The organism is Rhizobium phaseoli, from assembly GCF_010668805.1.
GTDB lineage: Bacteria > Pseudomonadota > Alphaproteobacteria > Rhizobiales > Rhizobiaceae > Rhizobium > Rhizobium phaseoli_A.
In genome coordinates this window covers 286,501-344,171 of sequence record NZ_WUFT01000002.1, presented here as the reverse complement: position 1 = coordinate 344,171, position 57,671 = coordinate 286,501, and the positions used below count along the sequence as shown (strand labels likewise).

At 61.4% G+C, this 57,671-nt stretch carries 38 protein-coding genes and 2 pseudogenes (2 of these 40 only partly in view); 24 read left to right on the top strand and 16 right to left on the bottom strand.

Translation table 11 applies throughout. The features are described from left to right. The 6 genes from GR197_RS04730 to GR197_RS04705 all read left to right on the top strand — a co-directional run. Positions 1–373: the 3' end of an alpha-L-fucosidase gene (locus GR197_RS04730; RefSeq protein WP_164007067.1), read on the top strand. The gene continues 956 nt to the left of window position 1, outside the view; 373 of the gene's 1,329 nt are visible here — the last part of the coding sequence; its start codon lies beyond the left edge, outside the window; the stop codon is at positions 371–373. Between the two features lie 48 nt (positions 374–421). Next, entirely contained in the window at positions 422–1,642 is a 1,221-nt protein-coding gene (locus GR197_RS04725) for an ABC transporter substrate-binding protein (RefSeq protein ID WP_164007064.1), read from the top strand. Between the two features lie 129 nt (positions 1,643–1,771). Continuing rightward, complete coding sequence (locus GR197_RS04720) at positions 1,772–2,698, top strand: carbohydrate ABC transporter permease (protein WP_164007063.1); 927 nt, start codon at positions 1,772–1,774, stop codon at positions 2,696–2,698. Continuing rightward, positions 2,688–3,572, top strand: coding sequence for a carbohydrate ABC transporter permease (locus GR197_RS04715; RefSeq protein WP_164007061.1), 885 nt, complete (start codon positions 2,688–2,690; stop codon positions 3,570–3,572). Before GR197_RS04720 ends, GR197_RS04715 begins: the two co-directional genes overlap by 11 nt. A 197-nt stretch (positions 3,573–3,769) precedes the next feature. Continuing rightward, entirely contained in the window at positions 3,770–4,699 is a 930-nt protein-coding gene (locus GR197_RS04710) for a substrate-binding domain-containing protein (protein ID WP_164007059.1), read from the top strand. 16 nt (positions 4,700–4,715) lie between these two features. Continuing rightward, entirely contained in the window at positions 4,716–6,860 is a 2,145-nt protein-coding gene (locus GR197_RS04705; protein ID WP_164007057.1) for a methyl-accepting chemotaxis protein, read from the top strand. 62 nt (positions 6,861–6,922) lie between these two features. Here GR197_RS04705 and GR197_RS04700 read toward each other — a convergent pair whose 3' ends face one another. Together GR197_RS04700 and GR197_RS04695 are read right to left on the bottom strand one after the other, a co-directional pair. Continuing rightward, entirely contained in the window at positions 6,923–8,185 is a 1,263-nt protein-coding gene (locus GR197_RS04700) for a DUF3422 domain-containing protein (RefSeq protein ID WP_164007055.1), read from the bottom strand. Between the two features lie 231 nt (positions 8,186–8,416). After that, on the bottom strand, positions 8,417–9,703 hold the full coding sequence (locus GR197_RS04695) for an ABC transporter substrate-binding protein (RefSeq protein WP_164007053.1): 1,287 nt from the start codon (positions 9,701–9,703) through the stop codon (positions 8,417–8,419). A 190-nt stretch (positions 9,704–9,893) separates the two neighbouring features. Here GR197_RS04695 and GR197_RS04690 point away from each other — a divergent pair, with 190 nt between their 5' ends. The 6 genes from GR197_RS04690 to GR197_RS04665 are packed head-to-tail and all read left to right on the top strand — an operon-like array spanning position 9,894 to position 18,040. Further along, complete coding sequence (locus GR197_RS04690) at positions 9,894–12,416, top strand: hypothetical protein (protein WP_164007050.1); 2,523 nt, start codon at positions 9,894–9,896, stop codon at positions 12,414–12,416. Between the two features lie 16 nt (positions 12,417–12,432). Continuing rightward, positions 12,433–13,527 (top strand): glycoside hydrolase family 88/105 protein, encoded by a 1,095-nt coding sequence (locus tag GR197_RS04685; RefSeq protein ID WP_164007048.1) that lies wholly within the window; start codon positions 12,433–12,435, stop codon positions 13,525–13,527. Further along, entirely contained in the window at positions 13,524–14,888 is a 1,365-nt protein-coding gene (locus tag GR197_RS04680; protein WP_164007045.1) for a glycoside hydrolase family 28 protein, read from the top strand. The genes GR197_RS04685 and GR197_RS04680 overlap by 4 nt, the downstream gene beginning before the upstream one ends. After that, a complete protein-coding gene (locus GR197_RS04675; protein ID WP_164007043.1) occupies positions 14,876–15,982 on the top strand; it encodes an ABC transporter ATP-binding protein in 1,107 nt (368 codons plus the stop codon). The genes GR197_RS04680 and GR197_RS04675 overlap by 13 nt, the downstream gene beginning before the upstream one ends. Positions 15,983–15,984: 2 nt before the next feature. Continuing rightward, positions 15,985–16,980 (top strand): carbohydrate ABC transporter permease, encoded by a 996-nt coding sequence (locus GR197_RS04670; protein ID WP_164007041.1) that lies wholly within the window; start codon positions 15,985–15,987, stop codon positions 16,978–16,980. 13 nt (positions 16,981–16,993) lie between these two features. Continuing rightward, the gene (locus GR197_RS04665) at positions 16,994–18,040 is read left to right on the top strand and encodes a carbohydrate ABC transporter permease (RefSeq protein WP_204330066.1); all 1,047 of its coding nucleotides are present in this window, start codon (positions 16,994–16,996) and stop codon (positions 18,038–18,040) included. A 355-nt stretch (positions 18,041–18,395) separates the two neighbouring features. Here the strand turns inward: GR197_RS04665 and GR197_RS04660 are convergent, their stop codons facing one another. Continuing rightward, positions 18,396–19,547: an ROK family transcriptional regulator gene (locus tag GR197_RS04660; protein WP_164007037.1), complete on the bottom strand. Its 1,152-nt coding sequence runs from the start codon at positions 19,545–19,547 to the stop codon at positions 18,396–18,398. Positions 19,548–19,718: 171 nt separating this feature from the next. Here GR197_RS04660 and GR197_RS04655 point away from each other — a divergent pair, with 171 nt between their 5' ends. Next, the gene (locus GR197_RS04655; RefSeq protein WP_164007035.1) at positions 19,719–20,747 is read left to right on the top strand and encodes an AraC family transcriptional regulator; all 1,029 of its coding nucleotides are present in this window, start codon (positions 19,719–19,721) and stop codon (positions 20,745–20,747) included. Between the two features lie 10 nt (positions 20,748–20,757). Here the strand turns inward: GR197_RS04655 and GR197_RS04650 are convergent, their stop codons facing one another. After that, positions 20,758–21,831 carry a substrate-binding domain-containing protein gene (locus GR197_RS04650; protein ID WP_164007033.1) on the bottom strand — a complete coding sequence of 358 codons (1,074 nt, stop codon included), beginning with the start codon at positions 21,829–21,831 and terminating at the stop codon, positions 20,758–20,760. Between the two features lie 176 nt (positions 21,832–22,007). Then, entirely contained in the window at positions 22,008–22,640 is a 633-nt protein-coding gene (locus tag GR197_RS04645; RefSeq protein ID WP_164007031.1) for a TetR/AcrR family transcriptional regulator, read from the bottom strand. A 112-nt stretch (positions 22,641–22,752) separates the two neighbouring features. Here GR197_RS04645 and GR197_RS04640 point away from each other — a divergent pair, with 112 nt between their 5' ends. The 5 genes from GR197_RS04640 to GR197_RS04620 all read left to right on the top strand — a co-directional run bounded on the left by GR197_RS04640 (position 22,753) and on the right by GR197_RS04620 (position 30,954). Next, positions 22,753–23,826 (top strand): efflux RND transporter periplasmic adaptor subunit, encoded by a 1,074-nt coding sequence (locus tag GR197_RS04640; protein ID WP_164007029.1) that lies wholly within the window; start codon positions 22,753–22,755, stop codon positions 23,824–23,826. Further along, the gene (locus GR197_RS04635) at positions 23,823–24,908 is read left to right on the top strand and encodes an efflux RND transporter periplasmic adaptor subunit (RefSeq protein ID WP_164007027.1); all 1,086 of its coding nucleotides are present in this window, start codon (positions 23,823–23,825) and stop codon (positions 24,906–24,908) included. Before GR197_RS04640 ends, GR197_RS04635 begins: the two co-directional genes overlap by 4 nt. Further along, the gene (locus GR197_RS04630; protein WP_164007025.1) at positions 24,905–27,976 is read left to right on the top strand and encodes an efflux RND transporter permease subunit; all 3,072 of its coding nucleotides are present in this window, start codon (positions 24,905–24,907) and stop codon (positions 27,974–27,976) included. Before GR197_RS04635 ends, GR197_RS04630 begins: the two co-directional genes overlap by 4 nt. A 252-nt stretch (positions 27,977–28,228) precedes the next feature. Continuing rightward, entirely contained in the window at positions 28,229–29,344 is a 1,116-nt protein-coding gene (locus GR197_RS04625) for an alpha/beta hydrolase (RefSeq protein ID WP_246724486.1), read from the top strand. Between the two features lie 158 nt (positions 29,345–29,502). Then, on the top strand, positions 29,503–30,954 hold the full coding sequence (locus GR197_RS04620) for an NCS1 family nucleobase:cation symporter-1 (protein WP_164007023.1): 1,452 nt from the start codon (positions 29,503–29,505) through the stop codon (positions 30,952–30,954). A gap of 60 nt (positions 30,955–31,014) precedes the next feature. Here the strand turns inward: GR197_RS04620 and GR197_RS04615 are convergent, their stop codons facing one another. After that, positions 31,015–32,898, bottom strand: coding sequence for a HAMP domain-containing methyl-accepting chemotaxis protein (locus GR197_RS04615; protein ID WP_164007021.1), 1,884 nt, complete (start codon positions 32,896–32,898; stop codon positions 31,015–31,017). Positions 32,899–33,192: 294 nt separating this feature from the next. On the opposite strand from GR197_RS04615, the gene GR197_RS04610 reads away from it, so the two are divergent. Then, positions 33,193–34,236 (top strand): magnesium and cobalt transport protein CorA, encoded by a 1,044-nt coding sequence (locus GR197_RS04610; RefSeq protein ID WP_164007019.1) that lies wholly within the window; start codon positions 33,193–33,195, stop codon positions 34,234–34,236. Positions 34,237–34,250: 14 nt separating this feature from the next. On the opposite strand, the pseudogene GR197_RS04605 reads toward GR197_RS04610, so the two are convergent. From GR197_RS04605 to GR197_RS32255, 3 genes and pseudogenes are all read right to left on the bottom strand, one after another. Beyond that, positions 34,251–35,023: pseudogene (locus GR197_RS04605) on the bottom strand (phosphotransferase enzyme family protein). Between the two features lie 25 nt (positions 35,024–35,048). Beyond that, positions 35,049–35,930, bottom strand: coding sequence for an MBL fold metallo-hydrolase (locus GR197_RS04600; RefSeq protein ID WP_164007017.1), 882 nt, complete (start codon positions 35,928–35,930; stop codon positions 35,049–35,051). A gap of 79 nt (positions 35,931–36,009) precedes the next feature. Further along, positions 36,010–36,357, bottom strand: a pseudogene (locus tag GR197_RS32255) (hypothetical protein); the annotation flags it as partial. Positions 36,358–36,574: 217 nt separating this feature from the next. On the opposite strand from GR197_RS32255, the gene GR197_RS04595 reads away from it, so the two are divergent. From GR197_RS04595 to glgB, 3 genes are read left to right on the top strand one after another with little or no spacing between them, the layout of a single operon-like run. Next, entirely contained in the window at positions 36,575–39,799 is a 3,225-nt protein-coding gene (locus GR197_RS04595; protein ID WP_164007015.1) for an alpha-1,4-glucan--maltose-1-phosphate maltosyltransferase, read from the top strand. Continuing rightward, entirely contained in the window at positions 39,800–43,081 is a 3,282-nt protein-coding gene (gene treS / locus GR197_RS04590; protein ID WP_164007013.1) for a maltose alpha-D-glucosyltransferase, read from the top strand. Further along, the gene (gene glgB / locus GR197_RS04585; RefSeq protein WP_164007011.1) at positions 43,078–45,288 is read left to right on the top strand and encodes a 1,4-alpha-glucan branching protein GlgB; all 2,211 of its coding nucleotides are present in this window, start codon (positions 43,078–43,080) and stop codon (positions 45,286–45,288) included. Before treS ends, glgB begins: the two co-directional genes overlap by 4 nt. 6 nt (positions 45,289–45,294) lie before the next feature. On the opposite strand, the gene GR197_RS04580 is transcribed toward glgB, so the two are convergent. Both GR197_RS04580 and GR197_RS04575 read right to left on the bottom strand, forming a co-directional pair. After that, entirely contained in the window at positions 45,295–46,923 is a 1,629-nt protein-coding gene (locus tag GR197_RS04580; RefSeq protein ID WP_164007009.1) for a thiamine pyrophosphate-dependent enzyme, read from the bottom strand. Next, the gene (locus tag GR197_RS04575; RefSeq protein ID WP_164007008.1) at positions 46,920–48,095 is read right to left on the bottom strand and encodes an aromatic amino acid transaminase; all 1,176 of its coding nucleotides are present in this window, start codon (positions 48,093–48,095) and stop codon (positions 46,920–46,922) included. The genes GR197_RS04580 and GR197_RS04575 overlap by 4 nt, the downstream gene beginning before the upstream one ends. A gap of 150 nt (positions 48,096–48,245) precedes the next feature. Here GR197_RS04575 and GR197_RS04570 point away from each other — a divergent pair, with 150 nt between their 5' ends. Then, complete coding sequence (locus GR197_RS04570) at positions 48,246–48,713, top strand: Lrp/AsnC family transcriptional regulator (protein ID WP_164007006.1); 468 nt, start codon at positions 48,246–48,248, stop codon at positions 48,711–48,713. 12 nt (positions 48,714–48,725) lie between these two features. Here the strand turns inward: GR197_RS04570 and GR197_RS04565 are convergent, their stop codons facing one another. The 5 genes from GR197_RS04565 to GR197_RS04545 form a co-directional block, all read right to left on the bottom strand. Then, on the bottom strand, positions 48,726–49,487 hold the full coding sequence (locus GR197_RS04565) for an ABC transporter ATP-binding protein (protein ID WP_164007004.1): 762 nt from the start codon (positions 49,485–49,487) through the stop codon (positions 48,726–48,728). Next, entirely contained in the window at positions 49,484–50,524 is a 1,041-nt protein-coding gene (locus GR197_RS04560) for an iron chelate uptake ABC transporter family permease subunit (RefSeq protein ID WP_164007002.1), read from the bottom strand. Before GR197_RS04560 ends, GR197_RS04565 begins: the two co-directional genes overlap by 4 nt. Further along, on the bottom strand, positions 50,521–51,546 hold the full coding sequence (locus GR197_RS04555) for an ABC transporter substrate-binding protein (protein ID WP_164007000.1): 1,026 nt from the start codon (positions 51,544–51,546) through the stop codon (positions 50,521–50,523). The genes GR197_RS04560 and GR197_RS04555 overlap by 4 nt, the downstream gene beginning before the upstream one ends. Before the next feature lie 261 nt (positions 51,547–51,807). After that, positions 51,808–52,089: a hypothetical protein gene (locus tag GR197_RS04550; protein ID WP_164006998.1), complete on the bottom strand. Its 282-nt coding sequence runs from the start codon at positions 52,087–52,089 to the stop codon at positions 51,808–51,810. A gap of 24 nt (positions 52,090–52,113) precedes the next feature. Next, the gene (locus tag GR197_RS04545; protein ID WP_164007242.1) at positions 52,114–52,578 is read right to left on the bottom strand and encodes a hypothetical protein; all 465 of its coding nucleotides are present in this window, start codon (positions 52,576–52,578) and stop codon (positions 52,114–52,116) included. 157 nt (positions 52,579–52,735) lie between these two features. On the opposite strand from GR197_RS04545, the gene GR197_RS04540 reads away from it, so the two are divergent. Further along, on the top strand, positions 52,736–57,671 hold the 5' portion of the coding sequence (locus GR197_RS04540; RefSeq protein ID WP_164006997.1) for a HAMP domain-containing protein. 1,364 nt of this gene lie beyond the right edge of the window; only the first 4,936 of its 6,300 coding nucleotides appear in the window; it begins with the start codon at positions 52,736–52,738; its stop codon lies beyond the right edge, outside the window.

The following is a 57,671-nucleotide window of genomic DNA, read 5'->3' as shown; positions in this document are numbered from 1 at the left end:
GTTCGATGCCCGCGCCATCGATGCTCTCGAGGTCTACCGGAAATGGATGGCCGTCAACGCACGCGCCATCTATGGGGCCGGCCCGTCCGAGCTTCCGGCACCCGCTGGCTGCCGCTACACCCAGCGCGGCAACCGCCTCTACCTTCATGTCTATAACTGGCCTTACCGCCACATCCACATCGAGGGCATCGCCGACAGGGTCGCCTATGTGCAGTTCCTGCACGACGCCAGCGAGGTCCACTGGGTGGCCCATACCAGGGATGTGGATCCCAATGTCGGCGTGATGGTGCCGGGAGGCATCGTCATGCTGGAACTGCCGGTTCGGCGACCTGATGTCACCGTGCCGGTGATCGAGATCGTCCTCAAGGCGTAGTCGATCCCACGTGCGTGTCCATTGCGTTCATGGAGGGAGGAGAAACCCATGAAGGTGTTAAAGAAAACGCTTATGCTTGCCGCAATCGGCGGTAGCCTATTTGCCACCGCCGCATCCGCCGAACAGGTCAACCTGACCTGGCAGATGTGGACCGGTTCCGATGCCGACACCAAGGGCTGGCAGCACCTAGCCGACATGGTGACCGCCAAATATCCCGATATCAAGGTGACCCTGACGACGACGGGTTGGGTCGACTACTGGACAAGGCTGCCGGTGCTGGCGGCATCCGGACAGCTCGCCGATATCGTTTCCATGCAGTCGCTGCGCATGCCGAATTTTGTTTCGCTGCTCGAGCCTCTGAATGACCGGATCGCGGCCGACAAATTCGATGTCGGCGCTTTCACCCCTTCGATCATCGGCGGCATGTCCGTCGACAAGCAGCTTTACGGCCTGCCTTACGACGTCGGTCCGTGGGTCATCTATTATAACCAGGACGCGCTCGAAGCTGCCGACGTTCCGTTGCCTAAGCCGGGCTGGACGCTTGGCGAATTCACCGATGCCGCCAAGAAGCTGACCAAGGACGGCAAATACGGCTTCGGCATCACCCCGACCAATTATTCGGTTCTGGCGGCCGCCTGGGGCGATAAATATGTCAACGACGCAGGAGAGCTAGACCTCACCAATCCGAGCGCCGTTGCTGCCGCCGAGAGGGTGATTGGCTTTGCCGCCAAGGACAAGGTCGCGCCGCTGGTGCCGTCGAGCGCCGATGCCGGCACGGTCATCCAAGGCCGGTTCTACTCGGGCAATGTCGCCATGTATATCGACGGTCCGTGGTCAATCATCGGCATGAAGGACAAGGTCAAGTTCAAAATTGGTTCTACCTCGCTCCCGCGCGGAGACGGCGAGCTTACCGCCGTCACGGCGGGCTCAGGTTTCGGCATCGCCACGACGAGCAAGAACAAGGATGCGGCCTGGAAGGCGATCCAGGTGCTGACCAGCCCGGAAGCATTGCAATACCTCGCCGAACAGGGGCGTGCGCTGCCGGCGCGCACGGCGTCGCAATCCTCGTGGTACAAGGTGGCAGCCAAGGACATTACCAATGGCGGCGAGGCCATCGATTATTCCCTGGCGCATTCAGTGCCCTACGTGATCACCAACAACTGGGCGGCGGTCGAAAACCTGTTCAACCAGTATTTCCCGCCGGCCTTCGGCGGCAGCGCCGACGCCAAGCAGACGATGGAGTCCATCCAGAGCCTTGCGCAACAATAGAGCGCCCGCGCGTCTGAGAAGACGCGCCGTCGCTTTGGATCTGCGCATGATCGTTCGGACAATCGATTTCGATTTACGGGTCATGCGCCAGCTCTCGCCGCGGCGGGATTGCCACGCATGGAGGAAGACATGTCGCAAAGCGCCGTCGCCGAAATTCCGCTGCAGCCCGGTCAGCCACGGCGTTTTCTGAAGCCGGAGACGCAGACCGCCATGCTGTTCCTGCTGCCGAGCTTCCTCGGCTTCATGATCTTCATGGCTCTGCCGATCCTGGCGTCGCTGGCGCTCTCCTTCACCAACTGGCAGCTGATCTCGACGCCGTCCTTCGTCGGCTTTCAGAATTACATCAAGCTTTTCACCGTCGATCCGGCATTTTACACCATCTTGCGCAATACGCTGTTCTTCGCCGTCGAATATCTGGCGCTGAACATTGCCGTCTCGCTGACGCTTGCGGTGTGGATATCGAGCCTGAAGCGCGGCAAGGCGATCTTCCGGGTGATCTTCTTCCTGCCGACCTTCACGCCGACGATCGCCGCGTCGGTCGTGTGGCTGCTGATCTTCACGCCAGATGGATTGGCCGACGCCGTCATCCGAGCGCTCGGCCTCGGCCTGCCGAATTTCCTGCTGAACCCGACCTGGGCCATGCAGGCGATCATCCTGGTCACGCTGTGGGCGAATGTCGGCTATAACGTCGTGATGTTCAACGCCGCGCTCGATCTGGTGCCGAAGCATTATCTCGAAGCGGCGACGATCGATGGCGCCAATGCCTGGCAGCAATTCTGGCGCATCCGCTTGCCGCTCATCTCGCCGACCGTCTTCTTCGCCACCGTGATGACGGCGATCACGTCGCTGCAGGTCTTTGACGAGATCTTTGCGATGACGCGCGGCGGCCCAGGCTCGGCGACGGCCACACTCGGCTTCGCCATCTACCAGAAAGGCTTCACCAACTTCCAGATGGGTTATGCCTCTGCTCTTGCCTGGGTGATGTTCGTCATGATCATGGCGCTCACCATTCTGCAGTTCCACATGCAGCGCAAATGGGTGCATTATGACGACTGACCTGACCTCACGGCATCCGCATTCCGTCTCGGCGAATCGGCAGCGCACCCTGCGGCGCGTCGCCAGCTTTTTGAGTTACGCGGGACTTTCGCTGGTCGCGCTGCTTTTCCTCTTCCCATTTTTCTGGATGGTGTCGAACGCGGTGCGCTCCAACGCCGAAGTGATGGCCGTGCCGGTCCGCATCTTCCCTGAGGAGTATCAGTGGGGCACCTTCGTTGATGCCTTGGTGTCCCTGCCGTTCGGCACCTTCCTGCTGAATTCCCTCGTGGTCGCCTGTGGCGTGACGGCGATCGTGGTCGCGGTGTCCTGCCTTTCCGCCTACGCCTTCGCCCGGCTGAGGTTTCCCGGGCGGGAAGGGCTGCTGCTCACCTATCTGAGCACGCTGATGATCCCGCAGGTGATGCTGGTCATCCCGCTCTTCCTCCTGGTCAGCAAGCTCGGCTGGATCAATACCTATCACGGCATGATCCTGCCGGTCGCCTTCTCTTCCTTCGGCACGTTTTTGCTGAGGCAGTTTATCCTCGGCATTCCCAAGGATCTCGACGAGGCGGCGATGATGGACGGTGCTTCGCGCCTGCGCATCCTGGTCACGGTGATCGTTCCGCTTGCCATGCCGGCGATCGGCCTGCTGTCGCTCTTCACATTCATCGCGCAATGGAAGAGTTTCCTTTGGCCGCTGATCGCTACCAGCGGCGTCGAGAAAGCCACGCTGCCGCTCGGGCTCACCCTGTTCCAGACGCAGCAGGGCACTTCGTGGAACTACATCATGGCGGGTGCGACAATTTCCATGGTGCCGGGCGTCATCCTGGCCATCGTAATGCAGAGGATAATCTACAAAGGCATCTCCGTCGGATCCGGCTTCGGCGGACGATAGTTTATATAAAACATAGCTTAAAGCGTGTGGCGCCAGGTTCGAGGCGAAGCTGGTCAAGTTCGGCTGATAGCCGCCCAAGAAGCGCAACCGCCCCGCAAGATCATACCCTCGCGCTTAACTTTTGCTTCGCGTCGAAAAGTAAAATTTAACCAAAATTTGAAATAACGCATTCAGATCCGAATTGCGCAGGGGAATTCATGAAAACGGCCACGCTTGCATCCATCGCCTTGGCGATATCGGTCTCTGTTGCCAATGCACAGACGATCGGGGTTTCGATGACCAATCTCGACAAATTCAGAGAGATGCTTCTGAATGGCGTGCTCTCGCACGGGAAGACGATATCAGGCCTCAAGCTCGTCACCGCGAATGCCAAGGGCGACAACGAGCTTCAGAAGAAGCAGGTTCAGCAGTTCGTTGCCGACAAGGTCGATGCCATTATCATGATGCTGTCTGATGGCGATTTCGGGCCGCAAATGACCAAGATCGCAGCGGATGCCGGCATTCCGCTGATCTACATCAACACTACGCCCTCCAATCTGTCGGACTTGCCGGACAATCAGGTCGTTGTCGCCTCCGATGAGAAGGATTCCGGTACGCTGGAGACGAAGCAAGTGTGCTCTCTCCTCAAGGGCAAGGGCCGTGTCGTCGTGCTGATGGGGGAGGTCTTCCATGTGGCCGCCCGTACCCGCACCCAGGACATCGCCGATGTCATCGCGACGCCGGAATGCAAAGGCCTTGAGATCGTCGAGCAGCAAGCGGGCTATTGGTCGCGCGATTATGCCGATCAGCAGATGCAGGAATGGCTGGCGGCCGGCGTCAAGTTCGATGCTGTTATCGCCAACAATGACGAGATGGCGCTCGGTGCGATCCGCGCCATGAAGAAGGCCAATATCCCGATGAAGGACGTCGTCGTTGCCGGCGTCGACGCCACCGACGATGCGCTTGCCGCCATGGTGGCCGGCGATCTCGACGTGACCATTCTCCAGAGTGCGGTCGGGCAGGGGGCGGCGGCCGTCGACGCTGCCGTGAAGCTCGTCAACAAGGAGAAGGTGCCGCGCGAAAACAACGTCCCCTTCGAACTGGTCACACCCGAGAACATTGCCCAATACCTGCCGAAGAGCCAGTGAGCATAAGAGGCCTATGATGTTGCATTTCTGGAATAAATTCGGCATTCGCGCGCAGATCACTTCGGGCTTCGTGCCATTGATCCTGCTGATGAGCCTGCTCACCGTCAGCGCGATCTCCGGCATGAACGGGCTCGCATCGATTTTCGCGTCCTATCGCGCCACGGCGGGCCAGAGCCTCGCCATATCGGACTACAGCGACCAGCTGAACGAGATTCAGATGTCTGCTGAAGCTTTCCGCTCCACGCCGACCCAGGATGTCGTCGACCGCTTCCGTGCCGGCGTGAAGGCGTTCGACGCCGACGATCCGCGTTTTGCCGGCAACAAGGAGCTGCAATCCGGCCTTGCCGCGATCCGCCAGGACATTGCCGCCTATGGCAAGGCTTTCGAACAGATCGTTTCTCTTCAGGCCCGGCGTGACGCCTTGATCTCCAAGGTCACCGAATTTGGCCCCTGGACCAGCATCGCTCTCAACGACGTCGTGCGAAGCGCCTGGCGCCAGAACGATGTGGCCGTATTGCAGATGACGGCGGCGACACTGGAGGCTTTGAACCGCAGTCTCTATTTCTCCGAGCGCTTCGTGCATTCCAACGATTTTGCGGCCTATGACACGGCGCAGGCAGCGCTGGCCGAAGCGGTCAGCCTCAATGAAACCGCCGCCAAGGCCGCGAAGAACGAGTTGCAGAAGAAGCGCCTGATGGGCGCCGGCCAGCTCATGCAGAACTACACCGCCCGTCTCGGCGACATGAAGGACGTCCTGCAGGCCTCCGGCAACATCCGCCAGACACAGCTCAGCGTGCTTGCGCCGAAAATATCAGGCGGTTTCAAGGACCTGCAGGCAACCGTCACGGGTGCGCAGAAGACCCTGGATGGTTCGGTTGACGCAACGGTTGCCTCCGCGACCAGCACGACGCTCGTCATCAGCGGGCTGTTGATCGTCATCGGCCTCGTGCTTTCCTATTTCGTCGGCCGGCTGATTTCCTCGGCGGTGCGCAAGATGGCGCAGTCGATGGAGCAGCTTGCCCGCGGCGAGGAGAAGATCGCGATAACGGGCGTCGAGCACCGCCATGAGCTGGGCGCCATGGCGCGTTCGCTGAAGGTATTCCAAGAGACCGGCCGTGCCAAGCTGATCGCCGAAGCCAATGCCGAGCGGGCACGCCTGGCCGCCGAGGAAGAGCGGCTGCGGCAGGAGGCCGAGCGGCTTTCCGATGCGCAGGTGATGGAACATGCCTTCCGCCAGATTTCCGTAGGCCTTGACGCGCTCTCCAAGGGCGATCTCACCGTCCGCGTCGGCGAAGTCGACCATCGCTACGTCAGGATCCGCGATCACTTCAACAACTCGGTCGCAAGCCTCGAGGAAGCGGTCGACTCCGTCATTCGCGCGGTCGCCACCATCCGCTCCGGCCTGTCGGAAATCTCCACCGCCTCCAACGATCTCGCCCGCCGCACCGAGCAGCAGGCAGCCTCCCTGGAAGAAACGGTTGCAGCACTCGGCGACGTGACCCGCGGCGTCAACGGCACGGCGGAGGGCGCAGGCCGCGCCCAGGCCGTCGTGGCGACGGCGCGCACCAATGCCGAAAAGGGCGGCGAGATCGTCGCCCGGGCCATCGACGCGATGACGGAAATTCAAAATTCTTCGTCCAAGATCGGCAACATCATCAGCGTCATCGATGAGATCGCCTTCCAGACCAACCTGTTGGCGCTGAATGCCGGCGTCGAAGCGGCGCGTGCCGGTGAAGCCGGCAAGGGTTTTGCGGTAGTCGCCCAGGAAGTCCGTGAGCTCGCCCAGCGTTCCGCCAATGCGGCAAGGGAGATCAAGCAACTGATCTCCACCTCCTCGGCGCAGGTCAAGACCGGCGTCGAGCTGGTCGGCGAATCCGGCCTCTCGCTCGAACAGATCGTCGAGCAGGTCACAGCAATGAATGCGACCGTGGCCGAGATTGCCGTTGCCGCGCGCGAACAGGCGACAAGCCTGCGCGAGGTCTCGGCCGCCGGCGACCAGATGGACAAGGTGACGCAGCAGAACGCCGCGATGGTCGAAGAAACCACGGCCGCCGCCCAGAGCCTGACACAGGAAACCGAAAGCCTTGCCGATCTGTTGCGGCGGTTCAAGACGGGCAGCCGCCAGGCACGTGACCATCACCCCTACGCAATGGCATCGTAACGTTCTGCTGATGCGGTAAAGAGAACACCGCCGCTCCGAAAGGGCGGCGGTGAATGCGCGTGTCAGTGGCTTCCGGACACGGGACCATGTGGCGCACCGGCGATGCTCCTGCGAACGTGACGAACCGCGGTCCAGACGGCGAAGAGCACGAGCGGGATGGCGCCGAGAACGGCGAGTTTTGTCACGTGCGGATCGACGCCCAGCGCGGAAATGCTTTCAAGGCAGATCTTCGCCAGGCCGACGGTGTAATAGGTAATGGCAATGACCGAAAACCCTTCGACCGCCTGCTGGATATGCACCTGGATGCGGGCCCGCTCTTCCATCGACGTCAGCAGCGAGGCGTTCTGATCCTCGAGCTGAACCTGGACCGTGGTTCTGAGCAGGTCTCCGGCCAGGCTAACGCGTTCGGCCAGTTCGTCGAGGCGCCGCTCTGCCGCATAGACCGAGCGCACAGCCGGTTGGAAGCGTCGGTCGATGAACGTCCCCAGTCGTTGCCTTCCCTGGACCCGCTCTTCGCGAAGCTCGGACAGCCGACTGGCGACGATATCGGCATAGGCTTTCGTCGCACCGAAGCGGTGGCGGGCGAGCGCCGAGAAGTTGAGGACATCGGACGAGAGCCTGGTCACCTCCGACAGCAGCGCCTTGTCCACCTTGACGGCACCCTGCATATGGGTGATCAGCAAATCGAGCCGCTGGTCGAAGGCCGAAAGCTTGGAGACCGTCTCGCGTGCCTTCGGCAGCGCCAAAAGGGCCATCATCCGGTATGTCTCGATTTCCAGGAAACGCCTGACCATGCGGCCGGTACGATAGGCGTTGAGGCTGCGGTTGAAGAATAGGAACTCCGCGAAACCGCTGTCTGTCAGGCGGAAGTTCGAATGCACCTCCGCGTCGCCGCCGCCGACCTGAGAAGCGACATAGTCGAGCTTTGGTTTTTCCGAATGCTGTCCGTCCTTGTCGGCCCGCACCAGCACCCGGACGGCCGCGATGACTTTGCCGTCGATTTGACGGCAGCAGGCCTGAAAGGCTTCAGGCGGGTTGCTGCCGGGTTCGGCGGCTGCAGGAACGACGAAGGTGAGGGTCAGGAACTCGGTATGCGCCTCCCATTTCAGCCGGCCGTCGCCGAAGCGGCCGATGCCGTGGTTCCCCTCGCGGGTGGCAGAGACGTCTTCCAATCCCGGCATGGAAGCCGGCAGCGTAGGCGGGGCACTCTCGCCGACTATGGCGACGTGCCAGACATCGGTGTCGGTCTCAAAATAAAGCGACGGCCGTGCATGCAGCTCGTCGTGAAGTTCCCTGCGCAGCGGATGCTCGGAACCCATCGGCATTGAGACGCACCTCTATACGGTAGAAAGCCGCTGGGTCGCCGGACGTATCCGGGTTGCCGGCGTTTATGATTTGACATCGCGCATGGCTGGCCCAAGCTGACAACGGCTATAGCCTCTCCCGAGGCTCGTGTCACGACGCCTTCGTCATCGGACAAAAACGATCAGCCACGGCCTGTTGCGAGACCGTGGCTGATACAGCGCGCATTCTGCGGAGGGCGCAGGCGCGGCCGGTTACTTGTTGGCGGCGAGCGCCACGTTGACCTTGTCGACGTCTGCACTCATCGCCTTGAAAGTCTCGTCGAGGGAAAGCTCGCCGACGATCAACTGGCTCATGCGCTGGACGATCAACTGATAGATGGCCCCAGATCCCTTGAGGCGCTCCAGGTCGCGGGCGGCCTGAGGCGCGCTGTCGCGGGCTGCGAGGAAGACGGCCATGGCGTCCTTGGCGTTCTTGCTCTCGAGCTTGTACTGCGGGTCCTTGATGTCGGCGCCGGTCAGGATGACGTAGTTTTCGGCGACTTCGCGTTGGACCTTTTCAGAGCCGAGGAACTCGATGAAGGAGGCGACGGCCTGCGGGTACTTGGTGCGCTTGAAGCCGACGATCGCGGTACCACCAGGCATCGCATAGCAGCCGGCATCGCCGCAGGGCGCGCTGATCGCCGTCCAGTCGAAGGCGTCGCCGATCTTCTTCTGGAACGGATTGACCATCCAGTTGCCGGCAAGATAGGTCACGACATTGCCGTTGACGAACTCGTCACCCATGTTCTTGTACTGGGTTCCGCCGGCAGCACCCCACATCTCCTTCGGGAAAGAGCCGTCCTTCGTCCAGTTGTAGAGATCGGTGATGTAGTGCTTGGCGGCATCGTCGGGGAAGGCGAACTTGCCGTCCTTGACGTAGTTCGAGCCGTAGGAGAAGGCAGCACCCGAGAAGCGGTGGCCCGAGCGGTCCATGGTGAACGGGATCTGGGCGCCGGTCGCCTTGGCGACGCGCGCGGAAGCCTCGACGATGTCTTTCAGGGTGGCGGTCGGCTTCGGAAGCGGTTCCTTCGCCTGTTCGAACAGCGTCTTGTTGACGAAGGGCAGGTTGAAGGTCTGCGACGCGACATAGCCGTTGATCGAGTTCGGATCGTTGACGCCGGGGAAACGAAGCGTGTTCAGGCTGTCGCCGTGCAGCTTGGCGAAACCATCGGGATCTTTCATCAAGGGGCGCATATCGAGATAATAGGGCGCCAGCTGCCAGTCAGTGATCTTGGCGACATCCGGGCCTTCGCCGACGGCAAGCTGCACCGGCAGCTGCTTGGCGACCGCATCATAACCCGACGAGACGAAATTCACCTTGATGTCCGGATGCGCGGCCTCGAATTCCTTGCTCAGCGCTTCCATCCGCTCGACATAAGCCTGGTCGTCGTCGGTAAAGAGAAAGGTGATCGTCTGGGTTTCGGCCATGGCCACGCTGGACCATGCAAAAGAAACGGTGGCAAGCGCCAGTGCGAAAGCCCCTGAAAGATAGGTTTTCATTTTCATCCTCCCATGAAAACATTTTCATCAATCGTGGCGTAAACCATCGATGGGTGAATTTCATATACTTGACATTCATCCCGTCAAGCTATTTTCTATGCGAATAGCGATGTTTTTGAGCGATCTGCAAAATCACGCACCAAAATAACATAATGAAAATATTTTCATTTTATTGCGGAGGAGGCGATCTGTGAAAACGGAAAGCATCAAGCAGCCGGGTGACGTGGCGCCGGCATACAGCGTGGCTGAGGGCCAGACGATAACGGCATGGGCCGTTTCGGGCCTCATCGCCAGCTATTTCCCCGGCGAGCCGGCGCTCGCCGAAGATCGCGTGAACTATCGCTTCATCAACGGTTTCGTCGATGTCGGCGACCTGCCGTGCCGCAAGGCCTTCTGGTCGACCATGGTGGGGCGGCCGCTCATGCCCGACACGTCCTGGCCGACCGAAAGCCTCAATCTCCCCGGCTCGAACCGCCGCGTCGAGTTTACCAGCTTCTGGCATGTGCCGACGCATATCAGGCGATGGCTGAAGGGCACGTTCAGGACGGAGGCTCCGCGCAGGCTCAATCTGGCTCTCAAGACCTGCGGCGGGGTTCGCATCTGGGTTAACGGCACAGAGGCCGTGCGCTTCGAGCCCTTCAAGCGCAACGTCGAGAGCGCAACTGAGATAACGCTGATGCTCGAGGCCGGCGACAACGAGATTCTCGTCCACACCGAAGACCTTGCCGAGCGTGACACGACCTGGTTCTTCGAACTCGAAATGCTGGACAGGGAGCCGCTCCGCGTGCTGCTGCCGGTATCGCTTGATCAGGACGAGGTGCGTGAGCTGGAAGCCCTTTCGCGCGGCGTGCGCCCGGCCCGCGACGTCTTCGTCAATCAGCCGCTGGAGATCATCTTTGACACCGCGCCCGAGCGCGACCTGCCCGTCGAGCTCAAGGTCGTCGGCCATGGCCACGAGCGGCCCGTTCTCGCCCATTCGAAACTGACTCTGTGCGCCCATCAGAGCCGTCTGATCGCCGAAGATGTCTGCGGCATTGCGGACGGTTATCACGGTATCCACATGACGATCGGCTCCGGCCCGGGTTCGGTCACCCGCGTTATCGATGCCGCCTTCATGAGCAGCCTTTCGCCATTGCCTGCAGAGACCTCGCTTTCCGCCCGCAAGCGCCAGGCGCTGGAATACAGCGCTCGCTTCGGCGCCAATCGCGCCGGACGTCTCATCGCGATGATGGAAACCCGCCATCTCGACCAGGAGAGCTTCGACCGCATCGTCGATGCGACGCTTGCCTCCATCGATGCGCGCGAGGATTGCTCGGATTTCATCATGGTGCCGCTCTTGTGGCTGCTCGGCGCCTATGGCGACCGGATGCCGGAAGCCACGGTCGAACGCATCCGCCGTTCCGTTCTTTGCTATCGTTACTGGGTCGACGAGCCGGGCAATGATGCGATGTGGTTCTGGAGCGAGAACCACGTGCTCTGCTTCCATACCAGCCAGTTGCTGGCCGGACTCCTTCTGCCCGAGGCGGTGTTTTCGGCCTCGGGGCGGACGGGACGGCAGCAGGCGGAACTCGCCGTCGAGCGCCTAGGGCGCTGGTTTGACAGCGTCGAGGCCCATGGCTTGGCGGAGTGGAATTCGGCCGCCTATTACCCGATCGATTTCATCGGTCTCTTGGCGCTGGAGCGCTGGGCCGAGAGCGGGATTGCCGATCGCGCCCGCGGCCAGATCGATCTTATCTTTCGTATGATCGCCCTTCATACGCTGGCCGGCGTTCCGGCCGGTTCGCAGGGCCGGGCCTACGACAAGGAATTGCGCGCCGGCCCGCTGACCGAGCTCGCGCCTTTCGCCCAGGTCGCCTTTGGAACTGGTTGGCTGAACAACGGTGTCGCCGCGTTGACAATGTTCTGCGCCGGCGGCTACGAGCCGCCCGCCGATCTCGTTGAGCTTGCCGCCCTTTCCAGGGGCAGAAGCGTCGAGGCGCGCTACAGCCAGGGGCTCGAAAGCGGAAAGCTCGTGTTGTTCAAGAACGAGGCGGCGCAGCTTTCGACGGTGGTCGATCATAAGACCGGCGGGAAAGGCCACCAGCAGCACGTCCTTGATGTCAGGCTGGCCGGCCATCCGATGGCGAGGTTGTGGGTCAATCATCCCGGCGAGGATGATCCCTGGGGCAATCAAAGGCCATCCTATTGGGCCGGCAACGGCATCCTGCCGCGCGTCGCCCAGCATCGCGATATCGCCCTTCTGATCGAGGATACCAGCGCCGCACGACATGCATGGACTCATGCCTATATCGGCCGCGATGGCCTCGATGATCTCATTGTCGAAGGCAAGTGGCTGATCGCGCGATCGGGCCGGGGATTTTCCGCCCTCTGGGCATCGAACGGCCTGGAACTGATCACCGAGGGCCCGACCGCCGGCCGCGAGGCGCGCTCCTATGGGCTACTCTGCGGTTGGGCGGCCATTGTCGGATGCGGCAATGGCGACGCCTTCAAAGCCTTCCTCGAGCGCCTGTGCCAGACGACGGTATCCTTCGATCCCGCGCTTCGGCGCCTTGCGCTGACGCCGCCGGGTGGCCCGGTGATCTCTCTCTCCTATGCCGACGGTCTGTCGATCGCCGGCCAGCCCCGGCCGTTCACGCATGATCAGCCGCACCCGATCCTCACCCACGACAGTGCGGCCTCCAGCGCCGGCGCTGACGGACCGTTCTATTCCTGAAACATAGGTCTCCCGCATGAACACAACATCTGTCGACAACGCCGCCCTCCTGACGACGATCGATCGGGTGGCGACTGCTTTCAGCCGGCTCAGAGGCATCAAGGAAGGTCTGGTGACCGGAAGCTCCACCTCCGGCATTCAGTTCGACGAATGGGACTGGGAAGTCGGCGTCGGCCTCTACGGCTTCCTGCGGCGGGCCATATCCACCAATGACCAAAAGGCGCTGGAGGAACTCGTCGCCTGGTATGCCGGCCAGATCGAACGCGGCCTGCCGCCGCGCCAGATCAACAGCACGGCGCCGATGCTGCCGCTGGCAATCCTCGTCCAGCATGTCGACCGGCCCGATTTCCGCGCGCTCGTCGAGGATTGGGCCGAATGGCTCGTCAAGGAATTGCCGAAGACCGAGGAGGGCGGCTTTCAGCACGTCGTCAAGGAACGGCTTAACGACGGCGAATTGTGGGACGACACGCTGTTCATGGCCTGCCTGTTCCTCGCCCGGGCCGGCGTGCTCTGCGAGCGCAGCGACTGGATCGACGAGGCCGTCTATCAGTTCGTGATCCACACACGCTATCTCTCCGATCCGGTCAGCGGTCTCTGGTATCACGGCTGGACCTTCAACGGCCGGCATAACTTCGCCAATGCCTTCTGGGCCCGCGGTAATGCCTGGATTACCGTCGCCATTCCGGAACTCTTCGATCTCGTCCCGACGCTCGGCGAAAAGGACCGGCGTTTCCTTTCGAATGTTCTCGTCAGCCAGGTGCGCTCGCTGAAGGCATATCAGCGGCCGGACGGGATGTTCACGACCCTTCTGGACGACCCATCGTCGCCGGTGGAAACTTCGGCCACGGCTGGCATTGCCTATGGCATCCTGCGCGCTGTCGATGCCGGCATTCTCGACGAGAGCGACAAGGCCTATGCCCAGCGCGCGCTTGCGGCGGTGCTGGCGCAGATCGACGAGGAAGGCGTCGTCCACGGCGTCTCGGATGGCACGCCGATGGGGCACGACCTCGATTTCTACCGGCGCATCCCGAACGTGCCGACGCCGTACGGCCAGGCGCTGACCATGCTGCTGCTGACCGAGGTCATCCTCGAAAACGGCCGTCGCCAATGAGCGCGGTATCCCTCGTCGCGATTGAGGCGGTCGATGGCGACAACACGGCCCGGCTTCAGACGGCGATCGACGCTCTATCGGCTTCCGGCGGCGGACGGCTGGAGCTGCTTGCAGGCATTCACATCTGCCGGGGGCTGCGGCTCAGATCCGGTGTCGATCTGCATCTGGCCGCCGGCGCGATCCTGCGTCCCGTTCCGGATTACAGCGCCTACGCGCATACGACTGTTTCGGTGATCGCCGAGAAGTCGGACCGTGGCATGATCGTCGCCAAGGGCGCGCGGAGGATCCGACTGACGGGGCCGGGGCGTATCGAAGCCGGCTGCGAGAGCTTCATCATCGGAGATGACGAGACGGTGGGGACCTTCATCCCCGCGGAATTCCGCCCCCGCGTCGTCGTCTTCGAAAGCTGCGACGAGGTCGAGATCAGCGCGCTGCATATCAGCCGCTCGCCGATGTGGACGCTGCACTTCGTCGACTGCACCGATGTCGCGGTCCGCAACGTCACCATCGAAAACGACCGCCGCCTTCCCAATACGGATGGCATCGTGCTCGATGCCTGCCGCGGCGCCGTGATCGAGGATTGCACGATATCGACGGCCGATGACGGCATATGCCTGAAGACCAGCATCGGCCCGCAGGGTGTCGCCATCGGGCGATGCGAGAATATTCTTATCCGCCGCTGCTCGGTTCAGAGCCTTAGCTGCGCGCTGAAGATCGGCACGGAAACGCATGGAGACATCACCAATGTCGTTTTCGAGGATTGCAGTGTCTCATCATCCAACCGGGCGCTCGGCATATTTTCCCGCGACGGCGGCCGGATATCGAACGTCCGGTTTTCGCGGATCGCGGTAGAGTGCCGCGAGACGCCCGATGGGTTCTGGGGGTCCGGTGAGGCGCTGACCGTCAATATCGTCGACCGTGTCACCGAGCGCCCTGCAGGCGCCATCGGGAACCTCATCGTCGAGGACGTCAGCGGGCAGATGCAAGGGGCAATCACCGTCATTGCGGCCGCACCGGCCGGCATCCGCAACGTATCGCTGAGACGCATCGGCCTGGAACAGCAGCCGGGGCAACTCGGCACCGCTCAATCCTACGACCTGCGCCCGACCAGTGCCGATCTTGCCCCGAAGGCCGACGGCGGTGGCCGCGCAAATGCCTGGACGCGCGGCTCGGACGGGCGGGTGATCGGTCTTGAGAATTATCCGGGGGGAATGCCGGCCGTCTACGTGGCGGGGGTTGCCAGGGTATTGATGAACGAGGTGCGGATCACCAGGCCGACACCGTTGCCGCAAGGCTGGAACGCAATTGACGTCGTCTTCGAAACGGCGGCACCCGATGGGAGTGGGGCATGGCAGAACTGAAACTTTCCAACGTCAACAAGTCGTATGGCTCGGTCAAAGTCCTGCACGACGTCGAACTCGATATCAAGGACGGCGAGTTCGTTGTCTTCGTCGGTCCGTCGGGATGCGGCAAGTCGACCCTTTTGCGCGTCATCGCCGGCCTCGAAGAGGTCACGTCGGGGGCAATCGCGATCGGAGGCCGGGATGTCAGCGCACTCTCGCCGGCCGAGCGCAAGATCGCCATGGTCTTCCAGTCCTACGCGCTCTATCCGCACATGAGCGTTCGCAAGAACCTTGCTTTCGGCCTTGAAAATCTGAAGTTCAAGCGCGCCGAGATCGAGGCGCGTATTGCCGAGGCCGCCAGGATGTTGGCGCTCGAACCCTATCTCGACCGGCGCCCGAAGCAGCTTTCGGGCGGCCAGCGCCAACGTGTTGCTATCGGCCGGGCCATTGTACGCGAACCGGATATTTTTCTCTTCGACGAGCCGCTGTCGAACCTGGACGCGGCGCTGCGCGTCCAGACCCGAGCTGAGATCACCAAGCTCCACCGCGAGATCAAGACGACGATGATCTATGTGACGCATGACCAGGTCGAGGCGATGACGATGGCCGACAAGATCGTCGTGCTGCGCGCCGGGCGGGTCGAGCAGGTCGGCGCGCCGCTGGAACTCTTCGACAATCCCCGCAACCTCTTCGTCGCCGGCTTCCTCGGCTCGCCGCGCATGAACATCATCAAGGGCAAGGTCTCGGCTATCGGTGAAAGCGGTGTGGCCATCGATGTCGACAACGGCGGTAAGATCGTCAGCGATGTCGACCCTGCCGGCATCGCGGTCGGGCAGGCCGTTCTTGCCGGGATAAGGCCCGCGCATTTTTCACGCGTCGGCGAGCAGGGCCTGCCGTTCGTCGTCCAGTATCACGAGGGCCTCGGCACCGAGACCTATGTCTACGGCAACCTTGCCGGCCACGACGAGCAGGTCATCGTTCATGAGGCCGGCCATTTCGCGCCGGCGCCGGGTGACCGCATCATGATCGACGCCGCCCCGGGGCGGGTCCATCTGTTCGATCCCGAAAGCGGCCTGGCTTTTGCCCGGCGGCCCGGGCAGGGGAGGCGCTGAATATGGCGGCGCTCAAAGCAGGTGCATTGCTGTCGCAGACAGGCGAAACGGCAATGAGGGTGGTCGAAGCCCCGATTAATGTGATTGAACGGATCTTCGGCCGCAAGCGCATGCCATGGCTGTTCCTGGCGCCGAACCTCGTTCTGTTTGCCATCTTCACGTTCCTTCCGATCGCAATCGCGGTGGGCTACGCCTTCACCGGCGGCACCAATCTTTTCGTGTCGGAGCGGCCCTTCGTCGGCTTGGACAATTTCCGCACGCTGCTTTCCTGCGGCAATTATCTGCAGCCGGGAACCTGCCAGGAATCGCTGTTCTGGACGGCAGTGTGGAACACGCTGTGGTTCGTAGGGTTCAACGTCGTCGCCACGTTGCTCGTAGCGCTGATCACCGCGCTGATCCTCAATCGGGCGATTTTTGCGCGCTGCTTCTTCCGGGCGATGTTCTTCTATCCCGTCTTACTGTCGCCCGTCGTCATCGGCCTGATCTGGAAATGGTTCCTCGATCGCAACGGGCTGCTGAACGCCTTCTTTCAGATGATCGGTGTTCCCCCGGAGATCTTCCTGCTGGATGTCGGCTGGTCGCGCTTCTTTGTCGTCGTCGTGTCGGTCTGGTTCCATATGGGCTTCTACACGCTCATTCTGCTCGCCGGTCTCCAGGCGATCCCGAAGGAGCTCTACGAAGCAGCCTCCATCGATGCTGCATCGCCACGTCGCACGCTTTTCAGGATCACGCTGCCCCTGTTGGCTCCGAACCTGCTTGTCGTCTTCATCCTTCTGATGATCAAGTCCGTGCAGATCTTCGACGAGGCCTGGGTTCTGACCAATGGCGGCGGCCCCGGCACGGCCAACAGCTTCATCGTCCAATATATCTACCAGATGGCATTCAGCAGCGACCTTCGCCTGTTCGGACTGGCGTCGGCCGCATCGGTTCTCATGGGGCTGGTCCTTCTGGTTCTCACCCTCATACAGCTGCGCCTCGGCAAGCGAATGGAGTCCTGAGATGAACAGCTCTATGAATCCGATCCGCTTTCTCGCGCGCACGCGCCGGGCCGGACGCATCGACATCACCGATATTCTGTCATGGGTCTGGCTGATCGGTGGCACGCTGGCGGTGCTCGTTCCCGTCGTCTGGGCCGGCCTCTCCTCGCTGAAGCCGGCGGCAGAAATCACCCGATTTCCGCCAACGCTGCTCCCGCGCGCCGCCGTGGAGCGGACCGTGCCCGGCTTCGATAAGCCGCTCAGCCTCTGGCAGGTCAATATCGATGGCCAGCCGCGCGAAATGGCCATGGTGCGGCGCATCGGCCTCAAGGCCCAGATGGTCGATCCCGCAAATCCGGGACAGCCGGTCAGCGTCGACGTTAAGGGGATGACGCCGGTGCAGCACCTGACGGTTGCCACCGAGAACTACACCGATCCGCTGACGCGCTTCAACTTCCTGACCTTTCTGAAGAATTCGGTGTTCGTCACCGTGGTCGCGACGCTGCTGACGCTGATCGTCAACGCCATGGCGGCCTTTGCGCTGTCGAAATACAAGTTTCGGGGCGACACGACGGTTTTCGTCATCATCATCTCGACCCTGATGATCCCGCTCGCCGTCGTCATGGTGCCGGCCTACCTCGTCATCGTCGGGGTCGGGCTTGCCGACAATCTCTGGGGCGTCATCCTGCCGACAGTCGCCTCTCCGACGGCCGTCTTCCTGCTGCGGCAATATATGCTGACCATACCCGATGAACTGATCGAGGCGGCGCGCGTCGACGCGGCGAGCGAATTCTGCATCTTCTGGCGCATCATCCTGCCGCTGACGGCGCCGGCGCTTGCGGTGCTGACGATCTTTTCGGTGCTCTGGCGCTGGAACGATTTCCTCTGGCCACTCATCGTCCTCAACAGCCGCGAGAATTTTACGCTGCAGGTCGGCCTGAACGCGTTCCAAGGCGAGTTCTCGGTGCAGTGGCACTATATTTTGGCGATGACCTTCCTCAGCCTGCTGCCCGTCACCATCGTCTTCCTGTTCCTGCAGAAATACATCACCACCGGTATTGCCGGAACGGGCATGAAGTGAACGAGGCGGGCGCATAACCCCGAGACGTCCTCAAGCCGCTCGTGGCAGCGTTGGCTGATCGTATAGCCGGCGCTGCCGTCTTGCGTCCTGTTTACCGTTTCCATGAATCATTCAGCGTTAGCAGGCGGCTTCGGTATTCCGAACTCAAGAGCCAGGCGCCATAAATCTACCTGTACCTGGAAGCTCAGGGACGCCACGATCGACACGAGCTATATCGGCTTGCGATCGGCGCGCTGATATCGCTGGGTCTTGGTACGGCTGTGAGCCTCGGACAGATCGTGCGGCCGATCCGCCGCCTGACCAAAACGATGTCCGCCATCGCGGCCGTCGTCGAGACGCTGCTACCAATGAGCGATCACAAAACGGTTTCGATTAGCGGGATCAGGGCCGCGCCGATTGCGCCTGGGGCATCGATGATCTGTGCCACGGCAAGGCTGGGAACGTCGCGCAATACGCCGTGCCGAGGTAGATTATTGAATTCGGTCCGTTCGATAAGCATTCTCGCAAGCGAATGCGGAAGCTCGCCGCCAAGGACGATGAGTGCCGGGTCGAATATCGCGCAAATCGCATTGATGGCGCGATTGTGCGCTGGGGTGACGCGGTCGACCCATTCGCGAACGCCATCCCAATCCACCAGGTTTTCGTTCTTCAGATCTTTGAGGCTTAAGTCGGAGCGCCCCTTGCTCCGAAGATATTCAAGCAATTGGCCGAGTGCAGGGCGGTCGTCGTAGTCCTGACGCGCGAAGAGAACGGAGAATTCACCGGCGTTACCGAAACTGCCGCGAAACGGCATGCCCCCGGAAACCAGGCCGCCGCCATAGCCATGAAGATGGGCGACATAAGCGAAATCCGCAGCATCACGGCCAACGCCGAAGATCGCTTCCGCCAAAGCCGCGGTCCTGGCGACATTGTCTGCCCAGACCGGCAAGCCAAGCTGTTTACCAAGCAACGGCGCGAGGTCGATCAATGACCAGTGGGCGAGTGGCAGAGGACAATTGAAGGCCGTCTCCAGCATACGGTGGCCGCTGACCGCCAGGCCGACACCGAGGACGTCGCGCCGTTTGGCGCCCCGGCGAGCCAAAATGTCTTCGACCGCCGCTTCGATCCGTTTCAGCTCAGCCGAAAGCGAAGTGCCTGCCTGCGGGATTTCCAAGTTTTCCAAAGGTTCGCCGAAACCCATGAGGCAAAGGCCGATCGAGCCGACGTTGACGGAGATTCCAAGTGTCAGGCACCAGTCTTTTCGAAGGGTCAGCTCCGGGCTGGGCGGACCCGCCCGCCGGCCTTCCGAATGCGAATAGACGATCATTCCTCGCTCATGAAGCCGGGCGACGATCCTGTGCAGGGATTGCTGGGTGAGATCGAGCGGCTCGGTCAGCTCGGCACGCTCGATTCCGGGAGACTTCCAGATCAACCTCAACAGGTCCCGTTCATTGCGCGAGGCAACCCGCGGTGGTTGTGCGTCTCGCAAAAAATGCGCGGCGATATGATTTAGGGGAGCGTACTTCATTTTCGGATCGTTTTGATTTACACTGTAGGTGTGAACCTATGCATAGCACGTTTTGTTTCCAGAAAAAGCAAGGAATTCATCCATGGTTTTGGCGGTCCTGCTTACCCCATCGAGATTGGTCAGGCCAGTCGAGGTCACGTCTCGTGTGGCTAGTGAAAAGAATGAAGTCTCATGCTTTCATTGAGATCCGAGAATACAGCCCGCGTTCTTGAGCCTGAGGCTTACGGGTTTGTGCCGACACATCAAGGCACCAACTTCGAATCGATGGTTCAAGCTTTTTCGGCAGGATACGGGGTTTTCGGCGCGCAGCCGCTGAATAACGACCGGACCTTCGCTTGGGCGGCGGACTTAAGGAGGGCCGAGGCACTCACGGTGATTCATTCGGTGTACGAGGGTTCCTGGACAATCCGAACGCTCGACGAATCTCCGCAACACCTTGCGTTTTACATTCCGCACACGGGATCCTTTCGACTGTCCATTGGAAAAAGGATAATTGAAAGCGGAGCGGGTCATCTTCTCATGGCCAACAACCATGAGGCCAATGATCGCTTCATCCAAGGCCCGCACATATCGGATGTACTGTTCCTCGACTGGAAAATCGTGAAACGAATGCTGGTTTCACTTGTGGAAACCCCGCTCTCTGACTCGCTCGATCTGGAACCCGACCTGGATATTGCGACACAGTCGGGACAGCTTGTCGGTAATCTGGTGCAGACAATCGTGCAGGGCATGCGCAACGGCGGTCCGCTTCTGTCTTCACCTCTTGCCGTGGCGACGATGAGCGAGACCCTCGCTCACCTCGTGATCCGATTTGGCCACCACCGCCTTTCAGGCCAAATGGAAAAAAAGAAAATATCGCTGGTTGCGCCTTGGCATGTCCGACGGGCCATCGACTATATGCATGCCAAGATCGCCGAGCCTCTCACCATGACGATGGTTGCGGATAATGTCGGCGTTTCCCTTCGCGCGCTGCAGACGGGGTTCAAAGCTTTCAGAGGGACTTCTCCGGCTTGCTATCTGCGCTCCATCCGGCTGCAGGCAGCCCGCGAACAACTGCGGGATCCAACGAACGAACGATCCGTCCGCGAGATCTGCGCGATATGGGGTTTTGCGCATGCGGGCAGGTTTTCCATCATCTACCGCGGCACCTTTGGCGAGAGCCCGCGCGATACGCGGCTGCGGGCAGAGCGCTTGCGTTAATTCAGGCTTTTCAGCCTTTGGGATTCTGACGCCTTCCGACGGGTTCCTGACGTGGCGGCGCGACGCTGCCGCGCAGGACGAGATGGCATCCGAGTTCCAGGCGATGGGCCGGCCGCTGCGGGTCGTTGGCGATCAACCTCTGTTCGATGAGTGCCAGGGCGGCAGCGCCGAGCTTGTCGGTAGGAACGCTGACCGTTGAAAGCGGCGGACGGCTGAATTCGCCGGGGACGATATCGTCGAAGCCCAGCACGGATATCGCTTCCGGCACGCCTATGTCGCGATCGGCCAATGCCTTCAGGCAACCCAGCGCCAGATTATCGGCTGCGCAGAAGACGGCGGTCGCGCCTTTCAGCGTAGGATCGCGGTCGAGCAGGGCATTGATGGCAGCCTCGCCGTGCCTTGGCTCATATCCCTCGGCCTCCAGAATCATATCGTCCGGCATGCGAAGCTGGGCGGCGAAATAGGCATCGGAAAAGCCGTCATATCTCCGCTGGATCGTCGTGCGGCCCTTCCAGGTCAGGTGGAGGATGCGGCGATGCCCGAGCGCCAGCAGGTGCGCGATGCCGAGCCGTGCTCCGAACCGGTTTTCGGGTGTTACCGTATCAACCAGCATGGCGGGATCCTCGCCATTGACGATGACAACAGGCATATCGGGGGAGGCGAGGCTGCGGATGAGTTCCGGCTGATCGTCGTTGAGGACCACGATCCCGTCGGCACGCTCCGAAAGCGCGATCTGCCTGACATGAGCGCCGTCAATGCGCCGTCCGGTGCTGACGAAGGGTACGATCCGGATGCCGCGACGCTCGCACTCCCTTCGAAGACCGTTGAGGATCGTCCAGCTCACTAGGTTAAGGTCACTCTCCGGCGCCGCATCGTCGGGAATGGCGAGAAGCAAAACGCGCAGCGCCGCAATCGTCGCCTTCTTTCGCCGACGGTCGAGGTAACCCAAGCGTTTGGCCGAATCCAGAACCCGTTCGCGCACTTCTATCGTCAGCGGCGCGGTTCCGTTCAGGGCGTGCGAGGCTGTGCTCAGCGATACATCCGCGTCGCGCGCGACATCCTTGAGATTGACTTTGCGTTCCACTTTATTCCGTCGCGAATTGAGGTCATGCCTTCGAAGGCACAAGCTAACTTGATGTTTTCACATAAAAACTTCAGAAAAGCTACGTGCGCCGCAGCCTATTTTTTCTCATTCGGCGAAAACCGGCTGCAGCGCTGCCGCAAATGCGCGATGATCGCGTGCGCTGGCGCCATTGGCGATCAGTGAGGCTTGGCGAGCAAGCCGTTGAACAGCAGGTCGAAATAGGTCCGCAAGAAGGCCTCTTTGTTGGGAGTGGGCACGCGGCGATCGTCAAATATCAGCCGCAGAACCGTCGTCGTCAGGATGGGCGCGACCACGATGTCGGAAAATTCCACCGGAACCTGACGAAACTCCCCCGAGGCCACGCCCTCGAGGATAAGAGCGTCGATCTTGGCGATGATCGGCGCAATGAACTGATCGTGGTGGCGATCGATCAGGTCGGGAAAGCGCTGTCCCTCCGAAATGACCAGTCGCATCAACTCGCGCGTCGCGCGGTCCTCGGGAATTTGCTCGTAGAAGAGGCCCAGAATGGAAACCAGCCTGTCGGTAGCGCTGCCGCTGAGCCGATCGGCGATCACGACCAATTCCTGAAACGGCACGGAGAAGTGGTTGATCATCGCTTCGAATAGGTTTTCCTTGGTTTCGAAATAGACGTAGACCGTGCCCTTGGTGACGCCGACCCTGTCGGCGATGTCTTCGACCCGTGTTCCGGCAAAACCGCTTCTGACAAATTCCTCGAAAGCGGCATCCAAGATCTGGATGGGTCGCAGCGCTTTCTGTTCCGCGCGTGTGAGTTTCTTCTGAGCTGCCATTTTCCTCGCCTCCCTTTATCATGCACGCTCTCATTCCCTGCGGCACAAAGTTTCATTGACTAAATAGTCAGTCAATTATATAGAAGCTGCCGTTGAGAGCAAGAGGTCTACTATGAGAACCATTCAGGTCGCCGCGGCGATCGTATGCGCCATCGGTCTCGGATCATGCAGTAATGACAGCCGACCGGCCGAGCCAGCCCCGAGGCAGGTCGGTGTTGTCGTCGCCAAGCCTGAGCCGCTGGTCCAGGGCGGTGCGATCACGGGAGAAGTCCGCGCCCGTGTTCAGACCGATCTGTCCTTTCGCGTCAGCGGCAAGATCGTCGAACGGCTGGTGGAAATCGGCCAATCCGTGAAGGCGGGGCAGCTTTTGGCCCGCATCGATCCGGAAGAACAGAAGGCCGATCTGGACGTGGCGGCGGCCAATCTTCAGTCGGCGCAAGCCCAGCAGACCCAGGCGCAGCTGGCATTCGACCGCCAGCAGAGCCTGTTCCGAACGCAGGTGACGACCCGCGCTGCGCTCGATCAGGCGCAGGAGGCGCTTCTGACCGCTCAGGCATCGACCAAGTCGGCACAGGCGCTTTTCGAAACTGCCCAGGATACCCTGTCCTACACGGAGCTGAAGGCGGACGCCGACGGGGTGATCACCGCCCGCAATGCCGAGGTCGGGCAGGTGGCGCAAGCCGCTCAGGTCGTCTTCACCCTTGCCCATGACGGCGATCGGGACGCCGTCTTCGACGTGGTCGAAAGCGCCTTCCTGCGCCCGATCGAAGGTGACGGGACCGTGACCCTTCTGTCGGACCCGACGCAAAAGATCGAGGCGAAGGTTCGCGAGATTTCGCCGACGATCGATTCTTCCACCGGCACCATCAAGGTCAAGGTCGCGATCTCAAGCGACGCTCCCATTCCGCTGGGCGCTCCCGTCGTCGGAAGATTCAACTACGTCTCCCAGGACGTTATTCAGCTTCCCTGGTCGGCAATGACCGCCAAAGACGGCAAGCCAGCCGTTTGGATCGCCGATCCCACATCGTCAGCGGTCTCTGTGCGGGCGGTCGATGTCACCGGCTACGAGACCGGCAGCTTCATCGTGAAATCGGGCGTGTCGGCAGGAGAGGTCGTGGTGACTGAAGGGACAAAATTCCTCAGGCCCGGTGAAATCGTTTCTTATGTCAAGGAAGCTTCCAAGTGAGTATTGGTCCCAAGATAGTCGCACTAATGATGGGTACGGCCTTGATTTCCTCCTGCACGCGGCAAGAGGACAACAAGGAAGAAGCGCCCCGTCCCGTGCTGTCGATAATAGCCAAGCAGACGCCTGCCACCAGTCTCAGCCTGACCGGTACAGTCGAGCCGACGATCGAGACCGAGCTCGGCTTTAGGATTCTCGGGCGGATGATTGCCCGCAACGTCAATGTCGGAGATGTCGTCAAGAAGGGCGACGTCGTCGCCGCCATCGATCCGGTGGCGCTGGAGCTTGCCGTGCGCAGTTCCCAGTCCGATGTGGAAAACAGCGACGCCCAGTTGAGGAACGCGGTCACCACCGAGCAGCGCCAGCGCGCGCTCGTGGAGTCGCGCTCCGGCACCGAAGCTTCGCTCGAAGAGGCCGAGCAGGCGAGACGGTCGGCCACGGCTGCGGTCGCCAAGGCGCAGGCCAATTTCGACAAGGCCAATGAGCAGCTCGGCTATGCGCAGCTTCGCGCGGAATTCGACGGTGTGGTGACCGCGGCCTCTGCCGAGGTCGGGCAGGTCGTATCGGCCGGCCAGACGGTCGTGACCATCGCGCGGCCGGACAAGCGCGACGCCGTGGTCGACGTGCCGCAGGGGGCCGCCCAGAAACTGAAGATCGGCGCGCCCTTCGAAGTGACGCTGCAGCTTGATCCTGCGATCCGCGCGTCGGGGATCGTGCGCGAGATCGCGCCGGAGGCGGACACCTCGACCCGCACGAGCCGAACGAAGATCGCGCTTGCCGATCCGCCGGAGGCCTTCAGGCTCGGTGCCGTTATATCAGCCTCGGCCACCATCGCCGCCGATCCTGAGATCGTGCTGCCGTCTTCGGCAATCCTTGCCGGCACCGACGGCCCGAGCGTCTGGATCGTCGATGTGCCGGGCAAGAAAGTCTCGCTGCGCCGCGTGAAGATCGATGGCGACGCCGTCGAAGGCGGCACTGTGCGCATCACAGAAGGGCTTGCGCCCGGAGACAGGGTGGCCGTGGCAGGCGTGCATAAACTTGAAGATGGCCAGACCATCAGGATCGACCAGGAGATCAGCCAGTGAAGTCCTTCAACCTTTCCGACTGGGCGCTCGAACACCGTTCGCTGGTCTGGTACTTCATGATCGTCTTCATTCTCGCCGGCGCCTTCTCCTATTTGAACCTCGGCCGCGAGGAAGACCCGAACTTCACGATCAAGACGATGGTGATCACGGCACAGTGGCCCGGCGCTTCCGCCGAAGAGGTCACCCGCCAGGTGACCGACAGGATCGAGAAGAAGCTCCAGGAACTGGAGTCGCTCGACTACACCAAGAGCGAGACCGTCGCTGGCCAGACGACCGTCTTCGTCGAGCTGCTGCCGACCACCAAAACTAAGGATGTCGCGCCGACCTGGCTGCGCATCCGCAACATGATCGCCGATATCAAGGGGGATTTCCCAAGCGGCGTCGTCGGTCCTTTCTTCAACGATCGCTTCGGCGACGTGTTCGGAAACATCTACGCCTTCACAAGCGATGGGCTGAGCCAGCGGCAGCTTCGCGACCTCGTGGAAAACGCCCGCTCCGAGGTTCTGACGGTGCCCAATGTCGGGAAGGTCGATGTGGTCGGCGCTCAGGATGAGGCGATTTACCTCGAATTCTCCACACGCCAGATCGCAGCACTCGGCATAGACCAGCAGTCGGTCATCAGCACCCTGCAGGCGCAGAACGCTGTTACCCAGTCCGGCTTCGTCGATGCCGGGCCGGAACGCATAGCCTTGCGGGTGAGCGGACAGTTCACCTCCGAGGAAAGCCTGCGGTCGATCAACCTTCGCATCAACGACCGCTTCTTTCCGCTGACCGACGTCGCCACGATCAAGCGCGGTTATGTCGATCCGCCGTCGTCGCTGTTCCGCTTCAATGGCGAACCGGCGATCGGGCTTGCGATCGGCATGAAGCAGGGCGCCAATCTGCTGGCGTTCGGCGAGGCGCTGGAGGCGCAGATGAAACGCGTCGTTGCCGATCTTCCGATCGGCGTTGATGTGCACCGCGTTTCCGATCAGCCTGATGTCGTCGACGAAGCGGTTTCGGGCTTCACCCGAGCGCTCTTTGAAGCGATCGCTATCGTGCTCGTCATCAGTTTCATCAGCCTCGGCCTGCGCGCCGGCATGGTGGTAGCGATTTCCATCCCTCTCGTGCTCACCATCACCTTCGTGGTGATGGAATATTCCGGCATCTCGCTGCAGCGTATTTCGCTCGGCGCGCTCATCATCGCGCTCGGACTGCTCGTCGACGACGCCATGATTGCCGTGGAGATGATGGTGGCCCGTCTGGAAGCGGGCGACGATCTGAAGAAAGCCGCCACCTACGTCTACACATCGACGGCTTTTCCGATGCTGACGGGAACGCTGGTCACCGTCGCGGGTTTCATTCCCGTGGGTCTCAACAACAGCGCCGCAGGCGAATTCACGTTCACGCTTTTCGTGGTCATCGCGGTTTCGCTGGTCGTCTCCTGGATCGTGGCCGTGCTGTTCACGCCGCTTCTCGGTGTCACCATCCTGCCGAAGACCATGAAGTCGCATCACGAGAAGAAGGGCCGCTTCGCCTCCTTTTTCTCCTGGCTTCTGGGGCTGGCGATGCGCTGGCGCTGGATCACCATCGCGCTCACCGTCGGCGTGTTCGGCCTCTCGGTCGGCGGCATGGGGCTGGTGCAGCAGCAGTTCTTCCCGAACTCGGACAGGACCGAACTCGTCATCGACTGGAACCTGCCGCACAACAGCTCGATCGCCGAGACCAACAGGCAGATGGCCAAGTTCGAAAAGGAGATGCTGGCCGGCAACAAGGACATCGATCACTGGACGACTTATGTCGGCCAGGGCGCGCCGCGCTTTATCCTCTCTTTCGACGTGCAGACGCCTGATGTCTCGTTCGGACAGACGGTGATCGTCACCAAGGGGCTTGACGTGCGCGACAAGGTGCGGGCGGACCTGCAGGGCTATCTGACGAAAACCTTCCCCGGCACCGACGCCTTCGTCAAGCTCCTCGATATCGGCCCTCCGGTGGGTAAGCCGGTCCAGTACCGGGTCAGCGGCCCCGATATTCAGAAGGTGCGTGACATCTCCCAGCAATTTGCCGGCATCGTCGGTGCGCATCCGCTTCTCGCCAACATGGTCCTGGACTGGAACGAGCCCTCCCGCGTCGTCAAGGTCGATGTGCTGCAGGACAAAGCGCGCCAGCTCGGCGTCTCCTCCGAGGATATCGCCACCGCCCTTAACGGCATCGTCGAAGGCTCGACGGCGACGCAGATCCGCGACGACATCTACCTGGTCAATGTCATCGGGCGGGCGAGGGCATCGGAGCGCGGTTCCATCCAGACGCTACAGAACCTCCAGCTCTCCACCTCCAACGGCAAGGTCGTGCCACTCTCGGCCGTCGCCAATTTCCGCTACGAGCTCGAGCAGCCGACGATCTGGCGTCGCGACCGGCAGCCCACCATCACGCTCAAGGCGGCCGTCATCGGTTCGACGCAGCCGGCCACGATCGTCGACCAGCTGAAGCCGAAGGTGGAAGAATTCCAGAAGAACCTGCCCGTAGGATACAAGGTGGAAATCGGTGGCGCGGTCGAATCCAGCGCCGAGGCGCAAGGGCCGATCGCGGCGGTCGCTCCGATGATGCTGTTCGTAATGGCGACGATCCTGATGATCCAGCTGCAGAGCTTCAGCCGCCTGTTCCTGGTCTTTGCGGTGGCTCCGACGGCTTTGATCGGCGTGGTTGCGGCTCTGTTGCTGAGCCATGCGCCGATGGGCTTCGTCGCGATCCTCGGCGTGCTGGCGCTGATCGGCATCCTGATCCGCAACTCCGTCATCCTCGTCGTGCAGATCGAGCATCTGCGCGCCGAAGGTGTCCCGGCCTGGCAGGCCGTCATCGAGGCGACCGAACATCGCATGCGGCCGATCATGCTGACCGCAGCGGCAGCCACCCTCGCGCTGATCCCGATCTCGCGCGAGATATTCTGGGGACCGATGGCCTACGCCATGATGGGCGGAATCGTCGTCGGAACCGCGCTCACCCTGCTATTCCTGCCGGCGCTCTATGTCGCGTGGTTCAGGATCCCGAGGGATAAAGGCGCCCAGTCCGATGCCGCGGCAGAGGCGTGAGGAAAGCGAATGGCTACTTCACGCCGCCGTGGCTGCAACACGGACTGGAACGCAATGCGTGGGATGGCACAAGCTACTGCCATCCCAAGCGGGACCGGGAACCGCACTCCCAGTGACGACATGGGCAAAGCCACACTCTTGACCGCCAGCGACCTTTCGAAGAATGGATCGATGGCGGAGCGGTATTCCCGAGGGGTGTCGAAGGGAACTCCTGCTGGTCCGCCGAGGATCGCTGCGGTCATTCTCGTCGGCATGGCCCTGGCGATGCTTGGCGGCTGCGCCACGCGGCCATCGCCGGATGTCCTGCAACCCGTGCATCTCGATAAGCGCGTTTTGCTGAACGAGCAGGTTCATGGCGAGAAGGCCACGGATCGGGTGAGGGTCCTCGCCGCCACGAATCGAACCCCCGACAGCGTGCGCGGCGGTTTCGGCAGCGCATGGGCCGAGACGCTCACCTATGAGGAGTATGAGTTTTCGGTTCCTCCCGACCGAAAGGATACCGCGATCACCTATCCGACAGCGAAGCCGGATCCCGAGCGGCAATTTGCCGTCATCGAGCGCGAGCAACTGCCGAAGGATGCCTTCGTGCAACGGGCGCTCGGTTCCGTGCAGGCCGACGGCACCGTCGGCATCTTCGTGCATGGCTACAACTACAGTTACCAGGAGGCGCTTTATCGCACCGCGCAGATCGCCGCAGATGCGAATATGCCGGGGGCTCTGATTCTGTTTTCCTGGCCTTCGGCCGCGGCAGTCGCCGGCTATGTCGCCGACCGCGATGCTGCCCTGTCTTCGCGCACCGAACTCGCCTCGCTCGTCACGTCGCTCTCGGCTTCGGGCAAGGTGAAGCGCATTGTCCTTTTCGGACACAGCATGGGCGGGTTCCTGGTTATGGAAACGGTGCGCCAGCTCAAGCTGCAGCATCGCGACGATGTCATCGGCAAACTGGCGGTGTTGCTCGCCGCTCCCGACATCGATGTCGACGTTTTCCGCGCTCAGCTGAATGACGTCGGGCGGATGCCGATCCCGATATCGCTTCTCGTTTCGAAGGACGACCGGGCGCTCGTGGCCTCGAGTTTCATCGCCGGAGAGCGTCCGCGCGTCGGACGCCTCGATATCGACGATCCCGTCGTCGAGGAGGTTGCCGTGAAGGAAAGGCTTCGGGTCATCGACATCACGTCGATCCAGGCGTCCGACGGGCTGGGGCACGACCGCTACGCATCACTCGCCAGGTTCGGCGCGCAGCTCGCCTCCTTCGAGAGCGGCAGGCGTTCGACCGCTGGTGACGTCGGCGCTTACGTCTTCGACGCTGCAGGTGCCGCGGTTGCAAGCCCGTTTCGCCTGGCTGGGCGTGTCGTCGGCTCGCAGTGAACGGCTTCGCCAAGGACCGGTCCAGCTCAGGCGATGGCTAATTCTCAGGCATCGCCAAGAGATGTGCATAATGTGACTATTAAATTGTCAGATGCATAAATGAAGAGCAGACTTCCAGCTGTGGTCGATTTGACCTCAGGGGATATGGGAGGGCATTCATGAGCATTCGAAATCCGTCTCCCTCGTTGTACAACGAGGATCTTGCACCCGCCAAGGAGCGCAAATGGGGTGCATTCAGTATCTTTAACGTCTGGACATCCGACGTTCACAGCCTGTGGGGCTACTATCTGGCGGCGAGCCTGTTCCTGCTGTGCGGCAGCTTCGTCAATTTCGTCATCGCCATCGGCATCGGATCGCTGGTCATCTTCGTGTTGATGAGCTTGGTCGGCAATGCTGGCGTGCGCACCGGCGTACCTTTTCCGGTGCTGGCGCGCGCCTCCTTCGGCACCTTCGGGGCGAATGTTCCGGCCCTGGTCCGGGCCGTGGTCGCCTGCTTCTGGTACGGCGCGCAGACCGCCGCCGCATCCGGCGCCATCGTCGCCTTGCTGATCCGCAACGACAGCCTGCTCGCCTTTCATCAGAACAGTCATTTCCTCGGCCACTCGACCCTCGAGGTTATCTGCTATGTGATCGTCTGGGCGCTGCAGCTGCTGATCATCCAGCGGGGGATGGAAACGGTTCGCAAGTTCCAGGATTGGGCAGGTCCGGCCGTCTGGATCATGATGCTGATCCTTGCAGTCTATCTGGTCGTCAAATCAGGCACCTTCTCCTTCGGTGCCGAAATTCCGCGCGACGTGCTGATCGAAAAGACCAAGGATGCCGGCGTGCCGGGCGAGCCAGGCTCGGTCGCAGCGCTTGCCGCCGTCGCCGCCACCTGGATCACCTATTTCGCGGCGCTCTACCTTAACTTCTGCGATTTTTCGCGTTACGCAACGAATGAAAAGGCGCTCAGGAAAGGCAATCTTTGGGGACTGCCGATCAATCTCCTGGCGTTCTGCCTCGTCGCCGGTGTGACGACCACCGCCGCCTTCACCGTCTACGGGGAGGTCCTGCTGCATCCGGAAATGATATCGGGGAAATTCGAAAGCTGGTTCCTGGCGCTGCTTGCGGCACTGACATTTGCGATCGCGACGCTCGGCATCAACGTCGTGGCGAATTTCGTGTCGCCGGCCTTCGACTTCGCCAATGTCTTCCCACGCCAGATCAACTTCAAACGCGGCGGATATATCGCCGCAATGATCGCTCTCGTGCTTTACCCGTTCGCCCCCTGGGAGACGGGTGCGGCGCATTTCGTCAATTTCATCGGATCGACGATGGGACCGATCTTCGGCGTCATGATGGTGGACTACTACCTCATCCGTAAAAGCCAGCTGAACGTCGAGGCGCTCTACCATGAGAATGGCGAGTTCCGCTTCCAGAACGGATGGCACGGCAATGCCTTCATCGCATTCGCGGTCGGCGCGCTATTCTCCTCGATCCTGCCGACCTTCACCAGCATCCTGCCGGATTGGTGGGGTACCTATGGCTGGTTCTTCGGCGTCGGAATCGGCGGGGCGATCTATTTCGTGCTGAGAATGGGCGCACGGCGCAATCCAGCCTTCGCGTCATGACAAACGAAAGGCGCCCGGCATTGCCGGGCGCCGTTTTTGTCGGCTCCTGTTGCCGATAGTTCAGCGGCGTGCGGCGACTGCATGCACCGTTGCGCGGGCCATTGGTTGCTCCATCGTTCTAGCGGCGGAGCGAAGGGCTGAGGATTGGCTAGACGCGGCGTCGTCGAGCCTGAACTGACTGACGAGTTCTCGCAGCGTCTGGGCCTGCTGGGCTAGCGAATCGGATGCAGCGGTCGATTGTTCCACCATGGCCGCGTTCTGTTGCGTGGTCTGATCCATGCGATTGACGGCGACGTTGACTTCGCTGAGGCCGACCGATTGCTCTTTCGCCGAGGTGGCGATCGAATCCATATGGTGATTGATCTGGCTAATGAAGCCACCGATAGTCTTCAGGGCCTGGCCGGTGTCGCGCACGAGCTTGACACCGCTTTCCACCTCTTTCGAGGAGTTCTGGATAAGACCCTTGATTTCCTTGGCAGCCGTTGCAGAACGCTGTGCAAGTTCGCGCACTTCCTGGGCGACGACGGCAAAGCCCTTGCCGGCCTCGCCGGCTCTTGCCGCTTCCACGCCGGCATTCAGCGCGAGAAGATTGGTCTGGAATGCAATTTCATCGATGACGCTGATGATGTTGGAAATCTGCTGAGACGAGGTCTCGATCCGCTCCATTGCCTTCTCGGCGTGGGACACGACCTCGGCAGAGATGCCGGCGCTGCGATTTGCCTCCGTGGCGACCGTGCGCGTCTCTTCGGTTCGCTTGCTGGAGTTCGATACATTCGCCGTGATCTCTTCCAGCGCAGCCGCAGTCTCTTCAAGCGACGCTGCCTGCTCCTCCGTGCGCTTTGACAGATCGCCCGCACCCGAGGAGATCTCCCGCGAGCCTTCATCGATTGTGCCGATGCTTTCGGAAATGGCTCGAAGCGTTGTGCCAAGCTGCGTGACCGACTGGTTGAAGTCATGGCGCAGCGCCTCGAAGTCGGGTGCGAAGGCCTCGTTGAGCTGGAAGGCCAGGTCGCCCGCGGCCAACCGCTTTAGACCGGCGGCGAGGCCCGAGGTGGCGATGCGTAGCCGCTCCGAGGCGTCAGCTTCGGCCTGCCTCTGTGCGGAAACGCGGTCGGTCTCCGCTCTATTGCGGCTCTCTTCGGCTTCCATCGCCATCTGCTTGTTGGTGATCGCGGCCTGGCGGAAGATTTCAACCGCCCCCGCCATCGACCCGATTTCGTCGGCGCGGTCGGCAAACGGGATCTCCGAACCAGTGTCCCCGTCGGCCAGCCGTCGCATCGAAGCGGTGATGCCTGTGATCGGATTGGCGATGCTCGTCAGTACGAAGGCGACAGCGCCGAGAACGAGCAATCCGGCAACACCGATCGTTGCAAGCAGATAGAATTCTATGGAAGCGAAGGTTTCTGTGCTGAGGTCGGCGGCCTTCTTGCTGCCGATGACGTTCAATTCGACCAAGGCGGCCGTGGCTTCCTTGAGCTTGTCCGAATATGAGCGCATCCCTGCGCCGAGGTATTTCCCGGCTTCTTCGGTCTTGTTGGCGCGGGAAAGATCGAGCAACTGCGCGCTGCTGGCGATGTAGCCTTCGACGCTTTCCTTGATCGTCTTGATCAGGTCGCGCTCCCGATCGGAGGAGGCCAGCGGAAGATAGGCGTCAGCGGATTTACGAATCGTATCCTCGGCGACCTTGATGGCCTCCTCGCGTGTTTTCTTATCCGCCTCGGACTGTGCAATGACGTGATCGCGGTAAGTGAGGCGCAAATTCGTCATGGCGAGGTTGATCGCCTGAGAGGCCTGCACGCTCGGCAGCCAGTCGGTAGCAATTTCTTCCGTCGAGCCGTTCGTCTTGCGAAGACCGTCGACCGCGAGATAGGCGACAAGACCGAAAAGAATAGCTATGCCACTGAAGATCAACAGTAAACTGGATTTGATGTTTGGGCGACGCATTGAAAGTCCTCGATCGAACTTCCGGCTTCTGACCGGACTGGATGAGGAGTTTCTAACAAAAACAATTTAACGATTTGCTCAATATGTAAAACGCCGTTTACCACCTTTTTGGAAAGTACCCGCAGAAATCCAAAGGCCGTCGTTCAGCGCACGATTGTGAAGGCGCTTGGTCAACCCGGGGCATCGAGGCGGATGCATGTTTTATGAAATAGCATTATGATGGGCTGACCGCCTGACCGGCAGACGGATGGGCCGCGGATATGTGATCCGTGCGGGAGTGGAGGACGGCAGGATTTGGAACAGCTGAAGGATCTACGCAGTGTTTCCCCGCGGGCCGGCAGCGGTTCGACATCGCCGCCTTATGAACGTCCCGGCGTCGTGGCTGCTGCCGTTTACCAGCATGGGCAACGCATTCGCGACATCAGGATAGAAGAGGCCGGTGAATGGCGAGGGCGGGAGAATGCCGTCGTCTGGATCGGCCTGCACGAGCCGGATGAAGTGCTGCTGCACCAAGTCCAGGCCGAGTTCAATCTGCATGCTTTGGCGATCGAGGACGCGGCACAACCCCACCAGCGACCGAAGCTGGAGATCTATGGGGACGCAATGTTCATCGTCGCCCGGACCGCCCATATGAAGGATGACGAAATCGTCTTCGGCGAAACGCATTTGTTCGTCGGCCGCGGTTATGTCGTCTCGGTCCGCCACGGGGACTCGTCCTCGTACCTGGCAGTGCGGCAGCGGTGCGAGGCGACGCCGACGGCGCTGGCCCACGGCGAGAATTATATTCTTTATTCCATCCTGGATTTCATCGTCGACAACTACATGCCGGTGATCGAGGTCGTGCAGGAGGAGGTCGAAAAACTTGAAGATCTGGTGCTGCGCGAACAGCTGGCAAAGTCCGACATCGAGCGGCTTTACCTCCTACGCCGCAAACTTCTGCGGCTGCGCAATGCCGTGGTGCCGCTCGTCGACGTCTGCCGGCGATATGAGCATGTCGATCTTCCCGGCATGGATCCGACGCTGCAATCGCTGTTTCGCGATGTGACCGATCATGTGCGCCGGGTTCAGGAAGATATCGACGCGCTGCGCGAGGTGCTGGCCTTCGCCTTCGAGGCCAGCGTGATGATCGGCCAGACGGAGCAGACGGCGATTGCCCGCAAGCTTGCCGCCTGGGCAGCGATCCTCGCCGTCCCCACCGCGATCGCCGGTATCTACGGCATGAATTTCAGCGATATGCCCGAACTGAAAACCCAGTATGGCTATTTCATCGTGCTCGGTGTCATTGCCGTCTTGTGTCTGGGCCTGTTCGGCTTCTTCCGCCGAAGGAAGTGGCTGTAATTGCTGGAGGCGCGTCACCGCAGCGCGCGTAGCAGCTGATCTCGATGTTTGCTGATATAATCGATGTCGCTTAGATACAGCCTGGCGTGCCCTGCAGCCACGTCCTCCATGAAGGTCCCGTCTTCGGCCGAGGCCCTTGTTTGCATGAAATTCACGAGCGCCTGAAGCCGCCTACAGATCGTCTCCGGCAGCTGGTGGCGCTCTTCTGCCGTCATGCCGTAAGCCATGCAGAAGATTTCCGCCCGCCGCAGCTGTTCATCAAGGCCTGATATCACGCCGGGATTGGAAGGATCGGACAAGGGCGCCCAGCGGTAAACAGCATAGGCCAGATCCCATAGGCGCGGCGCGGGATGAGCGGCGTCGAAATCGATGATCCCGACAGCCTCATGCTCTGCCGCGGCGACGTTGTAAGGCGCATAATCTCCGTGACAGACGATCTCGCGCGGTTCCTGCGACGGCAGCATCCATGTCTGACCTCGCCATCTCTCTCCAGAAACCCCTGAGATGCCGAGTGAAAATCGCGCAGAAGCCTGGCTGCAGAAATCAGCATGGTCTCTGATCCGACAAATGGGTCACGCAAGTCTTCGCAGACGCGCCCGGAGACATAGCTGACGATCTCCTGGCCTTCCCCTGTGATGTCGATCGGCTCCGGCGCAGCCAGAAAGTCTCTGGCCCTGAGATGCCGCAAAAACCGGTGCACCGTGGGCGTCCATGCGCCTGATGGTCTGATGACAGTGTTGCCGTCACGCCAGATTTGCCCGGCTCGCCCGCCCTCCAATGGTTTCACGTTATGGCCTCCTGCCTGCGAACCCCTATGCGTGATTCCGTTTTTCGATATGGGCCTGAACCGTGGCGCCAAGATTTGTCTCGTGGCAGTCCCGGTAGAACGTCACCGTATCCACAGGCATTCCAGCGGGAATGGTGACGAAATCTTCAAGCCGGAAGCCGCTTGAGCGGCTGAGGTGTCCATCCTCCAACTGGCTTTCGCTCAACCCATCGACACGAGCGGCCAGAGCTTTGAAATAGACGAGGTTCGCATTCACCGTCGAAGGTGAAGACGTCTGGCCATGCGCCGGGATGACCAGTCTTGCATCAAGGTCACGGATCCGCTCCAGCGAGGAACGGATCAGGCGCAGGTCTTCAGCGCTTTTGCTCCAGACTTCGGGGATGGGGTATTCCACCGCATCGACCGCCAGGCAGATGCGAAGTTCTGGGATCCACACGGCGATATGGTCGGGCGTGTGTCCGGGCGTATGGATCAGTTGGAGGGTGAGATCGCCGCCATTGAGGGCCATCGAGCCGGAGAAGGTGATATCGGGGCCGACGAGCTCGACATTGCGAAACCGCGATCCCTGGCTCGCCTTGTCTCTGAGGATCTGCTGCGCCGAGGGGTCACGCAAGCGGTCGAGCGCCGCGGCATGCGCTATGATGGGAGCGCGGCCTGCAATGGCGGCATTTCCCCAGAAGTGATCCCAATCCATATGCGAATTGATGACGATCAGCGGGCGGTTTGCAGCCTTCTCTTCAAGCAGATCCAACGCCATCCGGCATAATTCGGGCGTCCCGAGCGTATCGATCAGGACGTCGAACCTCTCGGTCCGGACAAACACGCCATCGACTTCGTCGCCTGCCCGAACGATCACGATCCGGTCGTCAAGCCCGGGATAGGAGCACAGTTCTACCGATACATCCACGTCTGGTTGTCTCTATTGCAATCGGAGTGTTTTCATTCAGTACATCAAATCTTGCCCGCGTGCCTGCCCTTAGCTGCGACTTCCGCTCTACGGGGACATGCACATCCCAAGTTTTCATCACGGTGTTCGGCACTGCGGCTGCGCACATCACCATGACGCTGGGTTTCGAACGGCCGAGGCTCTTCGGCGTCCATTGTGATTGAAGCGGGACCGCGCATCGAGGAACCAGTACCTTCGCGTTGGGCTCCAACGCTTGCCACTGCTCACTCCCCTTGGCGTTCTCACGTGAGATGAAACGCCCGGCCTCCTCGCGGATCTCGAACAGGCCCTGCTTGTCAGGGGTAGAGCGATCGGTGTCGATGCTCCAGGAGGCGAGGGACAAGACGCACGCTGTAGGGGGTGCAGGCAAGAGTATCGTTCGAAACATTGATGCGATGTCAGCAGCCAAATGGGTCACCCTCCTGGAAGAGGCAAGACTAACCAAAAGCGGCGTCAATCCTCAAGCATTCTCTGCAGCATTGAGCGCCGTTGATGAGCAACCGTCTATGCGATCGGTGATCTCAGCGCATCGCGAATTGCCGGTTTTGGTGGAACAACCACCGCCAAGGGAAGTTTGCATGGAAAGCAACTCGAGGCGGCGGCCGATGCGATTTTCTACAAACCAGGGTGTGTTGAGCACCCCACCCCGGATCTATTATGTCAATCCGCTTCTTCTCCAGGGCATCGATGCATGGCGCGAAGTTTTCGACCATGCGGCCGATACGGGCTTCGATCGTGTGCTGACGGCGCCTCTCTTCGACCGGGGCGCGGAGTGCAGTGTGTTTGCCCCGCGTGACTTCGATCGCCTCGATCCTCAGCTGTCGCTTGGGAGCGCGGTCGAGGATGGAGTGGCGCGGTTGGCGGAGGCCGCCAGCAACCGCGGCGTCGCCTTGATGATGGACCTGATGCTCGACGGCAAGGCTCGGAAACCCGAAGCGGGCTTTCGTCCTGTCGACCCCCGTCGCTCACCGTTGGACCCGGCGGAGCCGATGTCCGCGATGGCAGCGGACTCTCAGTCCCGGCTATTGGAAGAATGGACCGACCGGCTGCGAAGGCTGGCCGGTCTAGGCCTCTCCGGCTACCGGATGCTCGGGATCGATCGCGCCGCGCCGACGCTTTTCAAGTCGTTGATTTCGGCGGTCCGCGAGACGGCGGATGCGCAATTCTTCGCCTGGACACCCGGCACCGATTTCGGGGCAAGGGAGGCGGTCCGGGATGCAGGCTTCGATGGATGTTTTTCATCGATGGCCTGGTGGGATTTCGACGAGAGATGGTTTGTCGAAGAACACCGGGTGCAGACGCCGCTCGGCCGCCAGATCGCCTTTCCGGAGCCGCCATTCGCCCGGCGGATCGCGCACGGGACCGAGAGCCGCGAAATCCTCGAACGGCGCGCCGTCCGGGCACTGCGTCTTGCCGCCGCGCTCGGCGGCGGCGTAATGGTTCCGATGGGCTTCGAATATGGCGCAGCCATGCCGCTCGACCCGACCCATGGGAATGGAACGGGCTTGCGGGGCCTGCGCCATGACCTCGTTTTCGATATCTCCTCTCAAATTCGCCTTGCGAACACCGAAATCCGCCAGAACCCAGATGCGTTTGCAGCAACGCTTCGGCTCATCCGCAACGCCAATGGCCCGGTCTCAGCCCTTCTGCAATCGGCGGCGGAAGACCTTCGCAGCGCGGAGAATGTGCGCTTCATCTTAATCAACAGGGACCTTCGGAAAAGCGCGGCGGCGCCGGTTACGGCACTTCGCGAAGCTGCTTCGGGTTTTCTTCCCGTCGCTGCCGACAGCGCGGCTCTACGGCTGCGGGCAGGGGAGACGCTGGTCATCGAAGGCAAGGCGCCGGCGCCGATCACATCCCGGCCCATTCTCGATATCGAGCAGGCGACGGCGTCGCCGCGACTTGCCATCGAAAACATCCTGCCGCGCGTCGATGAGGGGCGCTTCCCAGTCAAGCGAGTGGTCGGCGACATCGTCAGCGTCGAGGCAGATATATTCGCAGACGGCCACGACCCGATCGCCGCGGTCCTGCTCTGGCGGCCGCTCGATGGGGCAGACTGGAACGAGACGGAGATGCAACTGGTCGAAAACGACCTCTGGCGCGGCGAATTCCTGCTGGAGCGCACCGGCCGCTATGAGTTTGCCGTCGAGACTTGGAAGAACCTGTTTGCGATCTTTCGCTATGAACTGACGAAGAAGAACGATGCCAGGCTGGACCTGAAGCTCGAGCTGCAGGAGGGGTTAAATATCGTCCGCTCGGCCGAGACGCAAGCCAGCTCAGCGCTCGGCGTTGAATTGAAGGCCCTTGCCGACCGTCTCGAACAGGCGCCGGATGCCGAGCGCACGGCGATCCTGCTCGATCCCAAGATATCGGAACTGATGAACAAGGCCGACAGGCGGCCGTTTCGGCTTCGCTCTGTGGCAAGCGCCGTCGATGCCGAACGCAAGGCCGCCGCCTTCGCCAGCTGGTACCAGATTTTTCCGCGCTCGCAGAGCGGCGATCCGGATCGGCATGGCACATTCGACGACGTCATCGCGAGATTGCCCGCCATCCGCGCTATGGGCTTCGACGTGCTCTATTTCCCGCCGATTCATCCGATCGGTTCGACCAACCGGAAAGGCCGCAACAACAGCCTGAAGGCCGGGCCTGATGATCCGGGAAGCCCCTATGCCATCGGCTCGGAGGAGGGCGGCCACGATGCCATCCATCCCGAACTCGGCGAGTTCGAGGATTTTGGCCGGCTGGTCGAGGCGGCGGGCCGGCATGGCCTGGAGATCGCCCTCGACCTCGCCATTCAGGCGTCGCCGGATCACCCCTGGCTGAAGGAACATCCCGGTTGGTTCGACTGGCGTCCCGACGGCACGATCAAATATGCCGAAAACCCGCCGAAAAAATACGAGGACATCGTCAACGTCGATTTCTACACCAGGGATGCACTGCCTTCGCTGTGGGTTGAGCTTAGGGATGTCGTTCAGCTTTGGGTCGACCAGGGCGTCAAGCTGTTTCGCGTCGACAATCCGCACACCAAGCCGTTTCCGTTCTGGGAATGGCTGATCGGCGATATCAGGGCACGTCATCCCGATGTCGTCTTCCTGTCGGAAGCCTTCACCAAGCCGAAGGTCATGTACAGGCTGGCAAAGATCGGCTTTTCCCAGTCCTACACCTATTTCACCTGGCGCAATGCCAAATGGGAGCTCGAGCAATATATGCGGGAGCTGACGGAGACGGAGGCGAAGGAGTTCTTCCGCCCGCATTTCTTCGTCAACACCCATGATATCAATCCCGACTTCCTGCAGAACGCGCCGCGCCCGGCCTTCCTGATCCGCGCAGCCCTTGCCGCCACCCTGTCAGGCCTGTGGGGCGTGTATAACGGTTTCGAACTTTGCGAGGGGCGACCCGATGCCAAGCGCAAGGAATATGCCGACAGCGAGAAATACGAGATCCGCGCCTGGGACTACGACCGGCCGGGCAACATCGTCGGCGAAATCAGCATGCTCAACCGTATCAGGAACGAAAATATCGCGCTGCATTCGCATCTCGGGCTGACGCTGCTGAATGCCTGGAATGACAATATCCTGTTCTTCGAAAAGGCGAGCAAGGCCCGCGACAATGTCCTGCTGATCGCGATCAGCCTCGACCCTCACAATTTTCAGCAAAGCGATGTCGAACTGCCGCTCTGGCACTGGTCACTCGGCGACGGCGGCGCGCTGGATGCGGAGGATCTCATCGGCGGGCATCGTTTTAAATGGACCGGCAAACGGCAGAGCGTCAGCCTCAATCCTGAGATCCTGCCCTTTGCGATCTGGCGCGTTCGAGCAGTGGAGGCATGAATGGACACGATGAACCCCGATGGCATTGAGCAGCCCCTCTGGTACAAGGATGCGATCATCTACCAGCTGCACATCAAGTCGTTCTACGACGCCAATGGTGACGGCGTCGGCGACTTTGCCGGCCTGCACGCCAAGCTCGATCACATCGCAGCGCTCGGCGTCAACGCCATCTGGCTGCTGCCGTTCTTTCCCTCGCCGCGCCGCGACGACGGCTACGACATCGCCGACTACGGCAATGTCAGCCCCGATTACGGCACGTTGGAGGACTTCCGCGCCTTCGTCGACGCCGCCCACCAGCGCAATATCCGCGTCATTATCGAGCTCGTCATCAACCACACCTCCGACCAGCATCCCTGGTTCCAGCGCGCGCGCCAGGCGCCGGCGGGATCGCCGGAGCGCGATTTTTACGTCTGGTCGGATACAGATCAGAAATTCCCGGAAACGCGCATCATTTTCATCGATACGGAAAAATCCAACTGGACATGGGATGCTGTGGCCGGCGCCTATTACTGGCACCGCTTCTATTCCCACCAGCCTGACCTCAACTTTGACAGTCCCGTGGTCATGGAAGAACTGCTGAAGGTGATGCGCTTCTGGCTGGAAACCGGTATCGACGGCTTCCGCCTCGACGCGATCCCCTACCTTGTCGAGCGCGAAGGGACGATCAACGAAAATCTGCCCGAAACCCATGCGATCCTCAAACGCATCCGTGCCGCGCTCGATGCCACCCATCCCGGCGTCATGCTGCTGGCTGAGGCCAATCAATGGCCGGAGGATACGCGCGAATATTTCGGCGACGGCGACGAATGCCACATGGCCTTCCACTTCCCGCTGATGCCGCGCATGTATATGGCGATTGCCAAGGAGGACCGGTTTCCGATCACCGATATTCTGCGGCAGACGCCGGAGATTCCGGAGAATTGCCAATGGGCGATCTTCCTGCGCAACCACGACGAGTTGACGCTCGAAATGGTGACCGATGCCGAGCGCGACTATCTCTGGGAAACCTACGCATCCGACAAGCGAGCCCGCATCAATCTCGGTATCAGGCGGCGCCTGGCGCCGCTGATGGAGCGCGACCGCCGGCGGATCGAGCTGATGAACGCGTTGCTTCTGTCGATGCCGGGAACGCCGGTCATCTATTACGGCGACGAGATCGGCATGGGCGACAATATCTATCTCGGCGACCGGGACGGGGTGAGGACGCCGATGCAATGGTCTCCGGACCGCAATGGCGGCTTCTCCAGGGTTGACCCGGCGCGTCTCGTCTTGCCGCCGGTCGCCGACCCGCTCTACGGTTTCGAGGCCGTCAACGTCGAGGCGCAGAGCACGGACGCGCATTCGCTGCTCAACTGGACGCGCAAGATGCTGGCGCTGCGCGGCAGGCATCCGGCCTTCGGCCGTGGCTCGTTGCGGTTCCTCGCGCCGGAGAACCGCAAGATCCTTGCCTATCTCAGGGAATATGAGGGTGAGACCCTGATGTGCGTCGCAAATCTCTCTCGGCTGCCCCAGGCCGTCGAACTCGACCTCTCAAGCTTCGAAGGCCGCGTGCCCATCGAATTGACCGGCATGTCGCCCTTTCCGCCGATCGGCCAGCTGACCTATCTGCTGACACTGCCGCCCTACGGATTTTTCTGGTTCCAGCTGGAGGCCGATGCGGACCCGCCGGCATGGCGCACCGCGCCGCCCGAGCAGCTTCCCGATCTGGTGACGATGGTCACCCGCCGCGGCCTGCTCGACCTTGTCGATGAGCCCAAGCTCGCCCGTGTTCTCAGCAATGAAATTCTGCCTGCCTATCTGGCGAAGCGGCGGTGGTTCGGGGCGAAGGATCAGCCGCTGCAGGCGGCGCGTCTGATCTTCGCAACGCCGATCCCGTTTGCCGACGGAATCGTGCTCGGTGAATTGGAGGCCGTGCTGCCGAACCATAGCGAATCCTACCAACTGCCGCTGGCAGTTGCCTGGGACGATGCGCAACCATCAGCGCTAACCCAGCAGCTCGCGCTCGGACGGATCCGCCAGGGCCGGCGCGTCGGCTTCCTGACGGACGGATTTGCCGTGGAGGCAATGGCGCGCGGCATCTTGCGCGGACTTGGAGACCGCTCGCGCATCACCGGCCGCACCGGTACGCTAGAATTTCTCGGCACGGAGCGGCTCGACCGTCTCGCCATCACCGACGACCTTCCGGTCCATTGGCTATCAGCCGAGCAGTCCAACAGTTCGCTGATCGTCGGCGACCTCGCCATGATCAAGCTGATCAGGCACATCTTCCCCGGCATTCATCCGGAGGTCGAGATGACACGCTATCTCACCGGCGCCGGCTATGACCACACGGCGCCCTTGCTCGGTGAGGTCGCGCACACGGACTCCAGCGGACGCCGCTCGACATTGATCATCGTCCAAGGCGCGATCCGCAATCAGGGCGATGCCTGGAACTGGATGTTGAACAATTTGCGCCGTGGGGCAGACGAACTCGTGCTGAACGATCCGGCCGTCCAACCGGGCGACGACGTCTTCCAACCGCTGATCAGCTTCGTCGCGATGGTCGGCATGAGATTGGGCGAACTGCATGTTGTGCTCGCAGGAGAGACCGGCGACGAAGCCTTCAGCCCGGTCTTCGCCGGCGACAGCGAGGTCGAGGCGATGAAGAAGGCGGTTGCCGGCGAGGTCGCCTATGCCATGTCGAAACTTGCCGAGCGCGAGGAGAATGCCGATCCGGCGATCGACCTGCTCGCAGCACCGCTTCTGAAGCGCCGCACAGAACTCGAAGAGCTTGCCGCGAAGCTCGCCGAGGCCGCACGCAATACGCTGATGACGCGCACACATGGCGATTTCCATCTTGGCCAGATCCTCGTCAGCGAGGGCGATGCCGTCATTATCGACTTCGAGGGCGAGCCCGCGAAGAACCTGGCCGAGCGCCGCGCCAAGACCAACCCGCTGCGCGATGTCGCCGGGCTTTTGAGGTCGCTGAGCTATCTCGTGGCCACCGCCCAGCTCGACAACGACGCCGTCATCGAACACGAAAACGAAGTTCGGCGCGGCGCCATCGCCCGCTTCGGGCGCCAGGCGGAGGAGGCGTTCCTTGATGCCTATTCGCAGGCGGTATCGGCATCGAAGGCGCTTGACATGCCATCCGACCAAAGACGGGGGGTTCTCGATGCCTTTCTTCTCGAAAAGGCTGCTTATGAGATTGCCTATGAAGCCCGCAACCGGCCGAAATGGCTTCCGATTCCGCTCTCCGGCTTCACCGAAATCGTCTCGCGTCTGGCGGGGGTCCCGGCATGAATGTTGAGCGCTCGGAACTTCTGGCAGGCATCGGACAGGATGCGCTCCACGCCCTGATCGAGGGACGCCACGGCGATCCGTTTTCGATCCTGGGCCCCCATGAGAGCAGCGGCATGACGATCGTGCGGGTTTACCTTCCCGGAGCCGAAGCCGTCGATTTGATCGAGGCGGCGAGCGATCGCGTGGTGACGCCTTTCAGCATTGCCCACCCCTCCGGCCTGTTTGCCGCGGCGACAGTCGCCAGGGCGGGATACCGTCTGCGGATCACGTGGCCGGATGCGGTGCAGATTACCGAGGACCCCTATAGTTTCGGCCCGCTGCTCGGGGAACTCGACCTCCATCTGATCTCGGAAGGCACCCACTATAGCCTGAGCCGGACGCTCGGCGCCGTGGCGATGTCGATCGACGGCATATCAGGCGTTCGTTTCGCCGTCTGGGCTCCGAACGCGCGGCGCGTCTCGGTCGTCGGCGACTTCAACGCTTGGGACGGCCGGCGAAACCCGATGCGGCTGAGACAATCGGCGGGCGTCTGGGAGCTGTTCATCCCCCGGCTGGCGCCTGGCGAAAGATACAAGTTCGAGATCGTCGATGCTGCGGGAACCTGCCTGCCGCATAAGGCCGATCCGGTGGCGAGAGCGAGTGAGGCCGCCCCATCCACAGCCTCCATCGTCGCATCGTCGACGCCCTTTCGATGGAGCGATGACGGCTGGATGAAGGGCCGATCCCGGCAGGCGAGGCTGGAGGGGGCGGTCTCCGTTTATGAGGTGCATGTCGGTTCGTGGCTCCGCGACCAGAAGGATGGCAACAGGTCGCTCGACTGGGTCGAGCTCAGCCAGCGGCTTGTGCCCTATGTCCGGGACATGGGCTTTACCCATATCGAGCTGCTGCCGATCATGGAGCATCCGTTCGGTGGCTCCTGGGGCTATCAGCCGCTCGGCCTGTTTGCCCCGACCGGCCGATATGGGACGCCGGAAGATTTTGCCTATTTCGTCGACCGGTGCCATGGGGCAGGGCTTGGCGTCATCCTGGACTGGGTGCCGGCTCATTTTCCGACTGACGTCTGGGGACTTGCCCGCTTCGACGGCAGCGCGCTTTACGAGCACGAGGATCCGCGCGAGGGCTTTCACCGCGACTGGAACACGCTGATTTACAATCTCGGCCGCAATGAGGTGAAGGGATTTCTGATCGCCAGTGCGCTCGAATGGCTCGAGCGCTACCATATCGACGGGCTGCGCGTCGATGCCGTGGCCTCCATGCTTTACCGCGACTACAGCCGCAACGAAGGCGAGTGGATTCCCAACCAATATGGCGGCCGCGAAAATCTGGAAGCGGTCGAATTCTTCAAGCACCTGAACAGCATCATTCACGAGCGTTGCCCGCATGCGATGATGATCGCCGAGGAATCGACGGCCTGGCCTGGTGTCACCAAGCCGCCCGAGCAGGGCGGCCTCGGTTTCGACATCAAATGGAATATGGGCTGGATGCATGACAGCCTGAGCTACATCGAAAAAGATCCGGTCTATCGGAGCCATCACCATGGCACGATGACCTTCGGTATGATCTACGCCTATTCCGAGCGTTTCATGCTGCCGATTTCCCATGACGAGGTCGTCTATGGCAAAGGCTCACTGCTGACGAAGATGCCGGGCGACGAATGGCAGAAATTCGCCAATCTGCGCAGCTATCTCGCCTTCATGTGGGGCCATCCCGGCAAGAAACTGTTGTTCATGGGCAGCGAAATCGCCCAGCCGGGCGAGTGGAACCACGACGCGTCGGTGACCTGGGATGTCCTGGACAGGCCTCAGCATGTCGGCATTCAACGGCTGGTGAAGGATCTGAACGGTCTTTACAAGGACGAAGTCGCCTTGCAATTCGGCGACTTCCATCCTGAAGGCTTCGAATGGGCGGTTGCCGATGATGCCGTCAATTCCGTCCTCGGCATGCTCCGTTATGCCCCGGACCCCGCTTCCTCGCTTCTGGTCGTCTCGAACTTTACGCCGGTACCGCGTTACGGCTACCGGATCGGTGTGCCTGATGACGGGGTGTGGGTCGAACGAATTACGACGGACGCGCGGGAATATGGCGGCTCCGGCCTCGTCAACGGTGCGCTGTCGAGCGAACCCGTACCCGCCCACGGCAGGGCAGCCTCGCTGTCGTTGACATTGCCGCCGCTGGCGACGATCTTTCTCAAAGGACCGTCGTCTTGATGGGCATCAATCGGCGTGCGGAGCCGGATGAATGAAAGGCCAGGGGCTCGCCTCCGATCCCTTTTCGATGGGAACCTCGATGAGAACCGGTTCGTCGAGAGACAGGGCTTTCTCGATGGTGGTTTTCAGTTCGCCGGGGCTCGTCACTTTGAATGCGCGGATACCGAAGCTTTCGGCAAGCGCGACAAAATCCGGATTGGTCAGATCCGAGCCAAGATAGCGGCCATGATACGCCTGCTTCTGATCGCGCAGAACATTGCCATAGGCCGAATTGTTGAAGACGATGGCGACGACAGCGATCTTGTGCTGGACGGCGGTGGCAAGCTCCTGAACGCCGAACATGAAGCCGCCATCGCCGGAAACGGACACAACGGCTTTGTCGGGATTGGCGACCTTCACGCCCAAGGCGGTGTTGAAGCCAAAACCCAGATTGTCCTGATAACCGCATGTCACGTATTGGCGCGGGCCGTAGACCGGGAAGGAAAAACGGGCGGTAAAGCCCATCTGGCTGACTTCCTCGACGAAGAAGCCATCTCTCGGCAGAGCCTGACGAATGGCATCGAGATAGGCAAGCTGCGGCTGCACTTCCGAGAACCGGGATCTGGCGTCTTCGTTGAGCTCGGCAAATTCGCGGGTGCGATCCTCACGCCGGATGCCTGCCAGTGCATCGATCAGAGCCTGCGTTCCCGCCGTGGCATCGGCGACGATGCCAACACCGGGCTTGAGGCGGACCATTTCGGTCGGATCGATATCGATGCGGATGATCTTGAGGTCCTTGGGCAGCCATTTCCATCGCATGAACTGCAATTCGAGCCGGCTGCCGATGCCGATCAGAACGTCGGTCTTCTTCCAATATTCATAGGCGGCGACGAAACTCAGATAGTTCGGGTGGTCGTCGGCGACGATACCCTTGCCGGAGCGATGGGAGGTGACGGGCGACTGCAGCAATTCTGCAAGCGCGGCGATCTCGGCGCCGGCCTCCACGGCACCGCCGCCAACCATGATCATCGGGTTCTTGGCGGCTGATATCAACGCCGCTGCGGCAGCGATCTGATCGTGGTTCACGGCTGGGTGCGGGGCTCTCACGCCGACGGGCAGGTCGATTTCAGGGCCGGATTGGCCAAATACATCCCAAGGGGCTTCGACAGCTCCCGGGCCTTGGCGGCCGGAAAGCATCTTGCTGACGACCTCGGCCATGACGGGACCGGCCTCCGACGGGTGATTGATGCGCTCCGCCGTCTTGGTAATCCCACGCATCGTCGCGAGTTGATCGGGCAGTTCGTGCAACTGCCCTCTGCCTTGGCCGATCAGATGGGACATGATGTTGCCGGTGATGCAAAGCACCGGCGCATTGGCGCCGTAAGCCGTGCAGAGCGCCGCGCCGGAATTGAGGACGCCGGGGCCGGGGACGACGGTGTAGGCGCCGATCCGGCCGGTGGATTTGGCATAGCCGTAGGCCATGTATCCGGCGCCCTGTTCGTGCCTTGTGTGAATGAACCGAACCTGGTCACGGGCGCCGTAGAGGGCATCGTTGAAATCATACATGTGGGCGCCCGGGATGCCGAACACCGTGTCGATCCCATGGGCGACGAGCGAACGGGTCATCGCCTGGCCGGTCGTTTCCTTCTTGCTCATTTCAAGCAGCCTTCAGCGCGAAGTGCGGTCACGATTGCGCCGGCATCGGCCAGCTGCATGCCCGCAAGGTTCATACGGCCGGAATCGGCCATGTAGATGCCGTGTTTGGCGCGCAGCGCCGCGGCCGTTTCTTTCGACATCGAGAGATTGGAGAACAGGCCGCGCTGCCGGCTGATAAAGGCCAGATCGGGGGCTGCGGCGGCGAGCGCCGCGCGGTTGCCGTTGACACGCTCGCACATCTCCTCGAGTTCGGCGTGCCACATTGCCGATATTTCGGGGCTCTCGAGAATGGTTCTGACGATCGCCGCGCCATGATCGGGTGGCATCGACCAGTTCACACGGGCAAGGGCGGCCATATTGCTTTCGGCCTTGCCGATGTCGTCGACATTGCGGGTCATGACGTAGAGCGCGCCGACGCGCTCGCGATAGAGACCGAAATTCTTGTCGCAGGAATAAGCGATCAGCGCCTCGTCGACCGCGTCGAGGATCATGCGGGTTGGTGCGGCGTCCTGTTCAAGACCGTCCCCAAGCCCCTGATAGGCAAGATCGATGAACGGCACCAGCTTGCGCGCAACAAGGAGCTCGGTAATCTCTAGCCACTGCTCCATGGTGAAATCGATACCGGTCGGATTGTGGCAGCAACCGTGAAGGAGGATGACATCGCCTTCCGAAGCGGAAGACAAAGCATTGACGACGCTTTCGAATTTGACCTGTTGCGACGTCAGATCGACGAAGGCGTAGTCCTTTACGGCCAGGCGCGCCGAGGCAAAGATCGGCGCGTGGTTCGGCCAGCTCGGTGTCCCCAACAGAACCTTCGCCGATGGGTTTGCCGTCTGGATGAGCTCGGCGCCGAGACGCAGCGCGCCGCTGCCGCCGGGTGTCTGAATGCCGACAAGGCGATGATCGAACTTTGGCGATTTGCCGAAAATGATGGGCTGTAGCAGGCGGACGAATTGCAGGTCGCCTTCCGGGCCGAGATATTTCTTGCTGTCCTGGGTCTCGAGAAGAAACTGCTCCGCCGCCTTTACGGCTCGCATCACCGGCGTGCGGCCCATGGCGTCGCGATAGACGCCGACGCCGAGGTCGATCTTTCCGCTGCGCTCGTCGACCTGAAAGGCCTTGATGAGGGCAAGCAGGCTGTCGGCTGGCCGGTTGTTCAGTTTCTCAAACACAAGTCCACCTCCGTTTTATCCAATGGCTGGAGATTAACGGAACTTCCGCGGCGATTTTATGCGATTATCTGCCTACCATGATATAAGGATGCAGACATTCTGCGTTATGTGGCTATATTATGCCGAAAATATCCTTCTTTCGGGTGAGGCATGCTTGACCAGTTCGATATCAAATTGCTCGCCGCCCTCCAGCAAAACAGTGAAGTAACGCAGGGTGAGTTGTCGCAGAAGGTCAATCTCTCCGCGACCCAATGCGCACGCCGTTTGGAAAGGCTGCGCAATGAGCAGTACATCCAGAGCGTCGTCGCCATCCTCAATCCTGCAAAACTGGGTTTTGCCGTCGTTGCTCATACTCTTGTCAGCCTAAGAGCGCATACGGAAGGCGGAAACGAGCGGCTCCATCGCTTTATCGAAACCGCGCCGGAGATTCTGGAGTGTTATTCGCAGACGGGGGATGCCGATTTTCTGATGAAGGTCATGACGCGCGACCTCGACCATCTCAGCCAATTTCTCGAAAGAATGATCCGCGTCACCGACAATCTGGCCTCGGTCAAATCAAGCATCGTCCTCAAGACGCTGAAAAAGACGACTGCTTTGCCGCTGCAGATCGTGACGTGAGAGCGGCCACTCTCATCTGAGATAGTGGATATGCGGGCGCGAATGATAGGGCGAGGCTTCGATGCGGGCCTCGACGGAAAAGACGTCGCGCAAGAGGTTCTCGCTCAGCACGTCCTGCGGCGCCCCGGTAGCGACGATCCTGCCCTGCTGCATGATGATCAGCTCATCGCAGAACATGGCGGCATGGTTGAGATCGTGCAGGGCGACGATGCTGGTGATCGGCAGGCCGGAGACGAGCCGCATCAGGCCGATCTGGTGCTGGATGTCGAGATGGTTGGTGGGCTCGTCGAGGATCAATTCCCTAGGCGACTGGGCGAGCGCCCTGGCGATATGGGTGCGCTGCTTTTCGCCGCCCGACAGGTTTTGCCAGCGATCGTCGCGCTTCTCCGCCATGCCGGCGCGCGCGAGTGCTGCTTCGACCGCCTCTTCGTCGGCTCTCGTCCAGCCGGAGAATATGGAACGATGCGGGAAGCGGCCGAGCTTGACGACGTCGACGACCTTCAGATTGGCATTTGTCGTCGCATGCTGCTCGACGAAGGCGATGCGGCGGGCGATCGAGCGGCGGCTGATCGCGCCGATATCGTTGTGGTCGAGCGTGACGCGGCCGGCATGCGGCCGCTTCAACCCGGCGAGAAGCCGCAGCAGCGAAGTCTTGCCCGAACCATTGGGGCCGAGCAGACCGAGCATCCGGCCCGGCTGCGCCTCAAGGGAGACGCCGTCCAGAATGGTCTTCCTGCCAATTTTCCAGGTGAGGTTGTCGGCCTTAATGCTCATGACGCGCGCTGGAACCGGTAAAGGATGATCGAGAAGAAGGGAACGCCGACGAGCGCCGTGACGACGCCAATCGGCAGGATCTGGTTGGGAATGAGGGCGCGCGCGGCAATATCGGCGAGCACCATGAAGATCGCTCCCGCGATGGCGCAGGCCGGCAGCAGCCGGATATGCAACGGCCCGACGACAAAGCGCGCGACATGCGGCACGACCAGGCCGACAAAGCCGATCGAGCCGACCATGCTGACGATCGTCGCCGTCATCATCGCCGTCAGCGCGAAGAGCACCATGCGGGCGCGGCCGACATCGACGCCGAGCGAGGAGGCCGCCTCGTCGCCGAAAGCGAAGGCGTCGAGCACGCGGGCATAAAACAGACAGGTGGCAAGGCCGAGGCCGACGACAACCGAGACCAGCGCGAATTCCGGCCAGCGCACGCCGCTGAAGCTGCCGAGCAGCCAGAACATCACGTCGCGAGCCTGCTGCGCATTGGCCGAGGTGGTGACGATATAGGAGGTCGAGGCATTGAAGAGTTGCGAGGCAGCCACGCCGGCAAGGATGGTGCGGTCCGCGCCGCCGCGTGTGCCGTTCGAGAGCAGCGCCACGAAGAAGAAGGCGGCGAAGGCGCCGGCAAAGGCTCCGGCCGACAATGATATCGCGCCCGAGCCGATGCCTAAGATGACGATTGCGACAGCGCCTGTGGAGGCACCGGCGGAGATGCCGAGCACATAGGGCTCTGCCAGCGGATTGCGTAGCAGCGATTGCATGATGGCACCCGACAGCGCCAGACCCGCGCCGCAGAAGGCGGCGACCAGCGCCCGGCTGAGGCGATAATCCCAGATCACCGTCTCATGGATGCGGTTCAGCTCGACCGCGGTCCATCCCAGCCGGTTGGTGACGGCCGAAAACGTCGTTGCAAGCGGGATCGGCAGGTCGCCGATCCCGACGCTGACGCCAATGGCGACAGCGACGAGGCATAAGGAGGCGAGGAGCAGCGCGACGGCGGTTCCCAGCTGCCGGAAGATACGGTCCGCTTCCGTCACTTCAACAGACCGAGAGCCTTCAACTGGCCTGCAACCTGTTCGGCGCCGTAGATCGTACGGACGGTCGGGTTCATCGCCTGGCCGTCCATGACGATGATCGCCTTGTTCTTGACGGCAGTGATCTGGCTGACGGCCGGATCGGTGTTGAGGAAGTTGATCTTGGCCTCCGGCTTGTCGAGCTCCCAACGGTTGCGGTCGAGACTGGCAACGACGATGACGTCGGGATTGGCGGCGATGATGGCTTCCCAGCCGAGCGTCGGCCATTCCGCTTCCGCTGATATCGCATTGTGTCCGCCGAGCAGGTCGGCGATGAAGCCGGAGGCGCTGTTCTTGCCGCCGAGATAGGCGTCGGCGGACGGGCTGGGGCTTGAGAACCAGAAGACGTAGGAGAGGTTCTTGCCGTCCTTCGAGACGCTGGAACGAAGCTTGGCCTCACGCGCCTTGAAGTCGGCGATCAGCGCCTGGCCACGATCGGCGACGTTAAAGATCTGCGAGAGTTCGTCGATCTCCTTGTAAAGAAGATCCATCTTCCACAACTCGGCGCGGCTGCCATACTGGTCCTTCACGTCCTTGGTGCTGAGGCACGTGCCGGGCGAGAGATAGCTGGCGACACCGACCTTGTCGAAATCTTCGCGCTTGGCGACCTTGCTGTTCGGCCCGACGAGGCTCGGCAGGGCGGCCGCTACGAAGTCGGGATTTTCGGCCAGGATCGATTCGAAGGTGGGCATCTCGACTGTGAGAAGCTTGACCTTGGCATTGGCTTCGGCGAGCTGCGGCAAGACCTTGCTCGGCCAGAAGGCGGTACCGACCATCTTGTCCTCGAGGCCGAGCAGCAGCAGGATTTCAGCGCTGTTCTGGCCAAGACCGATCGCCCGCTCGGGCGCCTTCTTGAATGTCACCTGCTCACCGCAGTTTTCGAGCGTCAGCGGGTAAGTCGTCGAACCGGCCAGCGAGGGATTTGCGGCAAGGCCGATCAGGATTGAAAGGCCGCAAGCGGCCAGAAGCGATTTGAGGCTGGTCACGAAGAAATCCCCGGTGGGTGAGTGTATAGTGTATGCGGCCGGGGTATAGCCTCAGGAACAGCGGGAAAACAAGACAAAATAAATCAACTTATCGCAAAAATCGCTGTAGTGACCTTGTTGATGGTGTGATGCCCCCGTCACTGTTCAGCCCATTTCGAAAAAACTTTCGAATGGCTTACGGGCGGCCCGAACCTCCGTGACGGACCCGCAGTGCACCCGAGCAGACGTCAATATTGGCGAGAGTAAAGCTGTCGAATATGTTCAGGTGAGCTTACCCACGAGCTTTGCATAGTCTGAAAAAGTGAAGTGCTCGCCCCTTTTGTTTGCCTCGTCGGCGAGCATCAGCACACGGATGGGAAACAGGATGGCTGCGCGGTTGGAATCGGACAGCTCGTTGTCGTCATCATCTTCGACGGCCTTCCTGGCTTTCGCGAGCGCGGCATTGAGTTCCTGATGGGTAAGCAATTCTTTCTCGACGACTGCGTCGCATATCGAGACCATTGCCATGATCAGGCCCTTGAGCTGCAGGTTGGCCGTATTCATGAGAGCTCCAATGAAAAGAGGGTCTTAATCCGGTTCGACCGGTCGGATCGTGTTGACCGAAACCACACCGTCGACGATGCCGCGTTTGATGTCGCGTCTATCCCGATCGATCTCGATGACGGTGTAAAGCTTGTCGTCGCGAAAGGCGCTGGCATTGACCGTGGTGACATCTTCGGCCGGAGCTGCATCCACTTCCATGAAGTCGAGCTCGCGAGCTGCGGCGACGATCCTCGCATCGCCCGGCGTCCTGGCGGCCACCACAATAACGCCGTGACCGGGAGCGTTGGCCCATCTGGGATCGTCGGGCTTGGCGATCGGTTCCAGCCGGTAGATGTTCAGCATTTCGTCGCCGGTGTCGGGGGAGGCTTGCGCGGCCGCATCCTGCATCTGCGCCTGGCTCTCGACCGACCGCCCGAAGGTGGTCGGGCTGGTCGCGTTGTTAATCTCTTCCTTGCCTGTCCTTGAGACGTTCGACATGTCGCTCTCCATTTTCAGGTTGGAAACGACGGCCGGCCGGAAACTGTTCCCGCGCAGGCGAAACTTGACGGCTGACGCCCGATGCAGCGATCTGTGCAACCGCGCGCCTCAGCCATACCCTTTTTCCACTTGAGCACTAATTTACCTCCAGTCGAACAAGGGGGATTTCGTGAGCAAGCAGACCAGTGAATTTTCGCGCGATGTCGTTGCGGCAGACGGCGTCAATGGGCACGACCACAAAACCATGGCATTCGATGACGCCAGTGCCCTTCTGGAGGTCCTTGTTGCGGTCCGGCGCGGCGATTTTTCCGTGCGGATGCGGTCGGATCTGACCGGCGTCACCGGCAAGATCGCCGATGCCCTCAACGACATCATCGCCGGCAATCAGCGTATGGCCCAGCAGCTCGAACATGTCGGCCAGGTGGTCGGCCGGGACGGGCGGACGAGCACGCGGGTGCGCTTCGGTCTCTCCGACGGGTCCTGGTCGGAGATGGAAGGCTCGATCAACGGCCTGATCGACGATCTCCTGTGGCCGACGACGGCCGTCACGCGGACAATCACCGCAGTCGCCAAGGGCGATCTGTTGCAGACCGTGCCGCTCGATGTCGACGGCCGGCCGCTGAAGGGCGAATTCCTGCGCTCGGCCGATATCGTCAACACGATGATCAAGCAGCTGAGCGTCTTCACGTCGGAAGTAACGCGCGTGGCGCGCGAGGTCGGCACCGACGGAAAACTCGGCGGACAGGCGCAGGTGCCTGAAGTGACGGGCGTCTGGAAGGACCTTACCGAGAGCGTGAACTCGATGGCCTCGAACCTGACGGCGCAGGTGCGCAACATCGCTGAGGTGACGATCGCCGTTGCCAACGGCGACCTTTCCAAGAAGATCACTGTCGACGTGCGCGGCGAGATCCTGCAGCTGAAGGAAGCGATCAACACCATGGTCGACCAGTTGAGGTCTTTCGCCTCGGAAGTGACGCGCGTTGCCCGTGAGGTGGGCACCGAGGGCAAGCTCGGCGGGCAGGCCCTGGTGCCGGGTGTGGCCGGCACCTGGAAGGATCTGACCGACAGCGTCAACGCCATGTGCGGCAACCTGACCGCCCAGGTCCGCAACATTGCCCAGGTGACGACGGCTGTCGCCCGCGGCGACCTGTCGCGCAAGATCACCGTCGACGTCTCGGGCGAAATCCTGGAATTGAAGGAAACCATCAACACCATGGTCGACCAGCTCAACGGCTTTGCCGGCGAGGTGACGCGCGTGGCGCGTGAAGTCGGCACCGAGGGCCGGCTTGGCGGACAGGCGCAGGTGCCGGGTGTCGCCGGCACCTGGAAGGACTTGACCGATAACGTCAATTCGATGGCCTCCAACCTGACGGCGCAGGTGCGCAACATCGCCGAGGTCTCGACCGCGATCGCCAATGGTGACCTGTCGAAGAAGATCACGGTGACGGTGTCGGGGGAAATCCTGGAGCTGAAGGAGACCATCAACACGATGGTCGACCAGCTGAATGCCTTTGCATCGGAAGTGACCCGCGTTGCCCGCGAAGTCGGCACCGAGGGCCGGCTTGGCGGCCAGGCCAATGTGCGCGGCGTTGCCGGTACCTGGAAGGATCTGACCGAAAACGTCAACTCGATGGGCGGCAACCTGACGGCGCAGGTGCGCAATATCGCCGAAGTCTCGACCGCAATTGCCAATGGCGACCTGTCGAAGAAGATCACCGTCGACGTGAAGGGTGAGATTCTCGAGCTGAAGGAAACCATCAATACGATGGTCGATCAGCTGAACGCCTTCGCTTCGGAAGTCACCCGCGTCGCACGCGAAGTCGGAACCGAAGGCCGGCTCGGCGGCCAGGCCAATGTGCGCGGCGTCGCCGGCACCTGGAAGGATCTGACCGACAGCGTCAATTCCATGGCTTCCAACCTGACGGGCCAGGTGCGCAACATCGCCGAAGTCGCCACCGCCGTCGCTCAGGGAGACCTGTCCAAGAAGATCACCGTCACTGTGTCCGGAGAAATCCTCGAGCTGAAGGAGACCATCAACACGATGGTCGATCAGTTGAACGGCTTTGCCGGCGAAGTGACGCGTGTGGCACGCGAGGTCGGCACGGAAGGCCGGCTCGGCGGCCAGGCGAACGTGCTCGGCGTTGCCGGCACCTGGAAGGATCTGACCGACAGCGTCAATTCCATGGCGGGCAATCTGACGGCGCAGGTGCGCAACATCGCCGAGGTCTCGACCGCGATCGCCAATGGCGACTTGTCGAAGAAGATCACGGTGTCGGTCTCGGGGGAAATCCTCGAGCTCAAGGAGACGCTGAACACCATGGTCGACCAGCTGAACCGGTTCGCCTCCGAAGTCACGCGCGTCGCGCGCGAGGTGGGAACGGAGGGCAAACTCGGCGGCCAGGCGCAGGTGCCGGGTGTCGCCGGCACCTGGAAGGACCTGACCGAGAACGTCAATTCCATGGCCTCCAACCTGACCGGCCAGGTGAGAAACATCGCCGAAGTCACGACCGCCGTGGCGCGCGGCGACCTGTCGCGCAAGATCACCGTCGACGTGAAAGGGGAAATCCTCGAGCTGAAGAACACCATCAACACGATGGTGGACCAGCTGAATGCTTTTGCCGGCGAGGTGACGCGTGTCGCCCGTGAAGTCGGCACCGAAGGCAAGCTTGGCGGCCAGGCGCAGGTCTCCGGTGTGGCCGGCACCTGGAAGGACCTGACCGACAGCGTTAACTCGATGGCCGGCAATCTGACGGCGCAGGTGCGCAATATCGCCGAGGTGGCGACCGCAATCGCCAATGGCGACCTGTCGCGCAAGATTACCGTCGACGTGCGCGGCGAAATCCTGCTGCTGAAGGATACGTTGAATACCATGGTCGATCAGCTTCGCTCCTTCGCCGGCGAAGTGACGCGTGTGGCGCGCGAAGTTGGGACCGATGGCAGGCTCGGCGGTCAAGCAGTCGTTCCGGGGGTCGCCGGCACCTGGAAGGATCTGACCGACAACGTCAATCTGCTTGCCGCCAACCTGACGACCCAGGTTCGAAACATCGCCGAAGTCACGACCGCCGTGGCGCGCGGTGACCTGTCGCGCAAGATCACCGTCGACGTGAAGGGAGAAATCCTCGAGTTGAAGAACACCATCAATACGATGGTGGACCAGCTGAACGCCTTTGCCGGTGAGGTGACGCGTGTCGCCCGCGAAGTCGGCACCGAAGGTAAGCTCGGCGGCCAGGCGCAGGTGCCTGGAGTGGCCGGCACCTGGAAGGACCTGACTGACACCGTCAACGTCATGGCCGCCAACCTGACCGAGCAGGTGCGCGGCATCGTCAAGGTGGTGACGGCGGTGGCGAACGGCGACCTCAAGCAGAACCTCACCGTCGCCTCTAAGGGCGAGGTGGCAGCGCTCGCCGAAACCATCAACAACATGACCAATACGCTCGCGACCTTCGCCGATCAGGTGACCACGGTGGCGCGCGAAGTCGGCGTGGAAGGCCGCCTTGGCGGCCAGGCGAATGTGCCGGGTACGGCGGGGACCTGGAAGGATTTGACCGGCAACGTCAACCTGCTTGCCGCCAACCTGACGACGCAGGTGCGCGCCATTGCCGAGGTGGCGACCGCGGTTACCAAGGGCGACCTGACGCGTTCGATCAAGGTCGACGCGCGCGGTGAAGTGGCCGAGCTCAAGGACAATATCAACACGATGATCGACAACCTGCGCCTCACCACCGAGCGCAACACCGAGCAGGACTGGTTGAAGACCAACCTGGCGCGCTTCACCAACATGTTGCAGGGACAGCGCGATCTGACGCTGGTCGGCAAGATGCTGCTGTCGGAGCTGGCGCCGCTGGTCGGAGCGCATCAGGGGGTGATCTACCAGGTGGATGCCGATGAGCGGCAGCCGGTCTTGTCTCTGCTCTCCGTCTATGCGCAAGGGGTCGAGGCGGCGCACCCGGCACGGCTCGAATTCGGCCAGGGACTGGTCGGCCAATGTGCCAGCGATGCTCGCCGCATCCTGGTCACCGACCTTCCCGATAATGTCGTTCCGATCAGTTCCGGCGTGTTCACGACCCTGCCGCGAAGCGCGATCGTGCTGCCGGTGCATTTCGAGGGGCAGGTGAAGGCAGTGATCGAGCTTGCCTCCGCCGGCGAATTCACCGAGCTGCAGCTGTCATTCCTCGACCAGCTGACGACGTCGATCGGTATCGTGCTCAACTCGATCGAAGCGACTATGCAGACCGAAGGCCTGCTCAAACAGTCCCAACAGCTCGCCGCCGAGTTGCAGACGCAGCAACGCGAGTTGCAGCAGACCAACGAGCAGCTCGGTCAGAAGGCGCAGCAGCTGGAAGAACGCAACGTCGAAGTCGAGGCGAAGAACCAGGAGATCGAGCAGGCCCGGCGCGCGCTGGAGGAAAAAGCAACCGAGCTGGCCCTGACATCGAAGTACAAATCCGAATTTCTCGCCAACATGTCGCATGAGCTGCGCACGCCGCTGAATTCGATCCTCATCCTCGGCCAGCAATTGGGGGAAAATCCGGATGGCAACCTGTCGGGAAAACAGGTCGAGTTCGCCAAGACCATCCACGGCGCCGGAACCGATCTCCTCAACCTGATCAGCGATATCCTCGACCTGTCGAAGATCGAGTCCGGAACGGTGTCGGTCGATGCCGAGGAGATTTTCCTCAGCAACCTGCTTGAGATGATGGCCCGGCCATTCCGGCATGAGGCGGAAAATCGGAGCCTGTCATTCGCGGTCGAGGTCGGTGGCGATATTACCAAGAGCATCATTACGGATTCGAAGCGGCTGCAGCAGATCCTCAAGAACCTGCTGTCGAACGCCTTTAAATTCACCGCGCAAGGCGGCGTCACGCTTCGTGTCGGGTTGGCGGCAAGCGGCTGGTCGCCCGATCATCCCTCGCTCCGGCATGCGCCTTCGGTTATCGCCTTCGAAGTCGTTGACACCGGCATCGGCATCCCCCCGGAAAAGCAGCGCATCATTTTCGAGGCGTTCCAGCAGGCGGATGCCTCGACGAGCCGCAAATATGGCGGCACCGGCCTTGGTCTGGCGATCAGCCGCGAGCTGGCAAACCTCTTGGGGGGTGAGATCCAGC

What these genes read in the sequence shown, in the direction of transcription:
- GR197_RS04725 (WP_164007064.1), top strand. Translation starts at nt 422, where the DNA reads ATGAAGGTGTTAAAGAAAACGCTTATGCTTGCCGCAATCGGCGGTAGC.
- GR197_RS04720 (WP_164007063.1), top strand. Translation starts at nt 1,772, where the DNA reads ATGTCGCAAAGCGCCGTCGCCGAAATTCCGCTGCAGCCCGGTCAGCCA.
- GR197_RS04715 (WP_164007061.1), top strand. Translation starts at nt 2,688, where the DNA reads ATGACGACTGACCTGACCTCACGGCATCCGCATTCCGTCTCGGCGAAT.
- GR197_RS04710 (WP_164007059.1), top strand. Translation starts at nt 3,770, where the DNA reads ATGAAAACGGCCACGCTTGCATCCATCGCCTTGGCGATATCGGTCTCT.
- GR197_RS04705 (WP_164007057.1), top strand. Translation starts at nt 4,716, where the DNA reads ATGTTGCATTTCTGGAATAAATTCGGCATTCGCGCGCAGATCACTTCG.
- GR197_RS04700 (WP_164007055.1), bottom strand. Translation starts at nt 8,185, where the DNA reads ATGCCGATGGGTTCCGAGCATCCGCTGCGCAGGGAACTTCACGACGAG.
- GR197_RS04695 (WP_164007053.1), bottom strand. Translation starts at nt 9,703, where the DNA reads ATGAAAACCTATCTTTCAGGGGCTTTCGCACTGGCGCTTGCCACCGTT.
- GR197_RS04685 (WP_164007048.1), top strand. Translation starts at nt 12,433, where the DNA reads ATGAACACAACATCTGTCGACAACGCCGCCCTCCTGACGACGATCGAT.
- GR197_RS04680 (WP_164007045.1), top strand. Translation starts at nt 13,524, where the DNA reads ATGAGCGCGGTATCCCTCGTCGCGATTGAGGCGGTCGATGGCGACAAC.
- GR197_RS04675 (WP_164007043.1), top strand. Translation starts at nt 14,876, where the DNA reads ATGGCAGAACTGAAACTTTCCAACGTCAACAAGTCGTATGGCTCGGTC.
- GR197_RS04670 (WP_164007041.1), top strand. Translation starts at nt 15,985, where the DNA reads ATGGCGGCGCTCAAAGCAGGTGCATTGCTGTCGCAGACAGGCGAAACG.
- GR197_RS04665 (WP_204330066.1), top strand. Translation starts at nt 16,994, where the DNA reads ATGAATCCGATCCGCTTTCTCGCGCGCACGCGCCGGGCCGGACGCATC.
- GR197_RS04660 (WP_164007037.1), bottom strand. Translation starts at nt 19,547, where the DNA reads ATGAAGTACGCTCCCCTAAATCATATCGCCGCGCATTTTTTGCGAGAC.
- GR197_RS04655 (WP_164007035.1), top strand. Translation starts at nt 19,719, where the DNA reads ATGCTTTCATTGAGATCCGAGAATACAGCCCGCGTTCTTGAGCCTGAG.
- GR197_RS04645 (WP_164007031.1), bottom strand. Translation starts at nt 22,640, where the DNA reads ATGGCAGCTCAGAAGAAACTCACACGCGCGGAACAGAAAGCGCTGCGA.
- GR197_RS04640 (WP_164007029.1), top strand. Translation starts at nt 22,753, where the DNA reads ATGAGAACCATTCAGGTCGCCGCGGCGATCGTATGCGCCATCGGTCTC.
- GR197_RS04625 (WP_246724486.1), top strand. Translation starts at nt 28,229, where the DNA reads ATGGCCCTGGCGATGCTTGGCGGCTGCGCCACGCGGCCATCGCCGGAT.
- GR197_RS04620 (WP_164007023.1), top strand. Translation starts at nt 29,503, where the DNA reads ATGAGCATTCGAAATCCGTCTCCCTCGTTGTACAACGAGGATCTTGCA.
- GR197_RS04615 (WP_164007021.1), bottom strand. Translation starts at nt 32,898, where the DNA reads ATGCGTCGCCCAAACATCAAATCCAGTTTACTGTTGATCTTCAGTGGC.
- GR197_RS04595 (WP_164007015.1), top strand. Translation starts at nt 36,575, where the DNA reads ATGCGATTTTCTACAAACCAGGGTGTGTTGAGCACCCCACCCCGGATC.
- treS (WP_164007013.1), top strand. Translation starts at nt 39,800, where the DNA reads ATGGACACGATGAACCCCGATGGCATTGAGCAGCCCCTCTGGTACAAG.
- glgB (WP_164007011.1), top strand. Translation starts at nt 43,078, where the DNA reads ATGAATGTTGAGCGCTCGGAACTTCTGGCAGGCATCGGACAGGATGCG.
- GR197_RS04580 (WP_164007009.1), bottom strand. Translation starts at nt 46,923, where the DNA reads ATGAGCAAGAAGGAAACGACCGGCCAGGCGATGACCCGTTCGCTCGTC.
- GR197_RS04570 (WP_164007006.1), top strand. Translation starts at nt 48,246, where the DNA reads ATGCTTGACCAGTTCGATATCAAATTGCTCGCCGCCCTCCAGCAAAAC.
- GR197_RS04565 (WP_164007004.1), bottom strand. Translation starts at nt 49,487, where the DNA reads ATGAGCATTAAGGCCGACAACCTCACCTGGAAAATTGGCAGGAAGACC.
- GR197_RS04550 (WP_164006998.1), bottom strand. Translation starts at nt 52,089, where the DNA reads ATGAATACGGCCAACCTGCAGCTCAAGGGCCTGATCATGGCAATGGTC.
- GR197_RS04545 (WP_164007242.1), bottom strand. Translation starts at nt 52,578, where the DNA reads ATGGAGAGCGACATGTCGAACGTCTCAAGGACAGGCAAGGAAGAGATT.